The organism is Rhizobacter sp. (genome assembly GCF_046595475.1).
In the GTDB taxonomy this organism is placed as follows: domain Bacteria; phylum Pseudomonadota; class Gammaproteobacteria; order Burkholderiales; family Burkholderiaceae_C; genus Rhizobacter.
In genome coordinates this window covers 1-47,748 of record NZ_JBKJOQ010000105.1, presented here as the reverse complement: position 1 = coordinate 47,748, position 47,748 = coordinate 1, and the positions used below count along the sequence as shown (strand labels likewise).

General features: G+C 65.2%; 40 protein-coding genes and 1 pseudogene. 17 read left to right on the top strand and 24 right to left on the bottom strand.

The genetic code is table 11. The features are described 5' to 3' along the window. Positions 1-180 precede the first annotated feature (180 nt). A complete protein-coding gene (locus tag AC30QB_RS19045) occupies positions 181-1,404 on the top strand; it encodes a bifunctional alpha/beta hydrolase/OsmC family protein (RefSeq protein ID WP_489547839.1) in 1,224 nt (407 codons plus the stop codon). Between the two features lie 167 nt (positions 1,405-1,571). On the opposite strand, the gene AC30QB_RS19040 is transcribed toward AC30QB_RS19045, so the two are convergent. Together AC30QB_RS19040 and AC30QB_RS19035 are read right to left on the bottom strand one after the other, a co-directional pair. Then, positions 1,572-2,090: a hypothetical protein gene (locus AC30QB_RS19040; protein WP_489547838.1), complete on the bottom strand. Its 519-nt coding sequence runs from the start codon at positions 2,088-2,090 to the stop codon at positions 1,572-1,574. 278 nt (positions 2,091-2,368) lie between these two features. Then, positions 2,369-3,601 (bottom strand): AI-2E family transporter, encoded by a 1,233-nt coding sequence (locus AC30QB_RS19035; protein WP_489547837.1) that lies wholly within the window; start codon positions 3,599-3,601, stop codon positions 2,369-2,371. A gap of 769 nt (positions 3,602-4,370) precedes the next feature. Here AC30QB_RS19035 and AC30QB_RS19030 point away from each other — a divergent pair. Continuing rightward, positions 4,371-6,053 carry a hypothetical protein gene (locus tag AC30QB_RS19030; protein WP_489547836.1) on the top strand — a complete coding sequence of 561 codons (1,683 nt, stop codon included), beginning with the start codon at positions 4,371-4,373 and terminating at the stop codon, positions 6,051-6,053. A gap of 191 nt (positions 6,054-6,244) precedes the next feature. On the opposite strand, the gene AC30QB_RS19025 is transcribed toward AC30QB_RS19030, so the two are convergent. The 3 genes from AC30QB_RS19025 to AC30QB_RS19015 form a co-directional block, all read right to left on the bottom strand. Beyond that, positions 6,245-8,515: a WD40/YVTN/BNR-like repeat-containing protein gene (locus AC30QB_RS19025; RefSeq protein ID WP_489547835.1), complete on the bottom strand. Its 2,271-nt coding sequence runs from the start codon at positions 8,513-8,515 to the stop codon at positions 6,245-6,247. Between the two features lie 719 nt (positions 8,516-9,234). Then, positions 9,235-9,735 (bottom strand): M48 metallopeptidase family protein, encoded by a 501-nt coding sequence (locus AC30QB_RS19020; protein ID WP_489547834.1) that lies wholly within the window; start codon positions 9,733-9,735, stop codon positions 9,235-9,237. A 13-nt stretch (positions 9,736-9,748) separates the two neighbouring features. After that, positions 9,749-10,759 carry a transporter gene (locus AC30QB_RS19015; protein ID WP_489547833.1) on the bottom strand — a complete coding sequence of 337 codons (1,011 nt, stop codon included), beginning with the start codon at positions 10,757-10,759 and terminating at the stop codon, positions 9,749-9,751. A 156-nt stretch (positions 10,760-10,915) separates the two neighbouring features. Between AC30QB_RS19015 and AC30QB_RS19010 the strand changes: the two genes are divergently transcribed. Then, positions 10,916-11,482, top strand: a complete 567-nt coding sequence (locus AC30QB_RS19010; protein ID WP_489547832.1) for a DUF1415 domain-containing protein — start codon at positions 10,916-10,918, stop codon at positions 11,480-11,482. Here the strand turns inward: AC30QB_RS19010 and AC30QB_RS19005 are convergent, their stop codons facing one another. Further along, complete coding sequence (locus AC30QB_RS19005; protein ID WP_489547841.1) at positions 11,483-12,913, bottom strand: aminotransferase-like domain-containing protein; 1,431 nt, start codon at positions 12,911-12,913, stop codon at positions 11,483-11,485. A gap of 184 nt (positions 12,914-13,097) precedes the next feature. On the opposite strand from AC30QB_RS19005, the gene AC30QB_RS19000 reads away from it, so the two are divergent. The 6 genes from AC30QB_RS19000 (at position 13,098) to AC30QB_RS18975 (ending at position 18,189) form a co-directional block, all read left to right on the top strand. Further along, complete coding sequence (locus AC30QB_RS19000; protein WP_489547831.1) at positions 13,098-13,721, top strand: glutathione S-transferase family protein; 624 nt, start codon at positions 13,098-13,100, stop codon at positions 13,719-13,721. Further along, positions 13,718-14,053 (top strand): hypothetical protein, encoded by a 336-nt coding sequence (locus AC30QB_RS18995; protein ID WP_489547830.1) that lies wholly within the window; start codon positions 13,718-13,720, stop codon positions 14,051-14,053. The genes AC30QB_RS19000 and AC30QB_RS18995 overlap by 4 nt, the downstream gene beginning before the upstream one ends. Positions 14,054-14,061: 8 nt before the next feature. Beyond that, the gene (locus AC30QB_RS18990) at positions 14,062-15,030 is read left to right on the top strand and encodes a threo-3-hydroxy-L-aspartate ammonia-lyase (protein WP_489547829.1); all 969 of its coding nucleotides are present in this window, start codon (positions 14,062-14,064) and stop codon (positions 15,028-15,030) included. Positions 15,031-15,160: 130 nt separating this feature from the next. Next, the gene (locus AC30QB_RS18985; RefSeq protein ID WP_489547828.1) at positions 15,161-15,517 is read left to right on the top strand and encodes a DUF1304 domain-containing protein; all 357 of its coding nucleotides are present in this window, start codon (positions 15,161-15,163) and stop codon (positions 15,515-15,517) included. Between the two features lie 344 nt (positions 15,518-15,861). Then, positions 15,862-16,254, top strand: a complete 393-nt coding sequence (locus AC30QB_RS18980) for a hypothetical protein (protein ID WP_489547827.1) — start codon at positions 15,862-15,864, stop codon at positions 16,252-16,254. 90 nt (positions 16,255-16,344) lie between these two features. Further along, positions 16,345-18,189, top strand: coding sequence for an ATP-binding protein (locus AC30QB_RS18975; RefSeq protein ID WP_489547826.1), 1,845 nt, complete (start codon positions 16,345-16,347; stop codon positions 18,187-18,189). Here the strand turns inward: AC30QB_RS18975 and AC30QB_RS18970 are convergent. Both AC30QB_RS18970 and AC30QB_RS18965 read right to left on the bottom strand, forming a co-directional pair. Continuing rightward, positions 18,175-18,978: an N-acyl amino acid synthase FeeM domain-containing protein gene (locus AC30QB_RS18970; RefSeq protein WP_489547825.1), complete on the bottom strand. Its 804-nt coding sequence runs from the start codon at positions 18,976-18,978 to the stop codon at positions 18,175-18,177. The two genes, AC30QB_RS18975 and AC30QB_RS18970, sit on opposite strands and share 15 nt — an antisense overlap. Positions 18,979-19,179: 201 nt before the next feature. Beyond that, entirely contained in the window at positions 19,180-20,679 is a 1,500-nt protein-coding gene (locus AC30QB_RS18965; RefSeq protein WP_489547824.1) for an alpha/beta fold hydrolase, read from the bottom strand. Between the two features lie 176 nt (positions 20,680-20,855). Here AC30QB_RS18965 and AC30QB_RS18960 point away from each other — a divergent pair, with 176 nt between their 5' ends. Next, positions 20,856-21,407, top strand: coding sequence for a DUF3617 domain-containing protein (locus tag AC30QB_RS18960; RefSeq protein ID WP_489547823.1), 552 nt, complete (start codon positions 20,856-20,858; stop codon positions 21,405-21,407). A 209-nt stretch (positions 21,408-21,616) separates the two neighbouring features. Here AC30QB_RS18960 and AC30QB_RS18955 read toward each other — a convergent pair whose 3' ends face one another. Next, positions 21,617-22,150 (bottom strand): GNAT family N-acetyltransferase, encoded by a 534-nt coding sequence (locus AC30QB_RS18955; RefSeq protein WP_489547822.1) that lies wholly within the window; start codon positions 22,148-22,150, stop codon positions 21,617-21,619. Then, positions 22,147-22,749, bottom strand: a complete 603-nt coding sequence (locus AC30QB_RS18950) for a helix-turn-helix domain-containing protein (RefSeq protein ID WP_489547821.1) — start codon at positions 22,747-22,749, stop codon at positions 22,147-22,149. The genes AC30QB_RS18955 and AC30QB_RS18950 overlap by 4 nt, the downstream gene beginning before the upstream one ends. A 166-nt stretch (positions 22,750-22,915) precedes the next feature. Here AC30QB_RS18950 and AC30QB_RS18945 point away from each other — a divergent pair, with 166 nt between their 5' ends. Further along, positions 22,916-23,911, top strand: a complete 996-nt coding sequence (locus AC30QB_RS18945; protein ID WP_489547820.1) for a hypothetical protein — start codon at positions 22,916-22,918, stop codon at positions 23,909-23,911. Positions 23,912-23,936: 25 nt separating this feature from the next. Here AC30QB_RS18945 and AC30QB_RS18940 read toward each other — a convergent pair whose 3' ends face one another. The 4 genes from AC30QB_RS18940 to AC30QB_RS18925 form a co-directional block, all read right to left on the bottom strand. Next, on the bottom strand, positions 23,937-24,341 hold the full coding sequence (locus AC30QB_RS18940) for a type II toxin-antitoxin system VapC family toxin (protein WP_489547819.1): 405 nt from the start codon (positions 24,339-24,341) through the stop codon (positions 23,937-23,939). Between the two features lie 2 nt (positions 24,342-24,343). Next, a complete protein-coding gene (locus AC30QB_RS18935; RefSeq protein ID WP_489547818.1) occupies positions 24,344-24,607 on the bottom strand; it encodes an antitoxin in 264 nt (87 codons plus the stop codon). A 44-nt stretch (positions 24,608-24,651) separates the two neighbouring features. Beyond that, a complete protein-coding gene (locus tag AC30QB_RS18930; RefSeq protein ID WP_489547817.1) occupies positions 24,652-26,388 on the bottom strand; it encodes a putative bifunctional diguanylate cyclase/phosphodiesterase in 1,737 nt (578 codons plus the stop codon). A 165-nt stretch (positions 26,389-26,553) separates the two neighbouring features. Further along, entirely contained in the window at positions 26,554-29,370 is a 2,817-nt protein-coding gene (locus tag AC30QB_RS18925) for a DEAD/DEAH box helicase (protein ID WP_489547816.1), read from the bottom strand. Between the two features lie 56 nt (positions 29,371-29,426). Here AC30QB_RS18925 and AC30QB_RS18920 point away from each other — a divergent pair, with 56 nt between their 5' ends. Both AC30QB_RS18920 and AC30QB_RS18915 read left to right on the top strand, forming a co-directional pair. Next, complete coding sequence (locus tag AC30QB_RS18920; protein WP_489547815.1) at positions 29,427-30,500, top strand: lipocalin-like domain-containing protein; 1,074 nt, start codon at positions 29,427-29,429, stop codon at positions 30,498-30,500. Between the two features lie 107 nt (positions 30,501-30,607). Next, positions 30,608-31,399 (top strand): GGDEF domain-containing protein, encoded by a 792-nt coding sequence (locus AC30QB_RS18915; protein ID WP_489547814.1) that lies wholly within the window; start codon positions 30,608-30,610, stop codon positions 31,397-31,399. A 41-nt stretch (positions 31,400-31,440) separates the two neighbouring features. Here AC30QB_RS18915 and AC30QB_RS18910 read toward each other — a convergent pair whose 3' ends face one another. The 4 genes from AC30QB_RS18910 to AC30QB_RS18895 all read right to left on the bottom strand — a co-directional run bounded on the left by AC30QB_RS18910 (position 31,441) and on the right by AC30QB_RS18895 (position 36,694). Beyond that, entirely contained in the window at positions 31,441-33,051 is a 1,611-nt protein-coding gene (locus AC30QB_RS18910; RefSeq protein ID WP_489547813.1) for a DHA2 family efflux MFS transporter permease subunit, read from the bottom strand. 235 nt (positions 33,052-33,286) lie between these two features. Beyond that, positions 33,287-34,603, bottom strand: a complete 1,317-nt coding sequence (locus AC30QB_RS18905) for an EmrA/EmrK family multidrug efflux transporter periplasmic adaptor subunit (protein WP_489547812.1) — start codon at positions 34,601-34,603, stop codon at positions 33,287-33,289. A 42-nt stretch (positions 34,604-34,645) separates the two neighbouring features. Then, the gene (locus tag AC30QB_RS18900; protein WP_489547811.1) at positions 34,646-36,124 is read right to left on the bottom strand and encodes an efflux transporter outer membrane subunit; all 1,479 of its coding nucleotides are present in this window, start codon (positions 36,122-36,124) and stop codon (positions 34,646-34,648) included. Positions 36,125-36,172: 48 nt separating this feature from the next. Beyond that, positions 36,173-36,694, bottom strand: a complete 522-nt coding sequence (locus tag AC30QB_RS18895) for a MarR family winged helix-turn-helix transcriptional regulator (RefSeq protein ID WP_489547810.1) — start codon at positions 36,692-36,694, stop codon at positions 36,173-36,175. 119 nt (positions 36,695-36,813) lie between these two features. Here AC30QB_RS18895 and AC30QB_RS18890 point away from each other — a divergent pair, with 119 nt between their 5' ends. The 4 genes from AC30QB_RS18890 (at position 36,814) to AC30QB_RS18875 (ending at position 40,636) form a co-directional block, all read left to right on the top strand. Beyond that, entirely contained in the window at positions 36,814-38,619 is a 1,806-nt protein-coding gene (locus AC30QB_RS18890) for an ABC transporter transmembrane domain-containing protein (RefSeq protein WP_489547809.1), read from the top strand. 120 nt (positions 38,620-38,739) lie between these two features. Further along, positions 38,740-39,402, top strand: a complete 663-nt coding sequence (locus AC30QB_RS18885; RefSeq protein ID WP_489547808.1) for a YiaD family glycine zipper/OmpA-like lipoprotein — start codon at positions 38,740-38,742, stop codon at positions 39,400-39,402. Positions 39,403-39,494: 92 nt separating this feature from the next. Next, a complete protein-coding gene (locus AC30QB_RS18880; RefSeq protein ID WP_489547807.1) occupies positions 39,495-40,304 on the top strand; it encodes a thymidylate synthase in 810 nt (269 codons plus the stop codon). Between the two features lie 23 nt (positions 40,305-40,327). Then, positions 40,328-40,636, top strand: coding sequence for a DUF1330 domain-containing protein (locus AC30QB_RS18875; protein ID WP_489547806.1), 309 nt, complete (start codon positions 40,328-40,330; stop codon positions 40,634-40,636). 4 nt (positions 40,637-40,640) lie between these two features. On the opposite strand, the gene AC30QB_RS18870 is transcribed toward AC30QB_RS18875, so the two are convergent. The 6 genes and pseudogenes from AC30QB_RS18870 to scpA form a co-directional block, all read right to left on the bottom strand. Further along, entirely contained in the window at positions 40,641-41,108 is a 468-nt protein-coding gene (locus AC30QB_RS18870) for a VOC family protein (protein ID WP_489547805.1), read from the bottom strand. Continuing rightward, the gene (gene accC / locus AC30QB_RS18865; RefSeq protein WP_489547804.1) at positions 41,105-43,105 is read right to left on the bottom strand and encodes an acetyl-CoA carboxylase biotin carboxylase subunit; all 2,001 of its coding nucleotides are present in this window, start codon (positions 43,103-43,105) and stop codon (positions 41,105-41,107) included. The genes AC30QB_RS18870 and accC overlap by 4 nt, the downstream gene beginning before the upstream one ends. A 20-nt stretch (positions 43,106-43,125) precedes the next feature. Then, positions 43,126-44,658: an acyl-CoA carboxylase subunit beta gene (locus AC30QB_RS18860; protein WP_489547803.1), complete on the bottom strand. Its 1,533-nt coding sequence runs from the start codon at positions 44,656-44,658 to the stop codon at positions 43,126-43,128. An 11-nt stretch (positions 44,659-44,669) separates the two neighbouring features. Then, the gene (meaB, locus tag AC30QB_RS18855) at positions 44,670-45,632 is read right to left on the bottom strand and encodes a methylmalonyl Co-A mutase-associated GTPase MeaB (RefSeq protein WP_489547840.1); all 963 of its coding nucleotides are present in this window, start codon (positions 45,630-45,632) and stop codon (positions 44,670-44,672) included. Positions 45,633-45,872: 240 nt separating this feature from the next. Beyond that, positions 45,873-46,079 (bottom strand): annotated as a pseudogene (locus AC30QB_RS18850) (GIY-YIG nuclease family protein); the annotation flags it as partial. 6 nt (positions 46,080-46,085) lie between these two features. After that, on the bottom strand, positions 46,086-47,748 hold a 1,663-nt coding region (scpA, locus tag AC30QB_RS18845), incomplete at its 5' end, for a methylmalonyl-CoA mutase (protein WP_489547802.1).

Sequence of the window (47,748 nt, the reverse complement as noted above, 5' to 3'; positions counted from 1 at the left end):
CCAAGGCGCTCAAGCTCGACGACGACAACCGGCAACTCAAGGCTGCGGTCAAGGACATGTACACGGCCGATGAGCTGATGACCGAACTGGCCGAGGCCGCCATCAACGTCGACGCGGTCGACGAGTAACGTCTTCGGGCGCCGGGAGGCAACGCCCGGTACAGTGGGCGCTGGTCACCCCATGCCCAGCACCCGAGTCGACTTCCCCGGTAGCCAGGGCCACGCCCTGGCGGGCCGTCTCGACACGCCCGACGGCATGCCGCGAGCCTGGGCGCTGTTTGCCCACTGCTTCACCTGCTCGAAAGACACCAAGGCCGCGGCCTACATCGCGCGCGCCCTGGCCGATGCAGGCTTCGGCGTGCTGCGCTTCGATTTCACGGGGCTGGGCGGGAGCGGCGGCGACTTCAGCAACACCCACTTCAGCTCGAACGTCGATGACCTGGTGGCCGCGGCCGACTGGCTGCGTGCGCATCACGGCCCGCCCGCACTGCTGGTCGGCCACTCGCTGGGCGGCACCGCGGTCCTCGCCGCTGCTGAGCGTATCGCCGATGCGCTTGCCGTGGCCACGGTCGGCGCGCCTTGCGACCCGGCGCATGTGACGCATCAATTCAGCAGCGACCTGCCGGTCATCGAAAGGGAAGGACAGGCCGTGGTCAAGCTCGCCGGACGCGAATTCACGATCCGCCGCTCGTTCATCGACGATGTGAGCGGCCAGCCGCAGGCGGCACGCATCCGCGCCCTGCGTCGCCCGCTGCTGGTCCTGCACGCGCCCGGCGACACCGTGGTGAAGATCGACAACGCGCGTCAACTCTTCGAGGCCGCGCTGCACCCAAAGTCTTTCATTGCGTTAGACGGCGCTGATCACCTGCTCACACGGGCGGCCGATGCGCGCTACGCCGCCAATGTGATCGCGGCGTGGGCGGCGCGCTACCTGCCCGAGGCGTCCGAGCCAGCACCATCCAAGGAGATGCTGGAACCCGGCACCGTGCGTGTCAGCGAGCGCGGCACCGGCGCCTTCGCCGTCAGCATCCAGGCCGGACGGCACACGCTCATCGGCGACGAGCCCGAATCGGTTGGCGGCGACGACGCCGGGCCTAGCCCGTACGAGTTGCTGCTTGCCGCGCTAGGCGAGTGCACGGTCATGACGCTGCGCATGTACGCACGGCAGAAGCAATGGCCACTCGAGAACGTGCATGTGACGCTAACGCACGGCAAGATTCACGCCGCCGATTGCACAGACTGCGACACGAAGGAAGGCAAGGTCGATCGCATCGAGCGCGTGGTTGAACTGATCGGTCAGCTAGATGACGCGCAGCGCACGCGGATGATGGAAATCGCCGACCGCTGCCCGGTGCATCGCACGCTGCACGCGAAGGTGAAGGTAGAGACGCGCGCAGCGACATGACGACTATGCGCCAATCGGCAACTGCGACGCGAACGCGCGGGCTGCCAGAGGTGTGCAGGCTCTTCGACTGCATCTGCACGATGCACGGGGTCCGCGCTCGTACGTGTCGGCGTTGCTCCACGACGCGACCGACGCCTATGCCCAGCTTCATCGCTGCACGGACAGGGTCAGTGGCGGGCCATCTTGCCGAGCAATACCGCGAGGCCCATGGCTCCAATGCCCTTGATCAAGTCCGGATGTTGGGCGAAAAAATCGCTCAGGCCGTTCACGACGCTGGGCTGGTGCTGCTCGGCGCGTGCGGCGATCTCACTCACGTCATCCGGCGAAACTTGGTTGGCCTGGGCCGGCGTGATTGGCGACGCTTGCCCCCCTTGCATTGAAGTGTTCGATCCGAAAACTCGACCCAGCACACCTGAACCCAAAGCGGCCATGGCCGCCGGGCCTAGCGATTGAAGCAGTTGAGTCAGCAGACCCGCACGTTGCTGCGGGGACGACTGGCCGAACAGCTGGCCGACCATGTCGCCGAATGGCGGAGTCTGATCGGAGCGAAAGGTTTCAGCCATGCCGCTGCTTAGCACGTCCGCCGGCAGCTGAGGCGCAATCTGGTCATAGTGAGCCTGGCTGGTGCGGGAAGCGCTCTCGGCAGGCTTCTGCGCGTATTGAGCCAAAACATCAAGAAAGGACATATGGTCTCCAAATTTCAGCTTGCCGCTCAGTGGCAAAGGATCGGGGTAGTGATGCGATACCGGCGGCGAAGGCGGGTTGCAGGCGATTGCCCAACCCTCTCCACCCCTCGGCCATTTTTGACCTCAAGCTTTAAAGCTTTCGACAGTGGAAGCCGGCTGAACTTGTAGGACATCATTCCTTGTTGGCGGCGCAGCAGGTGCACGTCGACGAGTTTCCGCCACCGCGCGTTGACCTGAGCGTTGGACAGGCTCGACACCGGTCAACGCAGCGTGGACTATCAGGATCCCAATAGTTCACCGATCGGTTTGAGATCCTCGACCCGATCGCATACCGACTTAAAGACCAGCAAAATAGGCACCCCGAGCAGCAGACCCGCGATGCCCCAGAGCCAGCCAAAGACCAGTACTGCCACGAAGACTGCAACTGGACTCATGCGACTCGCCTTGCCCATCCACCAAGGCGTGAGAACATTTCCGATCACGGTGTGAATAGCAAAAGAACTCGCGCCCACGAGCAAGCCCATTCCCGGCTCCGCAAACTGCACCAAGCCAACGACGGCCGAGCCAACTCCGACGATCACAGCGCCGACGTAGGGGATCAAGTTCGTGATTGCTGCGACGACGCCCCAAACAACCGGTTGCTTCATGCCCAACGCGAGAAACACCAGCCAAGTCGCGATGCCGACAAACAAACTGACGCCTAGTTGAACAAGGAGGTACCGCTGTATCTGCTCGGTGATCTCGTCGAGGGTTTCGACCGTTACCTTCTTCTGGCTGAGCCTCGGACCTGCCAGCTTCACCATCTTTCGGCGGAAGTTGCTTCCCGCAGACATCAAGAAAAGTGCCAGAAAAAAGACCACGGCAATTTGCCCCAAAAAGGCCAAGACGCCCAGTGTTCCACTCCAGAGGTAGTGACGAATGTCAATCGGTTTCGCGGCCGGAGCGGAGCCTATAGATAACGAGTTCGCTGCCTCGCGCTTCTTATCGCCAGCCTTGCCTAGAGGTGCGGAAGATCCCGCACCAGAAGCTTCGGCTGCAGCCGCTAGCTCGGTGGCGGCACGCTGGACCTTTTCGATGGTCGAGGCTTTTCCGCTGATACGCTCTGTCATCTCGCGAATTTTCTGCGTGACCTTCGGGACCGTTTCAAGCAGGGCATCCGTTTGGTCGCTCAACGCGAATACACCCCACACCGCCACTCCCAGAATGAGCGTGAGCACCGCTGTCGCCGCTGCCGCGCGTGGTACGCGCCAGCGCTCCAGTTTGTCAACTAGTGGTGTAAGCGAATAGCTCACCAATACGCCCATCAAAATAGGCACGACGATCTCCTTCGCCCACTGCAAGGCATAAAGGATCAATATCGCGGCGATGATTGCCAGAGACACGCTGCGAACGTCCACGGGCATGTGCAGCATCACTCTCCGCTGATCCCGAACTTTCTTTGCTTCTCGGGCGAGATTCTCGTCGTCCGCCTTCGTGGTCGCCGACATCGCCGCGGTTTGCACATTGTTCATGGTCACCTTTCAATTCATCTCATTCTCGATGTTTCTGAGCTGAATGCATTTGTGCCGCCGCGCCGCGGGAGACCGAGGTGCGTCACCTGGGCGCAGCGCCTGGATGCCGGGGTGAACGCGTCTGGGGTGTGAACGAGCGTTCGATCACCGCACAAGCTCACAAGGCAAGCTGCCAAGTTTGCGGAGGCGCATGCCGGCAAGGCGACTTTCACGCGTATCCGCATGGCTGGTTCTGGCATTCGCGCTCTGAAGCGACTCGCCGGGAAGGTCGCTATTTGCTGCTTGGACGTGACATCCACGCGCTGCACGCTGGCCCCAACCGAGACTGTGTTTGACACCGGCTTTCTGAGGTTGTCTAATCCGCGCAACTGGAACCGGTTCCAGTTCCGGTTGGTGTGCGCGACAAGGTATTCCGGCCAGGCAAAACCGCTCGCGGCGCTACCAGGGCTCCGCGAATAACTCGGAGACAGACATGACGTTTGATACCCATCCAGCCATTGGCGTTTGCGAATCCGCCGATGATCCCGCCGTGTGCCGCTCGCGCCAGCGCCAGCACAAAACACTCGCTCGAATCGGGGCCTCCATGGGGCGGCTCCGATGGTTGGGCCTTGGCGCGCCGCTGCTCATCGCCGCCATGCTTGCGGCCTGCGGCGGCGGCGGTGATTCGCCAGCACCCGAACCACGCGAAGCGCCAGAATCGGTGCGACTCTCTGCAGACAGCGCCAGGCTGCGCGATTTCGGGCCGAATGTGAAGGTCTTCGATCCCAGCATGGCCACTAGCGAGATCCAGGCCGTCGTCGACGGCATTGCCGCTGAGCAAATCAGCAATGAGTTTGGGCCCCAGCGCTACGCTCTGCTGTTCAAACCCGGCACCTACGGCAGTGCGGCCACCCCGCTCGTTTTTCAGGTGGGCTACTACACCGCAGTAGCGGGCCTGGGCCGCTCGCCAGGCGATGTGGTGATCAACGGCCACGTCGATGTTTACAACCAGTGCTTCGGCAGCAATTGCATCGCATTGAGCAACTTCTGGCGCTCGATGTCCAACCTAACGGTCAACGTGATGGGCCTGGACGGCTGCCGCTCTTCGGGCAACTTCTGGGCGGTATCGCAGGCTGCGCCGATGCGACGCGTCAACATCACCGGCGGCAACCTCACGCTGATGGACTACTGCAACGGCCCGTCCTTCGCCAGCGGTGGCTTCATTGCCGATTCGCAAACGGGCTTTGTCGTCAGCGGCTCGCAGCAGCAGTTTCTGGTGCGCAACAGCAGCATCGGGGGTTGGTCCAACGGCGTGTGGAACCAGGTGTTCTCGGGGGTCGTGGGTGCGCCCGCCCAGTGCTTCCCTGGCCAAGCGTCATGCGGCGGCCCCTACACCACGCTCGCCACCAGCCCGTTGACGCGCGAGGCGCCTTACCTGTTCCTCGACGCCGAGGGGCACTACAAGGTCTTCGTCCCTGCGGCTCAACGCAACTCCAGCGGCACCACATGGGCCAGCGGCCCCACGCCAGGCGAGGCCATGTCGCTCGAAGACTTTTACGTGGCCCGGCCGACCGACGACGTGCGGGCGATCAACCACGCGCTGGCCCGGGGCAAGAACCTCATCTTCACGCCGGGCGTCTACGCCATCGATCAAACAATCAAGGTGCAGCGCCCGGAGACTGTGGTCATCGGCCTCGGGTTCGCGACACTCGTGCCGCAAAACGGTGTGGTCGCCATGACCGTTGCCGACGTGCATGGCGTGGAGATTTCAGGCCTGATCTTCGATGCCGGCCCTGTGAGCTCGCCGGTGCTACTGCAAGTGGGTTCCCGACACGGCCACCGCCGATTTCACCAAGACGAGCCGACGGCGCTCCATGACGTGTTCTTCCGCATCGGCGGCGCGGGCGTCGGCAAAGCAACCGTCAGCCTGGAGGTGAACAGCGACAACGTCATCCTCGACGACATCTGGGCCTGGCGGGCCGATCACGGCAACGGCGTGGGCTGGACGAGCAACACAGCCGATACGGGCGTCATCGTCAACGGCAACAACGTGACGGCGTACGGCTTGTTTGTTGAGCACTACCAGAAGTACGAGGCGATCTGGAACGGGAATGGGGGCACGGTGGTCTTCTTCCAGAACGAGATGCCCTATGACCCGCCCAACCAGGCTGCGTGGATGCAGGCACCCGCCGTCAACGGTTGGGCAGCGCTGAAGATTGCCGACAAGGTGACGCGCTTCAACGGCTACGGGATGGGGAGCTACAGCTTCTTCAACCAGGGCGTTGATATCTTCGCTGCGAATGCTTTCGAGGTACCCAACAGCCTCCCAGCCGGCAGCCTTCAAGATCTGCTCACGATCTTTCTGGACCCAGGCGTAGGCAAAGGCGGCATCACGAATGTCGTCAATGGCACAGGCGGGTCGTCGACCATCGCCAACCCCGACGTGCCCGTGACCGTGTTGAGCTACCCGTAAAGGGCAAGTTGCACAAGCCTAAGGGGCGCGCGTCTTGCGCGTCCCTGGGCGTGGGTTGCTCGCCCTGAGATTGAGATTCGAAGAGGCGCGCCAGCAGCTCGGCCGCCGCGGTCGCCTGCACCGTGTTGCCCGAGCCCATCGTCTTCGTCAGCCTTCAGAAGGGCACCGCCGGGAACGCCTCGCGCGCCGCGTCAGTTCCCGGTGAAGCCGCTACTTGATCCGTTCGTAAAGCTCAGCGGGATGAACAAGCCGTTGCCCACGAACTGCAACTCGATGGCGTCGTATTGTTCGCCGCGCAACCAACCGGCTGTGCCGCGAGTGGTGACGTCGCCGAAGGAGGTGTAGATCCTGCCGCCCTGCTCAGCGGCCACAAGCTTGTTGCCATCGGCCGATGAGGCTATGGCTTCCCAGAAGCGGGTGCCCTCGTGCGGCGTCCAGGTGACACCCGAGTCGATCGAGATGTAGAGACGTTCATTGCTGAAGGCCGCCGCGAGCCTGCTGCCGTCGGCCGATGAGGCCACGCTGATCCAAGAGCCATAGACCCCCCGCGGCACCCAGGTCACTCCCGCGTCATTCGAGGTGTAGAGCGGACCCGACGAAACGCCTGCCACCAGCTTGTTGCCATCCCCCGATGACGCAATGCTGAGCCAGTCGCGATTGCTTTCACGCGCTGTCCAGGTGGCGCCTGAATCAGCAGATGTGTAGATCTGGCCATTCAATTCCACCGCCACGAGCTTGGTGCCATCAGCCGACGATGCCACCGAAAACCAGTTTCGAGCGGTTTCGCGGGCGGTCCAGTTCTGCCCTGCATCGATGGAGGTGTAGATCTGCCCGATGCCCGCAACCGCCACGAGCTTGTCGCCGTCGGCGGACGACGCCACGTAGGCCCAGGGGAGGCTGAGGCCGTGTGCCGACCAAGTGACGCCTGCATCGCCGGAGGTGTAGATCTGGCCGCCCTGCGCAACCGCCACCAGCTTGTTGCCATCGGCCGACGAGGCGATGCTCACCCAATTGCGATCGGTCTCGCGTGCTGTCCAGGTGATGCCTGCGTCGGTCGACGTGTAGATCTTCCCCCCGACATCAGCGGCGGCGAGCTTGTCGCCATCGGCCGATGAGGTCAAGGCACGCCACGAGCGCGCGCTGTCATGCACGGCCCATACGCTGCCAACACGGGGCAGCACGGCCCGCGTGTTGATGGTTTGCCCGGCGTTTTGGCCAATCTGCCAACCGCCGGTGCCGGCGCCAGAAATGCGCACGATGTCGCCTACCGCCGGGTTGGCAGGCAGCGTGACCGTGGCGCGCACGGCGGTATCGACGATGTAGCCTGTGTTGTTGTTGCCCTGCACGGCCGCCGTGGCGACATTGACCCAGGTGATCCCCGGGCCGTTGCACACATAGCTGGTGGCGCTGACTTCGCCTGCGTCGAGCACGCTGTTGCGATTGGCGTCTTGCCCCGACGTGATGCGGCTGCCGCCATGAAGGCAGTTGGCACCAGCGGGCTCCGAAGCTGTCGCGATCAACACGGACAGACCGGCCGCTCCGGTTGCTCCGGTTGCTCCGGTGGCTCCGGTCGCACCCGTCGCGCCCGTCGCGCCCTGTACACCGTGACACACATATTGACTGCGAGTTACCTCGCCGGCCTGCAGCACGCTGTCGCCGTTGCTGTCGAGGCCCGAGGCGATCAGTACACCACCGCTCGCGCAGTTCGCGCCCACCGGCTCCGGTGTGACGCTCATGAGGCTGTTCAGGCCGTTCGTTCCGTTGGTGCCGTTCGTTCCATTCGTGCCGTTGATCCCATCCGTCCCATTCGTGCCATTGGTGCCGTTTGTGCCGTTTGTGCCATCCGTCCCATTGGTGCCACTGGTGCCGTTTGTGCCATCGGCGCCATTCGTGCCATTGGTGCCGTTTGTGCCATCCGCCCCATTCGTCCCATTCGTGCCATCGGTGCCGTTTGTGCCATTCGTCCCATCGGCTCCATTTGCACCCGGAGCGCCGCCGCACACGTAGCTCGTGACGGTCACTTCCCCGGCGTCGAGCGCGCCGCTGCCGTCGAGGTCGAGGCCGGCAATGATGCGGCTGCCGCCGTTCGCGCAGTGTGTGCCGGCGGGCTCGCTCACCATCTGGAGCAAGGTGTTTATACCGGGTGTACCCGCAGCGCCGTTGGCCCCCGGCGTGCCGTTGCACACGTAGCTGGAAGAGGTGATCTCCGCTGCATCGAGCAACCCGTTGTGGTTGCTGTCGATGCCGGTGTTGATGAGGCTGCCACCGTTCGCGCAGCGAGAGCCCGCGGGCTCGATCGACACACTGGCCAGGGCATGCTCGGTCGGGCCCGCCGCGGGGGGTGCGTCCCCACCGCCACCGCCTCCGCAAGCGGCCAGTGCGAGCACGACCGCCAGGGTGGCGGCGTGGTTGAGCGACGAGGCTACGCGCGATTGGCGTGTGGCGTTGATGAAGGAGTTCATGGCTTTTCGTTAGTAATACTTGTTGTCGTCGACGCTTCGCCCGCGCGAGCAAGCTGGGCAAAGACAGATCGACCGTCAGCCGCGAAGTCAGCTCGTCGGCACATGGGAAGGTATCGTAAGAGGCATGCCTCAGAACCCCAAGGAAGGTGGACCCGATCGACCGTGACTTCTGTCGCGAATCGACGCCTCGATGCTCGGACCCCCCTCATTCACGCGCCCATCGAATAAGGTGTTTCACACCTGCCTGGGCGCCTTGCGGCTAGCGATCTGCCGAGCAGATGCGAGAAGCTTGGACGCAAGTTGAGAGAGCGCAGGGCAAAAAAGCGCTAGGCACCGGACGTGCTGAAACCGCCGAGGCACGTAAGTGCAGGGCGAAGTGAACTCGGTTGTACTCGTCGCGGCTCTCAGCCTGCCTGGTGCTTGGAATGAACAGCAGTGCGCCACCCGGAGCTCTCGACCCAGAGCGGATATCCGGGTCGCCCGATTCAGCTATGGAACATCATGTCGGGATCGCAGCGGATGCCGGCGGCCTCATTTGTAGGCAGCTCGATGACATCGTCCGTGCTTCCCCAGTTCGAGGCCCACTTCTGGCGGCCGGGTGCCACGGCGAACGCTGTCGCGATCGGGAGTGGCCCCTGGCACACATTCAACTCACGCTCTGAGCCCTCACCGCACCTGATCAATCTTCCAACCCGGTCGGTGCATGCGATGGTGCCCCCTCACAACTCCTGCGCGGTCAGGTGCACCCGCAAATCAAACTCGTACTGGTGGTACTGCGGCTCCATGTGCTGGCACAGCTGATAGAACGCCTTGCCATGCTCGCGCTCTTTCAGGTGCGCCAACTCATGCACCACGATCATCTTCAGAAACTCGGGCGGCGTGTCTTTGAACAGGCTGGCGATGCGGATCTCGCGCTTGGCCTTGAGCTGGGTGCCTTGCACGCGCGACACCGTGGTGTGCGTGCCCAGCGCATGCTGGATCACCTTGAGCTTGTTGTCGTACACCACCTTGCTGAGCGGGTCGGCGCTGCGCATGTAGCGGCTCTTGAGTGCCATGGTGTAGTCGTACAGCGCGCGGTCGGTGCGCACCTCGTGCGTGGCGGCGTAGCGCTGCGCGAGTGTCTCGGCCAGGCGGCCTTCGTCGAGCAAAGACTGCACCTGGGCGATCAGGTGTGGCGGGTAGCCAGCAAGGTACTTGAGGGGGGGCAGCGGCGGGGTCATGAGCCGCGTATTTTCACTCCCTGCGGCGAAAGGCGAGCCAGCCGGCGAGCACGGTAAAGGTTGCGATCACGCCGACGATCACGAAAAAACCGTGCGGGCTTTGCGCCAGCGGTATGCCGCCCACGTTCATGCCCATCAGGCCGGCCACGATGTTGATGGGCAGCGCAAGCACCGTCACCACCGTCAGCGTGAAAAGGCTGCGGCCGGTCTGCTCGCCCACTTGCGCGGCGATCTCTTCCTGCAGCAGCTTGATGCGTTCTTGCAGCTCAGACACGTCGCGAATGATCAGCGAAAACTCTTCCGTCGCCTGGCGCAGCTCTTCGAGGTCATCGCTTGCGATCCACGGCGGCGGGTGGCGCAGCAGGCGAAACAAGGCGCCGGGCTCGGGCGCCAGCAGTCGCTGCAGGCGCACCAGTACGCGCCGCAGCTTGCCCAGGTCAGCCCGCTTGTGCTGCAGCCGCCCGAAGTGAAAGCTGTCTTCGATCGCATCGACCTGCAAGGTGGCCTCTCGCACGATGCGCACCAGCACGTCACCCTGGTCGTGCATCAGGCGGTTGAGAAAGGCCACCGACGAGCCGAAGCGGCAGCCTTCTTTCACTGCCTGGCGCAAGCGGTCGATGGAGCGCAGCGGGTGGCTGCGCGCGCTGATGGCCATGCGCGGCGCCACGTTGAGCCACAGCGTGGCGATCTCCGACGGGTCAAACGAAAACTCGTAGGCCACGTCGTTGACCACGGCCACCAGCGTGTCGTGTGCGTCTTCGATGCGCGTGGAGCGCGAGCCCTCGTGCAAGGCCTCGAAAAACTCTGGCACCACCCCCGCTGCCAGGTGTTCGGCGATCCACCTTTCGGCGGCGGCGTCGCTCAGGTTGAAGTGCAGCCACACGAAACCGGTGGCGCCAGGCGCCGGCTCGCGCTTCAACCACTCCAGCGCTTCGGCCAGGCCTATCGGCTCACCTGATGTGCCGTCTGCAAACAGGTAGCCGCAGATCAATCCGTTCTTGTCGGAGCCATAGTTGATTTGCATTCGCGGCTCAGTACACCTCGGGCACCACGATCGCGTTGGGTGCCGGCAGCGCGGGGTCGAGGGAGTTCACGGGCGCACCTCTGCGGCGGTATGGGGCGTCCACCATAGAGGCCATGTGTTGCGAGGGTGTGACAGCGCATGCCATCATCCTGGGCGATGCCCTCCCCAGCCGACACCGTCATTCGCGAAACCCAGGCCTGGCTCACGCGCGCCGTGATCGGGCTCAACCTGTGCCCCTTTGCAAAGGCCGTGCACGCCAAGAGCCAAGTGCGCTATGCGGTGAGCGAGGCGAGTGACGGCGATGCCCTGCTGGCCGAGCTGTGCGCCGAGATGGACCGGCTGGTATCGACCGACTCCGACGAGATCGACACCACCCTGCTCATCCACCCCCACGTGCTGAACGACTTTCTCGACTTCAACGATTTCTTGGGCACCGCCGACGAGGCCCTGTCCGAGCGCGGCTACGAAGGCCTCTTGCAGATTGCGAGCTTTCACCCGCAGTTCCAGTTTGCCGGCACCGACGCCGACGACGTGGGCAACGCGACCAACCAGTCGCCCTACCCCACGCTGCACCTGCTGCGCGAAGCCAGCGTCGACCGCGCAGTGGCGGCATTCCCGCAGGCCGAGGCCATCTACGAGAACAACCTGCGCACGCTCGAAGCACTGGGCGCCGACGGCTGGGCGGCGCTGCAAGCGCAGTGCAAGGCCGATGCGGCGGGTTGATCAGGCGCTGGCGATGCGGCCCAGTTGACGCAACGCCCCTTCGACCTCGGCGGTGAACGGAAGGCCGCAGCTGATGCGCATGAAGTGATCGAAGCGGCTTGAGTTTGAAAACAGAGTGCCCGGCGCGATGCGTATGCCCTGTTGCAGGGCTGCATCAAACACCGCCTGAGCCGAGCGCTTCTCGGGCAGCTCAACCCACAGCAACAGGCTGCCCTCAGGCACGCTCAGGCGCGTGCCCTGCGGGAAGCAGGCGGCAATGGCCTCGGCCGCCTGCTCGCGCTGCACCCTGAGCTGCCGGCGCAGCCGCGCCAGATGGCGGTCAAAGGCGCTCGAACCCATGAACTCGGCCGTGGTGAGTTGCGGCAGCGCTTCGTTGGCTCGGGTCTGCGCGTACTTGAGCATCTGGATGCGCGCGTGCCAGCGCCCGCCGCTGATCCAGCCCAGGCGCATGCCGGGTGCCAGGATCTTGCGCAGCGAGGCGCAGTGGATCACGCCACCCGAGCGGTCCCAGGCTTTCACAGCCTTGAGTGGCACGTCGTTGGCCGTGAGCGCGCTGTAGGTATCGTCTTCGATGATGGGCAGCTCGAAGCGCTCGCACAGCTGCACCAGCCGCTGCTTGTGCTCGTCGGGCATCACACAGCCCAGCGGGTTCTGAAAGTTGGGCACCACCACCACGGCCTTGATGCGCTCGTGCGTCTGCAGCGCAAGCTCCAGCGCCTCAACCGAGAGGCCGGTGCGCGGGCTGGTGGGCACTTCAAGCGCGCGCAGGTTCAGGCTCTCCAGCACCTGCAGCAGGCCGTAGTAAGTGGGCGACTCCACGGCGATCGTGTCGCCGGGTTGGGCCACCGCCCGCAGCGCGATGTTGAGCGCTTCGATGCAGCCTTGGGTGACCACGATCTCCTCCGCCGTGAGGCTCATGCCGGCGTCCATCGAGCGCCGTGCCAACACAGCGCGCAGCGTGGGGTCGCCGGGCGAAGCCATGGGCTTGACCAGCAGGTCGGGGTGGCGGCGCAGGGCGCGCATCGCCGCGTTCTTCAGCGCCTCGGCCGGGTAGGCCTCGGTCGAGGCATAGGCGGCCGCGAAATCAGTGGTCACGACATGGCGCTCGCTCTGCGCCACGAAGGCTGACACCCGGTCGTGTATGCCCACGTACTGCGCCGAGTCGAGCGATTGCATCGGCTCGGGCTCGTGGGCCGGCGCAATGGCTGCTCGGCGCGGCAAGCGCACGAAGTAACCCGAGCGCGGCCGCGCTTCGAGCAGGCCTTCGTCTTCCAGGCTGCGGCAGGCTTGCAAGGCGGTCGACAGGCTCACCTGGTGCAGACGGGTGAGCGAGCGCACGGACGGCATGCGCGCGCCCGGCACGAGCACGCCAGAGCGGATAGCCCCGCGGTAATGGTGGGCGACGCGTTGGTACAGGGGCTGCAGATCCATATCGGACATGATGCGTGCGCTTTGGCGCGGCAGACCGGAACAGATGTCAGCTTATAGCGGCATAACAGCAGAGGCAAACAGCCTCTGATACGGAACACATGGTTGCGGACTGTTCCTGTTTGAGGACGTGGCGATTGCCTATGCTTGTGGCCATCGACTCAGCACCCATCAGCGTCACAGCACCATGCTTCAAGTCCTCGGCACATCACCCTCGATCAACGTGCGCAAGCTGTTGTGGCTGTGCGTCGAGCTCGACCTGCCCATTGCACACGAGGCATGGGGCGTGGGCTACAAGCCGACACGGTCGCCCGAGTTCCTGGCGCTGAACCCGAATGCCTTGGTGCCCGTGCTGCGGGATGGCGACTTCGTGCTGTGGGAGTCAAACACCATCTGCCGCTACTTGGCCGCGCGGCAGCAGCGCTTCGACCTGCTGCCCAGCGAACCCCAAGCGCGCGCCCGCGTGGAGCAGTGGATGGACTGGCAGGCCACCGAGCTGAACTATTCCTGGCGCTACGCCTTCATGGGCCTGGTGCGCAAGAGCCCTGCCCACGCCGACACCACGGCCACCGCCGCCAGCGTGGCCGAGTGGAACCGGCTCATGGGCGTGCTGGATGGCCAGCTCGCCAAGACCGACGCCTACGTGGCCGGCGGCGCGTTCACGCTGGCCGACATCGTGATCGGGCTGTCGACACACCGATGGCTCGCCATGCCGATGGACAAGCCGGAGCTGCCGGCCGTCGCGGCTTACTACCAGCGCCTGAGCCCGCGCCCGGGCTTTCAACTTCACGTGAGGAACGGCATGCCATGAACACTGCCCCCCTTCAAACCATCAGCCTTCGACGAGGCCAGTCTCACGGCTTGCAGGTCACTCCCGGTACACAGCTGTTCGCCGTGCGCGGCAGCGTGGTCGTGAGGAGCACGCCGCATTGGCTGGCCGATACCGTCTGGCGCTCCCGGCTGGTCATTCAGGCCAGCGAGGCGCATGCTTTCGAAGCTGGCGGATGGGTGCAACTTGAAGCCCAAGGCGACACCGCCGAGCTGCGCTGTGCGCATGCTTATCAGTCGGCCGAGACACGCCACCCATCCCCGGCCCACTTCATACGCGCACTGAGCGCATTCGTGCGCCGCGCCTTCGCCTGAAAGACACCATGCTCCAGTTCACCGACATCCAGGCCGCCGCCGCTCGCCTGCAAGGCGTGGCGCACCGCACGCCGGTGCTGCGCTCCAGCACGCTCGACGAGTTGCTGGGCCTGCAGGTCTTCATGAAAGCCGAGAACCTGCAACGCATGGGCGCCTTCAAGTTTCGCGGTGCCTACAACGCGGTGAATGCGCTGAGCTCGCCCGAGCGCTCGCGCGGCGTGGTGGCATTTTCATCAGGCAACCATGCGCAGGCTGTGGCGCTCGCGGCGCGCATGCACGGCTGCAAAGCCACCATCGTGATGCCGCACGATGCACCCGCACTCAAGCTTGCCGCCACGCGAGGCTATGGCGCCGAGGTGGTGATCTACGACCGCTACCGCGAAGACCGCGCCGCCATCGCCAACCGGCTGGTCAGCGAAACGGGTGCCACGCTGGTCCCGCCTTTCGATTACCTGCCCGTGATGGCCGGCCAAGGCACGGCCGCGCTGGAGTTGCTGGAAGACACTGGCCCGCTCGACGCCTTGATCGTTTGCGCAGGCGGCGGGGGCTTCTTGTCTGGCAGCGCCGTGGCGGCCAAGCACCTCGCGCCCAACATTCGCGTCTACGGCGCCGAGCCCGAGCGCGGCAACGACATGCAGCTCTCACTGCGTGCCGGCAAGATCGTCAGCATCGACGTGCCCCGCACCATCTGCGATGGGCAGCAGACACAAGCCATCGGCCATCACCCGTTCGAAGTGATCCGGGCTTTGGTGAGCGATGTGCTGACGGTGCCCGACCCGGTGGTGGTGGACGCGATGCGCTTTGCGTTCGAGCGCATGAAGGTTGTGCTCGAACCTTCGGGTGCGTGCGCGCTGGCAGCGCTGATGCTGCATCGTTCGCAATTTCAAGGGCAACGCGTGGGGGTGACCTTGTCAGGCGGAAACATAGGCGTAGACCGATTCGTGGCGCTGGTGACAGGAACCGAGCAGGTGGACTGAGCCAGTCGGCGCAAAAGCGCGCCAGCATGGATTCCCGTCTTCACGGGAATGACGGCGCGGCGCGGCCCTACCATGGCAGCGCCAAATCAATCTCTTCAAATCAAGGCGTGCAACGCCGCAGGAGACCCCCATGCTGATCGCCTCCGTCCTCATCGGCCTCGTGGCCCTGCTACACGTGTATTTCCTGGTGCTGGAAATGTTCCTCTGGGACACGCCCAAGGGCCACAAGGTCTTCAACAACACCCCCGAGTTCGCAGCGCAATCCAAAGTACTGGCCGCCAACCAGGGCCTGTACAACGGCTTTCTCGCGGCGGGCCTGATCTGGAGCTTGTTGCTCGGGCCCGCGGGCCGGCCGGTGGCGTACTTCTTTCTCGGTTGCGTGCTGGTGGCCGGCCTCTATGGCGGCGCCACCGCCAGCCGCAAGATCTACTACGTGCAGGCACTGCCGGCGGCGCTTGCGATTGCCGCCTTGTTTTGGCTGGCCTGACGGGGCCGACAAGTCGTTGCATGCCAGGCGAGGTTGTTTCTTGACGTCGCGGCCCGCACTGGGATAAAAACGCCGCACTTCACCGCAGCTCGCTGCGTTCCGGGGCTCACGCCCTGCTTTCACCCCTGCGCCGAACCCGCTTCGGCTGCCTGCGCGCCCCACGCGCCCATCTACGCACGCAAGGTTGCCTCAACCTGCGCGCTAGCGTGCCCTCAACCACATGGTGTGGTTGAAAAAACAGACGCGAGTCTGGGGTACGTGTCCTCTGCAAACAGAAGGCTTCAGCCCATCGGCTGGAGTTTCACGTGCCTGCCCCACAAGGGCAGGCAAAGGTAGGCATGTCCATGTTCAATGCACTCTTCAACCGTCTGGCACTGTTGGGCCTCTTGTCGCTTTTCGCTGCCTGCTCGGGCAGCGATAACGGGACAGACAAAGTGACAAAAGACCTCGTCGGCATCACCGCCGACAGGGTGGCACTTCAGTTCACTTGCACGGTGACCTTCACGGCCGACATCCAGGCATCCGACGAAGGCAAGCGCACTTCGGTTTCCGCGTTTCTGACCGAAGCCGTGTTGCGTGTCACGTCGAGTCTTCTCAGTCTTGATGTTCTCGAAGACCCGTCTGTCCTTGCCAATGCCCTGGACGACGCCATGACCGCCCGCACCGAAGGCGCCCCTTCCACAAGTGGCCTCTTCACCTTCGACACGACATGCTCTGATGTGCACATAGCTCGCTGAGCCGTCGCCGTCGACCCCCCGCACCCTCTGGCGCAAGCCAGGGGGTGCACTTTTTTGCACGGCTGGTCAACGCGAGTACATTGCTCGCCAATGGCCGCTGCCACTTCGACCGTTGCCGTGCCCGCCGTCGCGCCCGACATTCGTGCGCGCGTGCGCGTGGCGCAGATGCGCATGATCTTCGAGCAGACCTCGGTGGCGGTGTTCGCCGCGACTGCGTTTGCCCTTGCACTGGCGCTGCACCTGCGCGGCATCGTGCCCGGCCAAACGCTGATGTGGTGGGTCGTGGTGAAGATCGCCGTGGTCGTGCCGCGCATCATTCACGGTCGCATGTTCCTGCGCCGCAAGACCGACTCCTTGGCCTGGCTGAGCTGGGGCCAGGCCATGCTGTTTCTCGACGGCCTGGTGTGGGGCGCCGCTGGCATCTGGCTGATGCCGGCCGACAACATCGCCACCATGACCGTCGTGGTGGCCACCCTGGCAGGCGTGACCGCCATTGCCGCCTTCGTGCTGCATGCCGACTGGCCTTGCTGCATTGCCTACACCGCGCCCATGCAAGCGCCGGGCATCGTTTTGATGATGTCACGCGCAGACAGTTTCGGGCTGTACGGGGCGTTCTCGATCTTCGTGTTCTATGCCTTGCTCTTGCTCGCCACGCGCCGCTCCGAGCAGCACATTGTCGAGATGCTGACCCTGCGCTTCACCAACGACGAGTTGACCGAAAAGCTGTCGTCGGCACTAGAGCTTGCGCGCATGGAAAACCGTGCCAAGAACGAGTTTGTTGCCAATATGAGCCATGAGCTGCGCACACCGCTGCACGGCATCCTGGGTGTGTCGAGCATGCTGCTCGGCCACGCGCCGGTGACCACCGCGCAAGAAGGGCTCACGGTGATTCGCCGCTGCGGCGAGCACCTGCTCGGGCTGATCAACAACATCCTCGAATACTCGCGCTTCGGCGCCCAGGGCATAGACCTGCACGCGCAGCGTGTCGACCTGGCGCAACTGATCCACGACACGATCGACATGTGCACGCCTGGCGCTGCCGAAAAAGGCTTGTCGCTGCGGTGCACGCTCGATCTGCCGCGCCCTTGCCTGGTGACGATGGACCCGTTTCGCCTGCGCCAGATTCTGCTCAACGTGGTGGGCAACGCGGTCAAGTTCACCGAGCACGGCACGGTGCACGTGAACGTCACCGAAACCCACGGCGGCAGCGGCGCGCTGATCCGTGTTGAAGACACCGGCGTGGGCATAGCCCCCAGCGCGCTCGACCGCATCTTCGAGCCCTTTGTGCAGGTCGACAGCTCCAACACCCGCAAGTTCGGCGGCACGGGCCTGGGCCTGAGCATCACGCGTGCCATCTGTGAAGCGATGGGCGGCACCATCACCTACCGCAGCACGCTGGGCCAGGGCTCTACTTTCGAAGTGGCCTTGCCCTTGAAGCGCCAGATCGTCGTGCACACAAACGCACCCACCGCCACAGAGCCGGTACCGGCCCCTGCCTCTACGTCAGCGTCTGCACCCACGAGCATCGCCTTGCACGGCCAGGTGCTGCTGGCTGAAGACAACGAAGTGAACGCCATCGTGGCCGAAACCTCGCTGGTGCAGCTGGGCCTGGAGGTCGTGCGCGTGGCCAGCGGCGTGGGCGTGGTCGAACGCGTGTGCCAGACGCGCACGGCGCGGCCTGACCTGGTGCTACTCGACTGCCAGATGCCCGAGATGGACGGCTTTGAAGCCGCGCGTCGCGTGCGCCAGCACGAAGCCGAGCACGGCCTGCCGCGGCTCGCACTGATTGCGCTCACCGCCAATGTGTTCCCCGAAGACCGCGAGCAGTGCCGCGCCGCGGGCATGGACGACTTCCTGGCCAAGCCCTTCAGCAGCGAGCAACTGCGCGCCATGCTGGTGGCGCACCTGGCCCAGGCCTCGTCAGTGCACTCCTAGTCGAAGGCCGCTCAGCGCCTGCATCAGCGCTTCGAAAATGGCGATGTCGGGGTGATAGGCGCGAAACACGAAATCGTAGTCAGCGTGCCGCCGCTCCCGCGCCATGGCCTCGGACGTCACCGTGTCGCGAAACAGCACGCGGTGTGGCAGGCCACCGGCATGCAGCAAGGGGCACATGCGGTCGTCGCCAAAGAGGTCTGTGAAGCCCAGGTTTTCGTAGGTGCGCAGCAGCGAGCGACGCGAGCCCGCGAGCACACCACCGATCTGCATCGCTATGCAATAGAGATGGCTCGCTTTCACCATGGCCAGCCGCACCGGCGCGTCGTATCCCGGCAGCACGCACAAGCGGGTGATCTCGGCCAGCAACTGGCCGCGGCGCTGCGCCGGCAGCTCAATGCTGCGCTCGATCTGCAGCGCAGCGCTGCGGTTGCTCTGCACGCGCACCGAGCCCACCATGGCGCCGGTGTGCTTGTCTTCGGCAAAGAAGATGGTGGTGTCGGCCGCGCGATCGAGCGGGTCGGCTCGGCCAAACGCGGCCGCCTGATCGGGCAGGTGGCGGCCGTAGGCGGTCTGACGCAGCGCTTGCACCCGCAGCAACTGGGCCTCGGTGCACACCACCCTCACGCGAAACGGCAGGCCGCTCTCAATGACGGGCGAAGCCCTGAACGCCACTTCATCGAGTGCCTCGAACGCCGAACCGGGGCTACGCAATGCAAAGCCCGCATCAAACGCCTCCAACGCCCTGGGCACCGGCATCAAGCCTGCCGGTGGCAGTTCATCCCTATACATGAATTGTTCCCTGTCTGCTGGGCCTATGGCCTCTTGCCTGATCCCGGCGCAAGCATCTCAAGCCGCGGCATGCAACGCCTATTTGAGTGTTTCTGAATGTGAGTAAGCCCCTTCGGGCCAGGGCGGCCGGTAACGCTTCAGGTATTTGGTGACAAGTGACGTGGTGGCGGCAATGCGCCGCAGGCCCGGGTCAGCTCAGCATCAGCGCTTCTCGGGCGTGGTCGGCCAGAAGAAATGCGCGTCGCCCCGGTAGTCGGTGCCCTGCCAGTCGCTCACCGAAAAGTAGAGCCGACTGGGGGACAGCATCTCCACCCCCCGCCCGCTAGCCCGCAGGCTCACGCCGGCCAGGTCGAGGCGGCTGTCGTCGGTGCGTATGGCCACACGGCCACGCAGCTGCACGGCAGTGGCGGTGACTTCACTGCCACTCGCCGTGAGCGCCACGTCGGTGCTGTCGATCACGCTGTCTTCGATGGTGACCGACGACACCTTGAGCAGCAGCTGCTTCAGATGCGCGCCTTCGATGCGTGCATCGGTGCAGTTGTCTAGCGTGAGGCTGTCAAAGCTGCCGCTGTAGCGCTTGTTGGCCTCGTTCTCGCACACCACGTCGCCTTGCGAAACCTCGGCCACGTTGACGGCGTACTTGGGCGGCAGCGGCTCGGCCAGTGCTTCCAGCAGCACCCGCGTGAAGGTCTCGGGCCGGTCAAACATGGGCGTGTGGCCTGCGCCGTCGATCACGCGCAGCCGCGCGTCGGGCATGCGCGCTGCCAGCAGCTTGCCGGTGCGCAGCGGCGCGATCGGGTCATTGCGGCCCCAAATGACGGTGGTGGGCGCCAGGGTGTCGCGTATGGCGCTGGTGAAGTCGTGCTCCACCAGGCCCAGGGCCGCGTCGACCTGCGTGTAGCTCCCCAACAAGGCCGTGCGCACCGACGGGTTCTGCGCCAGCCAGCGGCTGAGGTCGAAGCGCTCGTCCAGCCCGTTGAAGAACTGTCGACGCCAGCCGTTCACTCGATCGTCCAGGCCCCTCAGAAAGCGGTCGACCCCCTCAATGCCCACCCGCCGCGTGCGCATGGTGGCGATGTACTGCGCAAAAACCGGCTTGAACAAGATGCCCGCCGCATCGACCAGCACCAGGCGATCCACCTGTGCCGGGTGGGTACTGGCAAAGAAGAGGCTCACCGCGCCGCCCAGAGAGTGGCCCACCACGTGCGCACGGCGGTTGGGTGCTGTCTGTTGGAGCACCTCGGCCAGCGCATTGCCGAGTGCGGCGAAGGCATAGCCCTCAGCGGACGCTTGCGAGGCGGCAAAGCCCGGCAGGTCGAGTGCCACCACATGAAACTGCCGCGCGAGCGTGGGGATCACGTTGACCCAGTCGCGATGCGCGTTGTTGCCCAGCCCGTGCACCAGCAGCACTGGCGGCGCATCGCGCGGGCCGGCCTGGCCCACCAGCACGCGCTGCCCATTGCGCAAGGTGAGGCAGGTGTAGCGCAGCGTGGGCAAGCGCAGCGACACGCCAGACGCCGCACCGGCCGCCGGATCGGTGCACGGAGCAAGAGCGGGCGCAAGAGCGGGCAAAAAAACGGGCGCAGGCGCGGCGGCCGATGCAGGCACCGCAGCAGTGGGCAATTCGGCGGCCTGCACGGCCACGCCCCACAGCCACGCCGCAAGCACTGTCGCGATCAACCTCCACAGGCGTGCGGGCATTCGACACTTCAAGAAACGAGAGAAGGGGCATTCTGGCCCATGGCCCGCGCCAGCCCGCGTTCCATCTTGCAACGAAGCTGAACCGGGGGCCGGTATCGGAGTCTGCATACTGTGAGACACACCGTCGCAGATCACACGACGAAGACCACTTGCGAAAACTCATCGAGGTAACCGTTTTGAAGAAACTCCCCCTGACCCTCTTGCTCGCAGCCTGCTGCTCGCCCGCAGCGTTTGCCCAGACCCCGGCCGGCCCGAAGATCGAGCCCGGCCTGTGGGAAATCAACATCGCACTCAAGAGCCAGAACGGCAAGGCCGAGGCCGCGATGAAACAGGCCCAAGCGCAAATCTCGCGCCTGCCGCCCGAGCAGCGCAAGGCTGTTGAAGAAATGATGGCGCAGCAGGGTGTGCGCCTGGGCGACAACTCCAGCACCGTGAAGGCCTGCATCAGCAAGGAAGACGCCGAGCGCGGCGAGATCCCACAGCAAGCTGGTGACTGCACTCAGCAGGTGCTCGAACGCTCGCCCAACTCGATGAAGGTGAAGTTCAGCTGCGCCACCAACCCGCCCGCGAGCGGCGAGGCGCTGGTCAGCTTTCAAAGCGCCAAGGCCTACACCAGCCAGGCGGTGGTCGACACCGTGGTGATAGGCCAGCCCGAGCGCGTGAATGTCGATCAGACCGGCCGCTGGCTGGCGGCCGAGTGCGGCGGAGTGAAACCGCTGGGCCGCTGAGCAACCGAACTCCGTTCGCCCTGAGCTTGTCGAAGGGTGGTGCAGTGCACAGCGCAGGCTTCGACAGGCTCAGCCCGAACGGATGGTGGCTCAGCCCGAACGGAGGGTTGCTCAGCCCGAACGGAGGGTGGCCCAGGCCGAACAGAAAGTGGCTCAGCACTAGCGGAACGTGGTGAGGCCCCAGCGGAAAGTAGCGGGGCTGAGGCACGTCACTCGCCAGGAAGGTTCTTGAACATGATGGTGGTGCCGGTAGGCACGCCATCGGGCATCAGGGCGTAGCCGGGGATGCGGCCGCACAGCACCCAGCCCTGGCGCGCATAGAGGCGCTCGGCCGCGTCGCTGGCGGTGTCGAGCACCAGCAGGGTTTTGTGCTCGGCGCGTGCCACACCTTCGATGGCTTGCATCAGCGCGGCGCCCACGCCGTGCTCACGCGCACGCCGGTGCACCAGCAGCTTGTTGACGTCAGCACGGTGGGGCTGGTTGTCGGGCTGGCCCAGCATCAGCTGCACCGTGCCCACGATGCGCCCCACTTCGTCGTGCGCCACGAGCAGCGCGCGCTCGCCGCTGCGCAACTGCTGGTCGACTTGATGCCAGAAGGCCTGCGCGCGGTCCATCGAAAAGCCCGCCATGAAGTTGACTGAAGCACCGCCTTCCACGCAGTCGAGCAGTACTTCGCACAGGCCGTGCAGGTCTTCTGAGCCCTCGAGTGCATGGATGCGCCGAATTGAAATCTTCTGTGTCATGGTGTGCTTCGCGCGTAGTGCATCAAGGGTTGGGTGAGCGCAACGACATAGCGTGCTCGCTTGCGGGTGGGGTTGCGGAAGGCGGTGGGTGCATCTAGCCGCATGGCCAGGCAGTCGCCTTCGCTCAAGCGGTGCTTGACCAGGCCCACGCTCACCTCGATCACGCCTTCGAGTACCCACACCTGCTGGTGCACTTGGCCATGGCGGGCAGCGTTGTCGTAGGTCACATGGGCGCCTGGCGGGAAGCTCACCTCCACCATCTGAATGGGCGAATCGACCCCCGGCGGCGATAGGCTGCGGCGCACGTAGCCTGAGGCCGGGTCACGCCATTGCGGCTGTGCATCGCGGCGCGCCAGTGGCGAGGCCACACCGGCTTGCGGTGTTTCGAAGAGTGCGCTCAGCGTGGTGCCCAGGCCGGCGGCGAGCTTGTCGAGCAAGCTGGCGGTGGGGCTGCTCTCACCCCGCTCCACCACCGAGATCATGGAGCGGCTCACACCACAGCGCTCAGACAATTGTTCGAGGGTGAGGCTCTGAGCCCGGCGCAGCTCATGCACACGCTGAGCAATACGCACGTTCACGTCGAGTTCGGCCTTTTCCATCATATTGGAATCGTAATCTACTTAATAAGACGAGAGCCGTCAACTCCCCCGCCTCTGTCAGCGTGAAACTTTTCTCACCGGGAAACGCAAGTTTGCGAAAGCGAAACACTGCCGGCATGCGCGCTTGGTACAACTTGCACACAACGACAACGCGCAAGAGGGAAGCATGAAGAACCAATCGGCACCGTACTGGGCTTTGACCAGCTGCCTGGCGCTGTTCGCCTGCGGCGGCAGCTCAGCGGGCAGCACACCGGCAACTGGCCCTGACACCGCGGCGCGCACGCTGGCCGCCACCAGCACGGCACAGAACAACGCCGCCTGCACCACCATCCGCCCCTTCTATTGGGAGATCGGCGACAAGACCGCGCTCGCCGCCAGCGGGTCGGTGGGCGACGCCACCTACACCGCCGACACGCTCATGCCCATCGCCTCGGCCTCGAAGTGGCTGTACGGTGCCTATGTCGCCGAGCGGCGCAACGGCGTGCTCACGGCGCAAGACATCCAGTTCTTGCACTTCCAGAGCGGCTACACGAACTTCACCTTCTCCGGCTGCGACCCGTCCGACACCGTGGCCTCGTGCGTCGCGCGCGGCAACAACGACGTACAGACCGCTGCCAACATCGACAAGTTCTTCTACAACGGCGGCCACATGCAAAAGCACGCCAGCCTCGCAGGCGCGGGCGACATGAACCTGGGCGCCCTGGCCAACGCCGCGCTGGCGAGCGAGATCCGCAGCCGGCTCGGCACCGACATCAACCTCATCTACACCCAGCCGCAGCTCGCTGGTGGCGTGCGCACCACGGCGCGCGACTACGCCGTGTTCCTGCGCAAGCTGCTCAACAACCAGCTGAGAATCGCCTCGCTACTGGGCAGCAACCCGGTATGTACCAACCCAGACACCTGCCCCACCGCTGTCTCCACACCCATCGCCAACAGCCTCAACTGGCACTACGCCGTCGGCCATTGGGTGGAAGACGACGCCACGCGCGGCGATGGCGCGTTCAGCAGCCCTGGCGCATTCGGTTTCTACCCCTGGGTGGATGCGAGCAAGACCTGGTACGGCGGCGTCGCCCGCGCGCAGAGCACGAGTGGCGCCGCCAATGACTCAGCCAGTTGCGGTGGGCTGATCCGCAAGGCCTGGGTCACCGGCACGTCGCAGTAAACACCCCAGGACCAGCCCCGGCCCCTCAAGAGCTGCGGATCCAGTTCTCCAGCCGCAGCCCTTCCACACGTTTGAAGTGGCGCATGTTGTCGGTGACGAGCACGGCATTCAATGCCAGCGCGTGCGCGGCGATCATCTCGTCGAAATCGCCCAGCACCTGCGCCTTGGCGCGCAGCTGGGCGCGCACCACACCGTGGAACTCGGCGCAAGCGGCGTCCCAGGGCTCGGTGCGGGCGACGGCGAGAAACGCGTCGACGTAGCGCTCAAGCTGGATCGCCTTGGGCTTGAGCGCCACGCCGTAGCGCATCTCGGCATTGGTGATGGCCGAGATGCACCAATCGTCGGGTTGGAGTTGTTGCAGCCGGCTGTCGAGGCCGGCGGTGCCGCGCATGGCAGCGACGGCGGTGTTGGTGTCGAGCAGGTACAGCATGCTCATTCCACCCAGGAATCGAGCGGGTCGCGCCGCTGGGTGCTCTGCACACGATCGGCCATGTAGTCATTCGGCACCGTGCCCATCTGGTGGCGCAGCGCCATGAACTCCATCCACGACAGCTCGGGCCGGGCCGACAAGATGACGTTGCCGGTGCGCGGGTCGCGCCGTATGTAAACCTCATCGCCCTCGAAGCGAAACTCGGCCGGCAGGCGCACCGCCTGGCTGCCGCCATTGGTGAAGAGCTTGGCGGTCTTGACGGTCATGGCGTGCTCCGGCGCGTGTGTGTTTCAGGTATCTGTTCAGGTATCTATTTCAGTATAGACACGCCCGCCCTCTCGCTCAAGGTTGCCGTGCTTTTTGAGGCAGGCAAGCGGCGCAATGCAGACGGCGACTCGGCCAAACGCTGCTCAAATTCCGCAGCCGGCATGGGGCGTGCGAAATGAAAGCCCTGCGCCAAGTCGCAAGACAGCTTGCGCAAAGCCTCAACCTGCGCCGAGGTCTCGACGCCTTCGGCCGTGACCTGCAGGTTCATGCCGCGCGCCAGCGCCACGATGGCGGTGACGATGGCAGCATCGTCGGCGCCAATGCACAAATCCTGTATGAAGCTGCGGTCGATCTTGAGGGTGTGTATGGGAAAGCGCTTCAGGTGCGACAGGCTCGAATAGCCGGTGCCGAAGTCGTCGATCGCCAGCCGCACGCCCATCTCGGACAGCTGTGCCAGCGTGCGTACGGTGTCGTCGCCGCGGTGCATCAGCATGCCTTCGGTCAGCTCCAGTTCGAGCAAGGCAGGCGACAGGCCGGTGCTGCTCAACGTCTGCTCGATCACCTTGACGAAGTTCTTCTGCCGGAACTGCCGCGCCGACAGGTTCACCGCCACGCGCAGGCCCGGCCGCACCGCCTGCCACGCCTGGGCTTGCTGACAGGCCTGGCGCAGCACCCATTCGCTGAGCGGCACGATGAGGCCGGTTTCTTCCGCGACCGGAATGAACTCGGCCGGTGCCACCACGCGGTGGTCGGCCTGAGGCCAGCGCAAGAGCGCCTCGGTGCCATCGATGCGCCCCGTGGCCAGCTCCACCAGCGGCTGGTAGTGCAGCGTGAACTCATCGCGCTCCAGCGCGCGTCGCAGGTTGCTCTCGGTCGACAGGCGATGGCTCACGCGCTCGTTCATCTGCGCGTTGAAGAACTGATAGTTGGCGCGGCCCGATTCCTTGGCGTGGGACATCGCGGTGTCGGCGTTGCGCATCAGCATGTTCGCGCTGTCGCCGTCGTCGGGGTACATCGCGATGCCGATGCTGGCTTGCGTCGGCAACAGGTGGCCCAACACGGCACACGGCTTGGCCAGCTCCGCGAGGATGCGCACCGCCACCTGGGTGGCCTCGGCGCCGTCGGTCACGCCAGGCAGGCTGATGATGAACTCATCACCACCGAGGCGAGCAGCGGTATCTCCTTCGCGCAGGCAGGCCGTGAGCCGCCCCGCCACCGATTGCAACAGCTGGTCGCCCACGACGTGGCCCAGCGAGTCGTTGATGATCTTGAAGCCGTCGAGGTCGAGAAACAGCAAGGCCACCTTCATGCCGCTGCGGTGCGCACGCGCGATGGCTTGGTCGACGCGATCGGTCAACAGCATGCGGTCGGGCAGGCCGGTGAGCATGTCGTGATGTGCAATGTGCGTGACGCGTTGGTCGGCGATGCGGCGCTCGGCGATTTCCATCTCGAGCCCGCCGTTGGTCAGCGCCAGCTGGGCAGTGCGCTCGCCCACGCGACGTTCGAGCGTGGCATGGGCCTCGCGCAGTGCGCTCTCGGCCAGCTCGCGCTCGCGGTACTGGCGCCGCATCACGCCATCGGCATGGCGAACGATGAAAAACAGCACGCCATACAGCACACACAGGATGGCCACGGTGACGCTCAAGGCCATGTTGTTGGACTCGCCCATCTCCACCAGCGAGCGCAAGGCGGGTTCGCGGTAGAAAAAGCCAAGCGCCGCCACGAGGGCAACGATAGACGCGAGGCTGGTCAGTGAGAAATAGAGCAGTAGCCGAAACATGGGGCTTTCACCATGGCGTGTGTAACCCACAAGGGGTCTCAACTTGCCATATCGGCGCGGCGTGCCTGAACTTGATGCTCCGTCAGCCCTCGCCAGGCCCGTCAACCTCGGTCATCCCGTCAAAACGGGAATGACTGGCACCAAGACCTGCGAATGACTGGGCACTCAGTCCGACACCAGCGGCTTGAACAACTCGTCGAAGTCTTGCGCCGTGAGCCCCGCGTCGCCGGCCACACCCGACAGCAGCGCGTCAGCCAGCCCGGCCTTGCGCGCCTGCAGCTCCAGCATCTTGTCTTCCACCGTGCCGCTGGCGATGAGCTTGTAGACAAACACCGGCTTGTCTTGCCCGATGCGATACGCGCGGTCTATGGCCTGCTGCTCGACCGCCGGGTTCCACCACGGGTCGTACAAGATCACGGTGTCGGCCGCGGTGAGGTTGAGGCCCACGCCGCCGGCCTTCAGGCTGATCAGGAACAGCGGCACCTCGCCCTGCTGGAAGCGCGCCACCAGCGAGCCACGGTCCTTGCTCTCGCCCGTGAGCTTGAGGTGGGGCAGTTTCAAGCGGTCGAGCTCGATCTCGATCAGCGACAGCATCTCGGTGAACTGCGAAAACAGCAGCACGCGGCGGCCGTCTTCGATCAGCGTGGGCAGCAGGTCGAGCAGCAGCTCCATCTTGGCCGAGGGGTGGTGCGGCCGCACGGCACCCTCGCCCATCTTCAGCAGCCGCGGGTCGCAGCACACCTGGCGCAGCCGCAGCAGCGCATCGAGCACCATGATCTGGCTGCGCGCGAGGCCCTGCTGTGCAATCACCTCGCGCAGCTTGCCGTCCATGGTCGCGCGCACGGTCTCGTAGAGGTCGCGCTGAGTGCCGGTGAGCTCCACGCGCAGGTGAGACTCGGTCTTGGCGGGCAGCTCTTGCGCCACCTGCAGCTTGGTGCGCCGCAAGAGGAAGGGCCGCACGCGGCGCGCCAGCTGTTGCGCGCGCAGGGTGTCTTGCCGCCGCTCGATGGGCGTGCGGTAGTGCTCACGAAACTGTGGCTCGCTGCCCAGCAGGCCGGGGCACACGAAATCCATCAGGCTCCACAGCTCGCCCAGGTGGTTTTCGAGTGGCGTGCCAGACAGGCACAAGCGGTGGCGCGCGTTGAGCCCCTTCACCGACATCGCTGCCTGACTGCGGCTGTTTTTGATGCGCTGCGCTTCGTCGAGCATCAGGTAATGCCACTCTTGCGCGCCCAGCGTGTGCACGTCGCGCATGGCCAGCGGGTAACTGGTGATGACCAGGTGCGCACCGGCGATCTGCTTGAAATGCTTGGCACGCTGCGCGCCGTGCAGCACCACCAGCTTGAGCTGGGGCGTGAAGCGGCGGGCTTCAGCCTCCCAGTTGCCGATCAGGCTGGTGGGCACGATCACGAGGCAGGGCCGGTCGAGCCGGCCGGCATCGAGCTCGCCTTGCAGCAGGGCCAGGGCCTGCAGCGTCTTGCCCAGGCCCATGTCGTCGGCCAAGATGCCGCCCAGGCGAGCACGGCGCAGAAAGTCCATCCACGACAGGCCGTCGGCTTGGTAGTGGCGCAAGGTGGCCTGCACCTGCGGCGACACAGGCACTTCGGGCAGCGTCTGCCCGCTGCCCAGCAGGCGCACCTGGTTCATCAGCTCGGTGAAGCTGGGCGGTGCGGTGACGCGTGTGCCGGCCGACAGCGATTCGAGCGTGCCCAGGTCGAAGCGCGAGAGCCGCAGCGCCGAGCCCCTGTCGCCCACGCGAAACACCGTGCGCAGCCAGTCCATCAAGGGCGCCACGCGCTTGACCGGCAAGCGCAGCAGGCGCTGTCGCGGCGCAGCACCGGGCGCGGGGGGCGCGTCGTGGGCCCAGGGCACCAGCACCTCGCTGTCTTCGCTCTGGTTGAGCGCAGCATCGAGGTGCAGCCAACCGCTTTGCACCAGGCTCACGAGCAAGGGCACAAGATTGATCGGTTGGCCGTCCACGCTCACCTGAAGACCCACGCTGAACCAGTTGCCGCCGGGCTCTTCGCCGATGTCGACCGCCCAGTCGTCGGGCGTGTGCAGCTCGAAGGGAAAGTCGTCGACCACCTCGACCACCCAGCCGCGCGACTCCAGCTCGGGGATGTGGTGCGCCAGCAGCTCGGGCCAGCGCTCGCGCCGCTGCGGCACCAGCAGCAAGGGGTTGCCTTCGATGCCGGGCGGCAGCACCGACGACTGCACACGCGCCGCAGACAGGCGCGTGAGCCGCTCCATCGCCAAGCCAGCCGACAGGCTCCAGGGCCGCAGCTCCAGCTCACCAAAGAGCGTGCGCAAGGCTCCCGCCTCGGCCTGCGCCTGACGCTGAAAGTGCCCCATCACCACACGGCCCGGCCGGGTCGGGTCGTTGACTTCGCCCAATGCGGTGGTGGCGTTGCCCGCCGGAAAGTGGAAGTCAAATGCACGCCCGGTGGGCGGCTGGTAGCGAAAAACAACCTGCGCCGCGCCCTGGCGCAGCGTGGTGCTGCGCGAGTTGGCCGAGCCGTAGCGGTGGTGCAGCAAGGCTTCAGAGGCCACGTCGACACAGGTGGTCAGGCGCAGCACCGGCACCAGCGCCAGCGTGCCCAGCTCAAACATCACCGGCGGCGGCGGCTCGGCGGGCCGGGCGACCGGAACGGCCACGCCGGGGGTTTCAGGCAGGCCCTTCTTGATGCGGATTTGCTGCGCCTCGAAGGCCATCAGCGCTGCCGCCACATGTTTGCAGCCATGGCCCATGGGGCAGGAGCAACGGCCTTCGAGCCGCGGCCCGAGGCGACGGTCAGTCACCCACTGAATGCTCTGCTGGTAGGCGGTAGGGCCGGTGCCTTGCACCCGCGAAACGAGCCGCGGGCCGTCGACTTGCAGCGCCAGCACCGCCTGCTGAGGCTTGAGGGCCATCGCTCTCGTGAGGGTGATGTAGTCGAAGTGTTCGCCCAGATCAAAGTCTTCGGGCAGGGAGAAGTCGGTCATCGGCAACGTGGGCAAGGCAACCCTGCATTGTCGTCTGCCATGCGATGCTTGGGCGAATGAAACGCCGATACATCTTGGGGGCTCTCGCAGGGCTGCCACTCCGCGTGTATGCGCAGCCCGCCTCGATCGGCCTGCGAGCGCTGGTTTTCCCGGCTGATTTCGGCAGCCACCCGGCGGCCCGCACCGAGTGGTGGTACCTCACCGGGGCGCTGCAGGCGGGCGAGCGCACGTTCGGCTTTCAGGTCACCTTCTTCCGCTCGCGCACCGGCCTGTCGGGCGACCACCGCAGCCGCTTTGCCGCGAGCCAGATCGTGTTCGCCCACGCCGCGCTGAGTGATGTGCAAGTGAGCCGCCAGCGCCATGACCAGCGCCTGGCGCGCGCCGGTTTCGGCATTGCCACCGCGGCAGAGGGCGACACGCAGGTGCGCTTGCGCGACTGGTCGCTGCTGCGCCAAGGCCCGGCCGACTCCAGCCGCTACGAGGTGCGGGTAGCCAGCGACAGCGCCGGCTTTGCGCTCGCGCTCACCCTGGCCACCACCCAGCCGCTGCTGCTGCAAGGCAAGGCGGGCTACTCCCGCAAGGGCCCGCAGCCCGCGCAGGCGAGCCACTACTACAGCCAACCGCAACTGGCCGTGACGGGCGCGCTCACGCTCGATGGCCGCGCGCTGCCGGTACTGGGCCGCGCCTGGCTAGACCATGAGTGGAGCAACACCCTGCTCGACCCCCAAGCCGTGGGCTGGGACTGGATCGGCATCAACCTCGACGACGGCAGCACCCTCACCGCCTTTCGCCTGCGCCGCGCCGACGGCAGCACGCTCTACGCCGGCGGCAGCCTGCGCAGCCCGGGCGGCGTGGTGCGCACCTTTCAGCCCGACGAAGTGCGCTTCACCCCCGGCCGCAGCTGGCTCAGCCCCGCCTCGCAGGCACGCTACCCGGTGCAGTGGACAGTCGACACCCCCGCCGGCCGCCACACGGTGAGCACGCTCTTCGACGCGCAAGAACTCGACAGCCGCGGCAGCACCGGCGCCTTCTACTGGGAAGGCCTCTGCGACCTGCTCGACGCGCGCGGCCAGCGCGTGGGCCGCGGCTACCTGGAGATGACCGGATACGCCGGCAAGCTCAGGCTGTGAGCTGCTGAAAAAGGAGGCACAAAGCGTGCTTTTTCGCGAGACGCACCAAGCCTCACAGCAGCACAATCCATCATCGCCCGCGCTACAGACTGCGTGCGAACCGCCACATGAACCGCTACTTCAACACCGACGACTGGACGGCGCACCCCGCCTTGCGGGTGTTGGCGCTGGCGTGGGTGGTGGCCGCGGCGCAATCGCCCGACGCAGCCTGGGCCTGGAGTGCCTGCCTGGCCATAGGGCTGATCGCGAGCCAATGGCGCATGCCAGCAGCCGAGGCCGATGCCCCGCCTGTAGCCCTGCGTGAGCTGCAAGCCACCGTGCCGGCTCGGCGCCGCACAGACAGCGCTGCACCTCACAGCATCGCCAAGCTCAAGCCCAAGCTGCCCCTGCTGAACGCGCACCAAGACTCGCTGCCCGGCCTGAGCACGCCCGAGCAGCTGAACGACACCCGCGAGCCGTGGGAGCAAGACCTGCGCGCGCGCGACCTTTCGCTGTGCGTGCTGTACGTCGGGCTCGACAGCTTTGAGCCGGTCACCGAGCGCTACGGCCAAGAGGCCGGCGACCATGTCTTGACCCAGATCGCCAAACGCCTGCGCCACTTGGCGCGCGACGAAGACCGGGTGATGCGGCTGCAGGGGCAAGAGTTCGCCCTGTTGCTGAGCTGCCCGTCAGGCGAAGCGGTGGCTTTCTCGCGCACCATGGCGGCACGTGTTGCCCACGAAGTGCGGCGGCCGCTGGGCTACCGCACGGTGAGCAACCTGCACATAGGCTGCAGTGTGGGCACGGCCATCTGGCCTCAAAGCAGCGACACACTGGAAGGCGTCATGCGACACGCTGAAGAGTCGCTAGCATCAGCCCGCAGCCGGCAAGCCCCACAGCCTCAAGACGCTTGCGCGTGAGCCGGGTCTGAACCTGGCCCCGCTACGGGCGGGCACCGGTTTCAGTGCGCGCCGCCGGCATCGGCCCCAGCCGCATTCACCTGCGGTTTGGTCAGCCACACCATGCTGATCAACACCACGAAGGCAACGGACGACAGCCAGAAGATGTCGGTGGCCGCCATGGTGAAGGCCTGCTGGTTGATCAGCCGGTCGACCACGGCCAGCGCCTGCTCATGGCTGTAGCCGGCAGCACCCAGCTGGCTGAGCGTCTGCATTGCAGTGTCGTTGCCGCGGTTGATGCTCTCGGCCAGATGCGCGTGGTGCATCACGGCACGGCTCTCCCACGCGGTGGTGAAGAGTGAGGTGCCCACTGCACCCGCGGTGATGCGCACGAAGTTGCTCAGGCCTGCCGCGGCCGGCATGCGGTCGGGCGTGAGACCCGAGAACACGATGGCCTGCAGCGGAATGAAGAAGAACGCCATCGCTGCGCCTTGCAACACCGTGGGGATCAGGATGGTCATGAAATCGGCTTGGGTGTTGAAGTGCGAGCGCATCCACAGCACCAGCGCAAAGCCGAGAAAGGCAACGGTTGCGAGCTTGCGCGGGTCGATGCGTCGCACGTTCTTGCCCACCCAGGGTGAGAGCACGATGGCCAGCAGCCCCACCGGCGCCAACGCGAAGCCGGCCCAGGTGGCGGTGTAGCCCATGTACTGCTGCAGCCACAGCGGCATCAACACCACGTTGCCGAAAAAGAGGCCGTAGGCAATGGCCAACGAGGTCGAGCCCAGCCAGAAGTTGCGCCCTGCGAAGAGGCGCAGGTCGACGATGGGGTGCTTCTCGGTCAGCTCCCAAGCCAGGAAGAAGAGAAAGCTCACCACCGCCACGATGGCGAGTGTGACGATCTGGGCCGAAGAGAACCAGTCGAGCTCCTTGCCTTTGTCGATCATGATCTGCATGGCGCCGATGAAGAGCACCAGCAGCGTGAGGCCGATGTAATCGAGCGGCACGCGGCGTGGCCCCGGGTCGCGGGTGCGGTAGATCGACCAGGTGGCAGCGGCTGCCACCAAGCCCACGGGAATGTTGATGTAGAAGATCCAAGGCCACGACATGGTGTCGGTGATCCAGCCGCCGAGCAGCGGCCCGACCACCGGCGCCACCAGCACGGTCATCGCCCACATTGCCATCGCAATGCCGGCTTTGGCCGGTGGGTAGCTTGCGAGCAGCAGCGTTTGCGAGAGCGGAATCATCGGCCCGGCGACCAGGCCTTGCAGCACGCGGAAAGCGATCAGCGACTCGATGTTGGGCGCGAGGCCACACAGCCACGAGGCCACCACGAAGAGCAGGATGCTGGCGGTGAACAAGCGCACCTGGCCGAAGCGCTGCGTGAGCCAACCGGTAAGCGGCACCGAGATGGCATTGGCAACACCGAAAGAGGTGATGACCCAGGTGCCTTGCGCCGGGCTCACGCCCATGTCGCCGGCAATGGCGGGGATCGACACGTTCGCAATCGAACTGTCGAGCACATTCATGAAGGTGGCCAGCGACAGCGCCACCGTTCCCAGCACAAGCTGGCTGCCGGTGAGCGGCGTAAAGGCGACCGGGCCCCGCGGCGGCGCAGCAGGCGCTGGCGCAGGGCTAGCCGACAGGTCGGCGCTGGTGGTGGTGGAAGACATGTTCAGTTCTTGGTGAGATTAATTCGGGCCCTGATGGGTGACGCGCTTCAGCCCAGTTCCGTTCGCCTCGCGCCCAGTTCCGTTCGACCTGCGCCCAGTTCCGTTCGCCCCACTTACAACCCCGTTCGCCCTGAGGTATCGAAGGGTGCGCCAGTGCACATCGCTGCCCTTCGATCCCTCAGGGCGCACGAAGCCAGTGGAACGGCGGATGCACATCACGAATCAGGATTCGGAATCACTTGCCCGCAGCGATGGCGGCGGTAGAAGTAGTCGCCAGCGCCGAACTCAGGGTGCTCACCTCAGCGGAAGCGGGGGGTGTTGCACGCCTGGCCTGCACCGGCGACTTGATCGCGCGGCCGAGGTTGGCGGCGATGATCTTGCGCACTTCGGCATCGGCGTCCACGTGGCCCGGCGCTGCGGTGTTCTGTGCGACGGCCGTGGTGCGTGGCGCGTCGGCCAGGGTCTTGCCGCTGGTATCACTCACGTCCACGCGCGCTTCCATCGAAAGACCCACACGCAGCGGGTGCTCGGCCACTTGCTTGGCGTCTAGCGTCACGCGCACGGGCAGGCGTTGCACCACCTTGATCCAGTTGCCGGTGGCGTTTTGCGCCGGCAGAAGGGCAAATGCGGCGCCGGTACCGGCACCCAGGCCGTCGACACGGCCGTTGTATTCGACCTTGTTGCCGTACATGTCGGCCACCAGCGTGACGGGCTGGCCGATGCGCAGGTTCTTGAGCTGGCTTTCCTTGAAGTTGGCGTCGACCCAGAGCTGGTTGAGCGCGATCACCGACATCAGCGGTGCACCGGCTTGCACGCGCTGGCCCAGCTGCACGCTGCGCTTGGCGATGTAGCCGTCGACCGGCGCAGCGAGATCAGCGCGCTTCACGGCCAGGTAGGCCTCGCGCACACGTGCCGACGCGCGCAGCACGTTGGGGTGCTGCTCGACTGAGGTGTTGTCGGTGAGCGCCTGGTTTGAGGTGAGCTGCTCGCGCGCGGCCACCGCAGCCGATTGGGCCGCGGCAACAGCACTCTTGGCGGTGGCGAGCTGGGCGGTGGCGTGGTTGTATTCCTCCTTGCCCACGGCGCCGCTGGCCAGCAGCGGCGCGCGGCGCGACACGTCGTCTTGCGCGCGGGCCACGTCGCCTTGCACGCGGGCCAGGTCGGCTTCGCGCAGGGCGATCTGCGCCTTCAGTGTCGAGTTGTTGACGAACAGCGTGCGCACTTCGCGCACGGTTTGCGCGAGCTGGGCTTCGGCCTGGTCGAGCGCCACTTGGGCGTCGGCGGGGTCTAGCTTCACGATCACCTGGCCGGCCTTCACGAAGTCGGTGTCGTCTGCATTGATGGCCAGCACGGTGCCGCCGACCTGCGGCGTGAGCTGCACCACGTTGCCTTGCACGTAGGCGTTGTCGGTGTGCTCGTAGTGGTTGAGCACCAGCGCGTAGTAGGCGCCGTAGGCGATGCCGGCGACGACGACGACCGCGGCCACGGCCGTCAGGGCCTTCTTGCGAGCGGGGTTGCCAGCGGGAGTAGCTTGTTGTTGGGGGGCGCTCATGGGTTGTGCTCCAGGAAATTCAGCGTGTTTGTGGTGGTGTGTTCAGTGGCCAGCGGCGACGCGCGCGGAGTCGGTGACATAGCCACCCCCCAACGAGCGAATCAGCGCGACCTGCGTGTCGAGCGCGCGCGCCTTCAGCTCTGTGGCCGCCCGGCGTTGGGCGAGCACATTCGCTTCGGCGTTGAGCACCACCAGGTAGGTGCCCAAGCCGGCCTTGTAGCGCTGCACCGCCACGTCGTAGGCCGACTCGGCGGCTTCTTGCGCCTGGCCTTGCTCGGTCTGCTGGCGGGCGATGGATTGCAGCGAGCTGATCTGGTCGGCCACATCGCGCACCGCGTCGAGTACCGCGGCGTTATAGGTTTCGACAGCGGCATCGAGATCGGCCGACTTGCCGCGCAGGCTGGCGCGCAAACGGCCCGAGTCGAAGATGGGCAGGCGGATCGCCGGGCCCACACCGTACTGCTCGCTGCCACTCTTGAACAGGCGGTCGAGGCCGATGCTGGCCAAGCCGGCAAAGGCGGTGAGGTTGACGTTGGGATAGAACTGCGCGCGCGCACCGGCCACGTCATGGGTGGCGGCTTCGACACGCCAGCGCGCCGCGCTGATGTCGGCGCGGCGGCCCAGCAAATCGGCCGGCACACTGGCGGGCAGTGGCACGGCTTGCACGGCCACGAGGTGCGGCGTGAGCGAGTCCAGCGCTTGCGGTGCCTGGCCGCTGAGGGCGGCCAGCGCGTGGCGGGTGAGCGTGATCTGCTCGTCTATCGCTTCGAGCTGGGCGCGGGTCTCGGGCAAGGCACCTTCGCCCTGGCGCAGCTCAACCTTGGTGTCCAGCCCGGCCTGCACGCGCTGGCGTATGAGCGACAAGATTTCATCGCGCTGTGCCAGCGAGCGTTGCGCCACCTCGCGCTGCTCGACCAAGCGGGCCAGCTGCACGTAGCCGCGCGCCACGTTGCTGGCCAACAGCACGCGGGCGGCTTGCGTGTCGGCTTCGGCGGCGCGCTGGGTGCCGATGGCAACGTCTAGCGCGGCGCGGTTGCGGCCGAAGAAATCGATTTCCCACGAGGCGCCTGCCTGCAGCGTGCCGCTGTTGCGGTACGAGCCCGCGAGCGGCGGCGGCACCGCCCCGTTGGCGGTGTAGCGCTGGCGGGTCACGTCCAGCGAGCCGTTGACCTGCAGGCCTTGTGCGGCATGCGCGCTGTCGACCGCCGCTTGCGAGCGGGCCAAACGCGCCTGCGCGGCCTTGAGATTGGGGTTGCCATCGAGCGCACGGGTGACGAGGCCCGACAAGGTGGCATCGCCAAAGCCTTGCCACCAGTCGGCAGCCAGAGGAGCGGCAGTCGCTACACCGAGGCCGGCAGTATTGGCCGCCAGCGGCTTGGCAGAAGGCGGCGCAATACCGGCGGTGCTGGCGCAGCCGGCCAGCGTGAGCACCAGGCTGGAAGCCAGTGCGACCACCAGCACCGTCAGCGTGGGCAGTGCCCGTGCAGCGCGGCGCAGAGGAAGGTTAAGGGGGTGTGACATGAGGGGCATCTTTCGAGAAGCTTGTTCGGGCTTTATTTGCTTAGGCAGTTAATTGGATGACGGTTCAGGCCGCTTCGCGTCTTGCGCTTCGGCGCTCTCGCGCATGCTTTCGCCATTGGCCAGCATGCGCCGCATGTAGCCGGTGAGCGCCTGCCACTCGGTCTTGGAGAAGCCGGCCAGATGAGCATTCATCACCTCGCTCAGCGCCGCCGGAATCTTGTCGGCCGCGGCCTCGCCTTCGGCTGTGAGTTCAAGGTTGACCACGCGGCGGTCTTCGGTGGAGCGCACCCGCTTGCACAGGCCCTTCGCCTCCAGCCTGTCGAGGAGACGGGTGGTGGCGCCGGGGTCGGTCTGCAGCTCACGCGCCAGCTCGGCCACGGTCGAGACCACGCATTTGCGCAGCTTGAAGAGTGGCTCCCATTGCGCATGGGTGAGGCCATGCGGCTCCAGGCGCTTGTCGGTTTCTTGTTTCATCGAATGAAGCAGCCGGCGCACCAAAAAGCCTACGCTTTCGTCCGGGCCGTACTCGTTCGGACGGTAGAACTCGGCAGGTGGCAGGGGACGTGGCATGTCGGTCGGCGCTGGGCCTTTTGGTGCAGTGCACACAATTTAAATGCCTAGGCATTTAATGTCAAGGCTTTGATTTGTGAACTAAGTCCAGGCCAGTTTTGCTCCCCTACACTGGCCCGATGTCTGCCACCCCCCTTTCCCTGCCAACCACCCAGCAAGCGAACGCCCCGGCCAAAACCGTGCGCTCGCTGAGCGGGCTGGGCCCCTTCCTGCACCCCTACCGCGGGCGCATCGCGCTGGCCGTGCTGTTCCTGGTGCTCGCCGCGGTGAGCACACTGATCTTCCCGGTGGCGCTCAAGTCGCTGATCGACCAAGGCATGGTGGCCACCGACCCCGGCGAGCGGGTATTGGCGCTGCGCGGGCATTTCGTCGCCTTGTTTGGCGTAGGCGCCGCGCTGGGGCTTTTCTCAGCCGCGCGCTTCTACATGGTCAGCTGGCTGGGCGAGCGCATCACGGCCGACCTGCGCAACGCCGTCTATGCCCATGTGGTGAGGCAGAGCCCCGAGTTTTTCGAAACCACGCAAACCGGCGAAGTGCTGTCGCGTCTGACCACCGACACCACGCTCGTGCAGACCGTGGTCGGCTCCAGCCTCAGCATGGGCTTGCGCAATGGCGTGATGGGCGCGGGCGCGATGCTGATGCTCATCATCACCAACCCCTATGTGATGACGCAGGTGCTGGGCATTTTGGTGCTGGTGGTGCTGCCCTCGCTGTACTTCGGGCGCCGCGTGCGCAAGCTTTCGCGCGCCAGCCAAGACCGCGTGGCCGACTCGAGCGCCATTGCGGCCGAGATCTTGAACGCCATTCCGGTGGTGCAAAGCTACACGCAAGAGCAGCGCGAAGCGAAGCGCTTCGACGCCGCGACCGAAAACGCCTTCAACACCGCCATACGCCGCACACGAGTGCGCTCGGGCCTGGTGGCATTCATCATCACCGCCACCTTCGGCGCGCTGCTGTGGGGCTTGTACCAGGGCACACGCGCCGTGATGGGCGGGCAGATCAGCGCGGGCCACCTCGGGCAAACAGTCGTTTACGTGGTGATCCTGGTCAGCTCGGTGGCCGTGCTGTCCGAGGTGTATGGCGACTTGCTGCGCGCCGCGGGCGCCACCGAGCGGCTGATGGAGCTGCTGGCCACTCGCTCACCCATCGAATCACCCGCACACCCCGTGTCGCTGCCGGCCACGCAAGCGGGCTCGGCCGTTGCGTTGCGCGACGTGACCTTCCGCTACCCCTCGCGCCCGCAGCACCCTTCGCTGCAGCACGTGAGCCTGCAGGTGCAACCTGGTGAAACCGTGGCGCTGGTCGGCCCGAGCGGCGCCGGCAAGAGCACGGTGTTTCAGCTGCTGCTGCGCTTCTACGACGTGGCCGATGGTTCGGTGAGCATCGACGGCGTGCCGGTGCGCGACACCTCGCTTGCCGAGCTGCGCCAGCGCATCGGCATCGTGCCGCAAGACAGCGTGATCTTCTCGGCCAATGCGCTGGAAAACATACGCTACGGCAAGCCCGATGCAAGTGACGACGAGGTGATGGCCGCCGCGCGCGCTGCTTTTGCCGATGACTTCATCCGCCAGCTTCCCGAGGGCTACAACACCTTTCTCGGCGAGCGTGGCGTGCGCCTCTCGGGCGGGCAGCGGCAACGCATCAGCATCGCCCGCGCCATGCTGAAGAACCCGCCACTGCTCTTGCTCGACGAAGCCACCAGTGCGCTCGACGCGGAGAGCGAGCGCATGGTGCAGGCTGCGCTGGTGTCGGCGATGAAAGGTCGCACCACTCTGGTCATCGCGCACCGGCTGGCCACCGTGCAACGCGCCGACCGCATCGTGGTGCTGGAGCATGGCCGCATCGTTGAAACCGGCACGCATGCTGAGCTGGCGGCGGCCGGCGGCTTGTACGCCCGCTTGGCGGCACTGCAATTCGAGCAATGAATTGTTTCCGCTGTAGGCGGTGTCTGACACGGGCTGCTTGGCGTCTTCCGACAGACGGGCCTTAAGCTTGGCGCGACACTGCTACCTCGCGCGGTGATGCCGCTTTGAAGGAGATTTGAGATGAACAGAAAACCCGCAATTCGGCTCGCCCTCGTGTGCCTCACATCTGCATCGGTGATGCTTGCCGGCTGTGAAAGCATGAGCCCCACACAAAAAGGCACTGCCGTTGGCGCAGGTGGCGGTGCAGCAGCCGGCGCGGTGATCAGCCGTGCCACTGGCGGCAGCGCCGGCACCGGTGCCGTGATCGGCGGCGCCTTGGGCGCCGTGGTCGGCAACATCTGGTCGAAGAAGCAGGAAGAGCGCCGCGCCGCACTGGAGCAGTCCACCAAAGGCACTGGCGTTGAAGTCACCCGCACGGCCGACAACCAGCTCAAGCTCAACGTGCCCAACGACATCTCGTTTGACGTGAACCGCGCCAACATCAAGCCTGAGCTGCGCAGCGTGCTCGACAACTTTGCCGGCAGCCTTCAAGGCGACCCGAACGTGCGCGTGAGCATCATCGGCCACACCGACAGCACCGGTTCCGACGCCACCAACAACCCGCTGTCGCTCGAGCGCGCCCAAAGCGTGCGCGACTATCTGTCGTCGCGTGGCGTGTCGTCGTCGCGCATCGAGACCGCTGGCCGTGGCGAGCGTGAGCCGATTGCCGACAACAACAGCGATGCCGGCCGCGCCCGTAACCGCCGCGTTGAAATCTTCTTGCGCGAGCCAGGCCAGTCCTGAGTTCTTCGCAAGAGGTTGAAGAATGGGCGCCGCAAGGCGCCCTTTTTTATGCTCAGAGATAATCCGCGGGCACCCCTACAGGAGCCGTTCACGTGACCCGCCCCACCCGTTCCCAGTACGAAGACTTCATGCGGCACGTGCACGCGCACGGTGTGTTCAAGGCCGACCGCACGGGCACTGGCACCAAGAGCGTTTTTGGCCACCAGATGCGCTTCGACCTTAATGAAGGTTTCCCGCTCGTCACCACCAAGAAGGTGTTCACCAAGGCGGTGATCCTGGAGCTGCTTTGGTTTCTGCGCGGCGACAGCAATGCCACCTGGCTGCAGACACGCGGCGTGACCATCTGGGACGAATGGGCGGCGCCCAACGGCGACCTGGGGCCGGTGTATGGCGTGCAATGGCGCTCTTGGCCCACGCCCGACGGCGGCCACATCGACCAGATCGCCGAGGTGGTGAAGGCGCTCAAGACCAACCCCGATTCACGCCGCATCATCGTGAGCGCCTGGAATGTGGCCGAGCTGTCAAAGATGGCGCTGATGCCCTGCCACGCGTTCTTCCAGTTCTACGTGGCCGATGGCCGTTTGAGCTGTCAGCTCTACCAGCGCAGCGCCGACATCTTCCTGGGCGTGCCCTTCAACATCGCGAGTTACGCCCTGCTCACCCACATGCTGGCCCAGCAGTGCGACCTGCAGGTGGGCGACTTCATCTGGACGGGTGGCGACTGCCACATCTACAGCAACCACAGCGAGCAGGTGACGCTGCAGCTCTCGCGCCAGCCTCACCCCTACCCCAGCTTGCGCATCAAGCGCCGGCCCGAGTCGATCTTCGACTACCAGCTCGAAGACTTCGAGATCGCCGACTACCTGCACCACGAAGCCATCAAGGCGCCGGTGGCCGTTTGAAAAAATCACATCAGGAGACACACATGGCCAAAGGCTACTGGATGGTGCGCGTCGATATCACCGACACGGAGCAATACAAGGCCTACGTGGCCGCCAATGCGGTGCCCTTCGCGAAGTACGGCGCGCGCTTCCTGGCGCGTGCCGGCCAGCACCAGGTGCTGGAAGGCAGCACGCGCAGCCGCAACGTGATCATCGAATTTCCGAGCTACCAGGCGGCGCTCGACTGCTGGCACTCTCCCGAGTACCAGACCGCGATGAAACTGCGCACCCCGGTCTCGACTGCCGACCTGCTGGTGATCGAAGGCTACGAAGGCCCGCAGCCGGGCCAGTGACGCTTCAGCTCAGCGCTGCCACGATCTCGGGCGGCGCTTGTACCAGCTCGATCAGCACGCCCTCGCCCGCCACCGGAAATTCGTCATTGCTCTTGGGGTGCACGAAGCAGATGTCGTAGCCGGCTGCGCCTTTGCGTATGCCGCCCGGTGCGAATCGCACGCCGTTGACCGTGAGCCATTCCACCGCCTGGGCCAAATCGTCGATCCACAGGCCCACGTGGTTGAGCGGCGTGGTGTGCACGGCCGGCTTCTTGTCCATGTCGAGTGGCTGCATCAGGTCGACCTCGACCTTGAAGGCCCCCTTTCCCATGGCGCAGATGTCTTCGTCGACGTTCTCGCGCTGGCTCACGAAGTTGCCGGTGACTTCGAGCCCCAGCTTGTCGACCCACAGCGTGCGCAGCCGCTCCTTGCTGGGGCCACCGATGGCGATCTGCTGGATGCCCAGCACCTTGAACGGTCGTTTGTTGTTCATTGGAACTTGATGATTACTTGATCGACAGACAGGCTCTCGCCCTTGCTGGCGGCTACTTCGGCCACCACGCAGTCTTGCGTGGCGAGCAAGATGTTTTCCATCTTCATCGCTTCGATGACCGCGAGTTTCTCGCCGGCCAACACCTTCTGGCCTGGCGTGACGGCCACGTCGACCAACAGGCCCGGCATGGGCGACAGCAAAAACTTCGACAGGTCGGGCGGTGCCTTGAACGGCATCAACGCATACAGCTGCGCCGCGCGCGGCGTGAGCACCTTGGCGTCGATCTGCGTGCCGTTGTGCGACACGCGGTACGACAGGCCCAAGCGCTCGATCTGCGCGCAAAAGGGCTCACCATCGAAGCTGCCGCGGATCACGATCTCGCGCAGCGGCGACTCGAAGCCGATGCGGTAGGTCTTGCCTTCGATCGTCACGTCGAAGCCTGCCGCGAGCCGCACCACCCGCACCGGCAACTGCTCGGTGCGCCCCTCGCCTAGCGAGGTGACCACCACGAAATCGGTGCCGATCTGGAACTCGTGGCCCGGCATCTGCCCGCTGATGCGCGTGGCGCGCTCCTGGTGCTGGCGGTTGGCCACAGCCGCCAGGGCTCGCAGGAAGACAGGGTCGTCGTGCGGCACAGCCTCAGCCGTGAAACCCTTGCCGTAGTGTTCGGCGATGAAGCCGGTGTTGAAGTCACCCGCCACAAACTTGGGGTGGGCCAGCAGCGCCGCCTGGAACGGAATGTTGGAGCTGATGCCGCGGATGGCAAAGGCATTCAACGCCGCACGCATCTTGGTGATGGCCTCGGCGCGGTCTTTCCCGTGCACGATGAGCTTGGCGATCATCGAGTCGTAGTACATCGGGATCTCGCCGCCTTCGTAGACGCCGGTGTCCACGCGCACGCCATCAACCTCCGGCGGCGGTGCGTACTTCACCAGCCGACCGGTCGAGGGCAGAAAGTTGCGGAACGGGTCTTCCGCATTGATGCGGCATTCCATGGCCCAGCCTTCGCGCTTGATCTCGCCCTGGGTGAACGGCAGCTTCTCGCCAGCGGCCACGCGAATCATGAGCTCCACCAGGTCGAGCCCGGTGATGCACTCGGTCACCGGGTGTTCCACCTGCAGGCGGGTGTTCATCTCCAGAAAGTAGAAGCTCTTGTCTTTGCCGACCACAAACTCCACAGTGCCGGCCGACTGATAGTTCACTGCCTTGGCCAGCGCCACAGCCTGCTCGCCCATGGCCTTGCGCGTGGCGTCATCAAGAAAGGGGCTGGGCGCTTCTTCGATCACCTTCTGGTGGCGGCGCTGGATGGAGCACTCGCGCTCCCACAGATAAACCGTGTTGCCATGCGCGTCGCCCAGCACCTGAATTTCGATGTGGCGCGGCTCCTCGACGAACTTCTCGATGAAGACCCGGTCGTCGCCGAAGCTGTTGCGCGCCTCGTTCTGGCAGGCCGTAAAGCCTTCGAAAGCTTCCCTGTCGTTGAAGGCCACGCGCAGGCCCTTGCCGCCGCCGCCAGCGCTCGCCTTGATCATCACGGGGTAGCCCACGCGCTTGGCGATTTCGACGGCATCTTTCGCGCTGCCGATGGCCGCGTTGTGGCCGGGAATCGTGTTGACCTTGGCTTCGCCCGCCAGCTTCTTCGACGCGATCTTGTCGCCCATGGCCGCGATGGACGCGTGCTTGGGGCCGATGAAGACGATGCCCTCTTCTTCTACCCGGCGCGCGAACTCTTCGTTCTCGCTCAGGAAGCCGTAGCCCGGGTGCACGGCCTGCGCGCCGGTCTGCTTGCAGGCGGCAATGATCTTGTCCATCACGAGATACGACTCACGCGACGGCGGCGCGCCGATGTGCACGGCCTCGTCGGCCAGCTCCACATGGCGCGCGTCGCGGTCTGCATCGGAGTAGACGGCGACGGTCTTGATGCCCATCTTCTTCGCGGTCTTGATGACGCGGCAGGCAATTTCGCCGCGGTTGGCGATCAGGATCTTCGTAAACATGTTCTTGTTCTCCGCCGCGCTCAAAGCGGAATGTTGCCGTGCTTGCGCCACGGGTTCTCGATCTTCTTGTTCCGCAGCATCACCAGTGAGCGGCAGATGCGCTTGCGCGTCTCGTGCGGCTGGATCACGTCGTCAATGAAGCCGCGTGCGCTCGCCACGAAAGGGTTGGCAAACTTGGCCTTGTACTCGGCTTCGCGCGCGGCCAACTTGGCCGGGTCGCTCTTCTCTTCGCGGAAGATGATCTCCACTGCGCCCTTGGCCCCCATCACCGCGATCTCGGCGTTGGGCCAGGCAAAGTTGACGTCGCCGCGCAAGTGCTTGGAGCTCATCACGTCATACGCCCCGCCGTATGCCTTGCGCGTGATGACGGTGATCTTGGGCACGGTGCACTCGGCATACGCATAGAGCAACTTGGCACCGTGCTTGATGATGCCGGCGTATTCCTGGCTGGTGCCCGGCATGAAACCTGGCACATCGACATAGGTGACGATGGGAATGTTGAAGGCATCGCAGAAGCGCACGAAGCGCGCGGCCTTGATGCTGCTCTTGATGTCCAGGCAACCGGCCAGCACCAGTGGCTGGTTGGCCACGATGCCCACCGTCTGCCCTTCCATGCGACAAAAGCCGATGACGATGTTCTTCGCGTACTCGGGCTGCAGCTCGAAGAATTCGCCGTCGTCGGCGGCCTTCACGATCAGCTCCTTCATGTCGTAGGGCTTGTTGGGGTTGTCGGGCACCAGGGTGTCTAGCGACCAGTCGATGCGCTCGGCCGGGTCGTTGCCGGGGCGCACCGGCGCCTTTTCGCGGTTGTTGAGCGGCAGGTAGTTGTAGAGCCGGCGCAGCATCAGCAACGCTTCGACGTCGTTCTCGAAGGCCAGGTCGGCCACACCGCTCTTGGTGGTGTGCGTGCCGGCGCCGCCCAGCTCTTCGGCCGTCACCTCTTCGTGCGTGACGGTTTTCACCACCTCGGGGCCTGTGACGAACATATAGCTGCTGTCCTTCACCATGAAGATGAAGTCTGTCATGGCCGGTGAGTAGACCGCGCCGCCCGCGCAGGGGCCCATGATCATGCTGATCTGCGGCACCACGCCCGAGGCCATCACATTGCGCTGGAACACCTCGGCATAGCCACCGAGTGAGGCCACGCCTTCCTGGATGCGCGCACCACCCGAGTCGTTGAGGCCAATCACAGGCGCGCCCACCTTCATGGCCTGGTCCATCACCTTGCAGATCTTCTCGGCATGAGCCTCGCTGAGCGCCCCGCCGAAGACGGTGAAGTCTTGGCTGTAGACGAACACCAGGCGGCCGTTGATCATGCCGTAGCCGGTGACCACACCATCGCCCGGAACCTTGTTGTCAGCCATGCCGAAATCGTGGCAACGATGCTCCACGAACATGTCCCACTCTTCGAAGGTGCCTTCGTCGAGCAGCAGCTCTAGCCGCTCGCGCGCAGTGAGCTTGCCCTTGCCGTGCTGGTTTGCAATGCGCTTCTCGCCGCCACCCAGGCGTGCCAGCGCGCGCTTGGCTTCGAGTTGTTCGATGATGTCGTGCATGGTGGTTCGCTCTAGGAGCGGGTGAAGAGTTGAAGCAACTGTCGCGCAGCCGAAGAAGGCGCAACGCGCGATTCGCTGACGCCGCGGGTGAGCTCGGGCAAGGCCTCGCGCACCGCCGTGTGGCTGCGAAAATCGGATTGCAAGGCCGACTGAATGATGTTCCACATCCAGGCCATGCCTTGTTGTTGGCGGCGAGCGTCGAACTCGCCGCTCGCACGCCGCTGCTGGGTGAAGCGCTCGACCTTCTCCCAGAAGGCGGTGACGCCCTGGCACTTGAGCGCGCTGAGTTGCAGCACGCGGGTCTCGTGCGGGTCGGCAGGGCCGCGGTGGCCGAACAGGCGCAGGGCGCTGGCGATTTGCGCTTCGGCGCGGGTGGCGGCGTCAGCGTCCAGGTCGGCCTTGTTGATGAGAACCAGGTCGGCCAGCTCCATCACGCCGCGCTTGATGGCCTGCAGGTCGTCACCGGCATTGGGCAGCTGCATCAGCACAAACATGTCGGTCATGCCGGCCACCGCCGTCTCGCTTTGGCCCACGCCCACGGTCTCAACGATCACCACGTCATAACCCGCGGCCTCGAACACCAGCATGGCCTCGCGCGTCTTCTCGGCCACGCCACCGAGCGTGCCCGAGGCGGGGCTGGGGCGGATGTAGGCCGCGTCGTGCACCGACAGCCGCTCCATGCGCGTCTTGTCGCCCAGGATGGAGCCGCCAGAGATGCTGGACGAGGGGTCTATGGTCAGCACGGCCACGCGGTGGCCCTTGTCGATGAGCGCAAGGCCCAGCACCTCGATGAAGGTCGACTTGCCCACGCCCGGCACGCCCGAGATGCCCAGGCGCAGCGCGTTGCCGGCGTGGGGAAGCAGGGCGTTGAGCAAGGCATCGGCGCGCAGGCGGTGGTCGGGGCGGGTGGATTCGAGGAGAGTGATGGCCTTGGCGATGGTGCGGCGGTCTGCATGGCGCACGCCTTCGAACAAGGCTAGGTCGAAGCCAGAGAGGAAGGGCCCTTCGACAGGCTCAGGGTGAACGGTGGGTGTTTTCCGTTCGGGCTGAGCTTGTCGAAGCCGGGTGTCGCTTGGCGCTGGCCCTTCGACAAGCTCAGGTCGAACGGCGGCCGTACTCCGTCCGGGCTGAGCCTGTCGAAGCCCGTCGCGATTGCGCGTCAGCAGCTGAATCGCCGCCCAATCCCCCGCAATCAACGCCTCCTTCTTCGCCCGAGACCACCCCTTCACCCGCAGCTCGAACGCCAGCGCCTCAGCACGCGACTCAAACTCGCCCTGCCACACCAGCTCTACCGGCTTGCGCGTCGCCGTGTACCCGATCTCGCCTTCTTCATGCTGGCGCATGCGCAGCCCCATGTCATCGGTGTGTCCGCAGTAGTACGAACCATCACCACAGCGCAGCAAATAGGTATGGAACGCCACAGGAGATCAGGCCTCGGCGAGCTTGGCCTTGATCTGCTCGAGCACGTCTTTCGCGCTCGCCGGGATAGGCGTTCCCGGGCCGTAAATGCCCTTCACGCCCGCTTCGTACAGGAAGTCGTAGTCCTGCCGTGGGATCACACCACCGACGAAAACGATGATGTCGTCGGCACCCTGCGCCTTGAGCGACTCGATGATCGCCGGCACCAGCGTCTTGTGGCCTGCTGCAAGGGTGCTCACGCCGACCGCATGCACGTCGTTTTCAATTGCCTGCCGAGCGCATTCCTCAGCGGTCTGAAACAGCGGGCCCATGTCGACGTCAAAGCCCAGGTCGGCAAAGGCAGACGCCACCACCTTAGCCCCGCGGTCGTGGCCGTCTTGGCCCAGCTTGGCGATCATCACGCGCGGGCGGCGGCCCTGCGCTTCGGCGAAGGCGGCAATCTCCTGCTGGAGCTCGGCCCAGCCTTCAGCGCTGTCATAGGCGGCTGCGTACACACCGGTTACCTTTTGCGTGTCGGCGCGGTGGCGCCCCCAGATCTTCTCTAGCGCGTCACTGACCTCGCCCACCGTGGCGCGCACGCGCACGGCCTTGATGGAGAGGTCGAGCAGGTTGCCCTCGCCACTTTCTGCGCAAGCCGTCAAAGCGTCAAGCGCCGCTTGCACCGCCGGGCCATCGCGTGAGGCGCGTATGGCGCGCAGCCGCGCCACCTGGTTGTCGCGCACCGCGTGGTTGTCGATGTCGCGGCTCTCGATGGCGTCTTCTTTTGCCAATTTGTACTTGTTCACGCCCACGATCACGTCTTGGCCTGAGTCGATGCGCGCCTGCTTTTCGGCCGCGCTGGCCTCGATCTTCAGCTTGGCCCAACCGCTCTGCACAGCCTTCGTCATACCGCCTAGCGCGTTTACCTCTTCGATGATGGCCCAGGCCGCGTCGGCCATGTCTTGCGTCAGCTTCTCCATCATGTAGCTGCCCGCCCAGGGGTCGACCACGTTGGGGATGTGCGTCTCTTCCTGGATGATGAGCTGGGTGTTGCGCGCAATGCGCGACGAGAAATCGGTGGGCAACGCGATGGCTTCGTCAAAGCTGTTGGTGTGCAGCGATTGCGTGCCCCCAAACACCGCAGCCATCGCCTCGATGGTGGTGCGCACGACGTTGTTGTACGGGTCTTGCTCGGTCAGGCTCCAGCCCGAGGTCTGGCAATGCGTGCGCAGCATCAGGCTCTTGGCCGCCTTGGGCTTGAACTCATTCATGATCTTCCACCACAGCAGCCGCGCCGCGCGCATCTTGGCCACCTCCAGGTAGAAGTTCATGCCGACGGCCCAGAAAAAGCTCAGGCGCCCGGCGAATTCGTCAACGTCGAGCCCCTTGGCCAGCGCGGTCTTCACGTACTCGCGGCCATCGGCCAGCGTGAAGGCCAGCTCCAGCGCCTGGTTGGCGCCGGCCTCCTGCATGTGGTAGCCGGAGATCGAGATCGAGTTGAACTTGGGCATGTTCTGCGCCGTGTACTCGATGATGTCGCCGATGATCCGCATGCTCGGCTGCGGCGGGTAGATGTAGGTGTTGCGCACCATGAACTCTTTGAGGATGTCGTTCTGGATCGTCCCCGCAAGCTGCTCCGGCTTCACCCCCTGCTCCTCCGCCGCCGCGATGTAGAGCGCCATCACCGGCAGC

Bases quoted from the DNA above. Each gene is read 5' to 3' on its own strand.
- AC30QB_RS19045 (WP_489547839.1), top strand. From the start codon at position 181: ATGCCCAGCACCCGAGTCGACTTCCCCGGTAGCCAGGGCCACGCCCTG.
- AC30QB_RS19040 (WP_489547838.1), bottom strand. From the start codon at position 2,090: ATGTCCTTTCTTGATGTTTTGGCTCAATACGCGCAGAAGCCTGCCGAG.
- AC30QB_RS19035 (WP_489547837.1), bottom strand. From the start codon at position 3,601: ATGAACAATGTGCAAACCGCGGCGATGTCGGCGACCACGAAGGCGGAC.
- AC30QB_RS19030 (WP_489547836.1), top strand. From the start codon at position 4,371: ATGGCCACTAGCGAGATCCAGGCCGTCGTCGACGGCATTGCCGCTGAG.
- AC30QB_RS19025 (WP_489547835.1), bottom strand. From the start codon at position 8,515: ATGAACTCCTTCATCAACGCCACACGCCAATCGCGCGTAGCCTCGTCG.
- AC30QB_RS19020 (WP_489547834.1), bottom strand. From the start codon at position 9,735: ATGACCCCGCCGCTGCCCCCCCTCAAGTACCTTGCTGGCTACCCGCCA.
- AC30QB_RS19015 (WP_489547833.1), bottom strand. From the start codon at position 10,759: ATGCAAATCAACTATGGCTCCGACAAGAACGGATTGATCTGCGGCTAC.
- AC30QB_RS19010 (WP_489547832.1), top strand. From the start codon at position 10,916: ATGCCCTCCCCAGCCGACACCGTCATTCGCGAAACCCAGGCCTGGCTC.
- AC30QB_RS19005 (WP_489547841.1), bottom strand. From the start codon at position 12,913: ATGGATCTGCAGCCCCTGTACCAACGCGTCGCCCACCATTACCGCGGG.
- AC30QB_RS19000 (WP_489547831.1), top strand. From the start codon at position 13,098: ATGCTTCAAGTCCTCGGCACATCACCCTCGATCAACGTGCGCAAGCTG.
- AC30QB_RS18995 (WP_489547830.1), top strand. From the start codon at position 13,718: ATGAACACTGCCCCCCTTCAAACCATCAGCCTTCGACGAGGCCAGTCT.
- AC30QB_RS18990 (WP_489547829.1), top strand. From the start codon at position 14,062: ATGCTCCAGTTCACCGACATCCAGGCCGCCGCCGCTCGCCTGCAAGGC.
- AC30QB_RS18985 (WP_489547828.1), top strand. From the start codon at position 15,161: ATGCTGATCGCCTCCGTCCTCATCGGCCTCGTGGCCCTGCTACACGTG.
- AC30QB_RS18980 (WP_489547827.1), top strand. From the start codon at position 15,862: ATGTTCAATGCACTCTTCAACCGTCTGGCACTGTTGGGCCTCTTGTCG.
- AC30QB_RS18975 (WP_489547826.1), top strand. From the start codon at position 16,345: ATGGCCGCTGCCACTTCGACCGTTGCCGTGCCCGCCGTCGCGCCCGAC.
- AC30QB_RS18970 (WP_489547825.1), bottom strand. From the start codon at position 18,978: ATGTATAGGGATGAACTGCCACCGGCAGGCTTGATGCCGGTGCCCAGG.
- AC30QB_RS18965 (WP_489547824.1), bottom strand. From the start codon at position 20,679: ATGCCCGCACGCCTGTGGAGGTTGATCGCGACAGTGCTTGCGGCGTGG.
- AC30QB_RS18955 (WP_489547822.1), bottom strand. From the start codon at position 22,150: ATGACACAGAAGATTTCAATTCGGCGCATCCATGCACTCGAGGGCTCA.
- AC30QB_RS18950 (WP_489547821.1), bottom strand. From the start codon at position 22,749: ATGGAAAAGGCCGAACTCGACGTGAACGTGCGTATTGCTCAGCGTGTG.
- AC30QB_RS18945 (WP_489547820.1), top strand. From the start codon at position 22,916: ATGAAGAACCAATCGGCACCGTACTGGGCTTTGACCAGCTGCCTGGCG.
- AC30QB_RS18940 (WP_489547819.1), bottom strand. From the start codon at position 24,341: ATGCTGTACCTGCTCGACACCAACACCGCCGTCGCTGCCATGCGCGGC.
- AC30QB_RS18935 (WP_489547818.1), bottom strand. From the start codon at position 24,607: ATGACCGTCAAGACCGCCAAGCTCTTCACCAATGGCGGCAGCCAGGCG.
- AC30QB_RS18930 (WP_489547817.1), bottom strand. From the start codon at position 26,388: ATGTTTCGGCTACTGCTCTATTTCTCACTGACCAGCCTCGCGTCTATC.
- AC30QB_RS18925 (WP_489547816.1), bottom strand. From the start codon at position 29,370: ATGACCGACTTCTCCCTGCCCGAAGACTTTGATCTGGGCGAACACTTC.
- AC30QB_RS18920 (WP_489547815.1), top strand. From the start codon at position 29,427: ATGAAACGCCGATACATCTTGGGGGCTCTCGCAGGGCTGCCACTCCGC.
- AC30QB_RS18915 (WP_489547814.1), top strand. From the start codon at position 30,608: ATGAACCGCTACTTCAACACCGACGACTGGACGGCGCACCCCGCCTTG.
- AC30QB_RS18910 (WP_489547813.1), bottom strand. From the start codon at position 33,051: ATGTCTTCCACCACCACCAGCGCCGACCTGTCGGCTAGCCCTGCGCCA.
- AC30QB_RS18905 (WP_489547812.1), bottom strand. From the start codon at position 34,603: ATGAGCGCCCCCCAACAACAAGCTACTCCCGCTGGCAACCCCGCTCGC.
- AC30QB_RS18900 (WP_489547811.1), bottom strand. From the start codon at position 36,124: ATGTCACACCCCCTTAACCTTCCTCTGCGCCGCGCTGCACGGGCACTG.
- AC30QB_RS18895 (WP_489547810.1), bottom strand. From the start codon at position 36,694: ATGCCACGTCCCCTGCCACCTGCCGAGTTCTACCGTCCGAACGAGTAC.
- AC30QB_RS18890 (WP_489547809.1), top strand. From the start codon at position 36,814: ATGTCTGCCACCCCCCTTTCCCTGCCAACCACCCAGCAAGCGAACGCC.
- AC30QB_RS18885 (WP_489547808.1), top strand. From the start codon at position 38,740: ATGAACAGAAAACCCGCAATTCGGCTCGCCCTCGTGTGCCTCACATCT.
- AC30QB_RS18875 (WP_489547806.1), top strand. From the start codon at position 40,328: ATGGCCAAAGGCTACTGGATGGTGCGCGTCGATATCACCGACACGGAG.
- AC30QB_RS18870 (WP_489547805.1), bottom strand. From the start codon at position 41,108: ATGAACAACAAACGACCGTTCAAGGTGCTGGGCATCCAGCAGATCGCC.
- accC (WP_489547804.1), bottom strand. From the start codon at position 43,105: ATGTTTACGAAGATCCTGATCGCCAACCGCGGCGAAATTGCCTGCCGC.
- AC30QB_RS18860 (WP_489547803.1), bottom strand. From the start codon at position 44,658: ATGCACGACATCATCGAACAACTCGAAGCCAAGCGCGCGCTGGCACGC.